Origin of the sequence: Pseudoclavibacter sp. AY1H1 (assembly GCF_002931055.1) — a bacterium.
Lineage (GTDB): Bacteria > Actinomycetota > Actinomycetes > Actinomycetales > Microbacteriaceae > Pseudoclavibacter.
Genome location: NZ_PSXX01000001.1, coordinates 564211 through 621881 on the forward strand (window position 1 = coordinate 564211; position 57671 = coordinate 621881).

At 68.6% G+C, this 57671-nt stretch carries 45 protein-coding genes and 1 tRNA gene (2 of these 46 only partly in view); 35 read left to right on the forward strand and 11 right to left on the reverse strand.

What is annotated here, in order from left to right; genetic code table 11:
- The 26 genes from carA to C5E05_RS02890 form a co-directional block, all read left to right on the forward strand.
- A protein-coding gene (gene carA, locus C5E05_RS02765; RefSeq protein ID WP_104341043.1) for a glutamine-hydrolyzing carbamoyl-phosphate synthase small subunit crosses the window boundary here: on the forward strand, positions 1–1126 show its 3' portion. The gene continues 47 nt to the left of window position 1, outside the view; the window shows 1126 of its 1173 coding nt (coding positions 48–1173); its start codon lies beyond the left edge, outside the window; the stop codon is at positions 1124–1126.
- 2 nt (positions 1127–1128) lie between these two features.
- A complete protein-coding gene (gene carB / locus C5E05_RS02770) occupies positions 1129–4428 on the forward strand; it encodes a carbamoyl-phosphate synthase large subunit (protein WP_104341044.1) in 3300 nt (1099 codons plus the stop codon).
- 12 nt (positions 4429–4440) lie between these two features.
- Positions 4441–5319 (forward strand): orotidine-5'-phosphate decarboxylase, encoded by an 879-nt coding sequence (gene pyrF, locus C5E05_RS02775; protein ID WP_104341045.1) that lies wholly within the window; start codon positions 4441–4443, stop codon positions 5317–5319.
- A complete protein-coding gene (gene gmk / locus C5E05_RS02780) occupies positions 5316–6215 on the forward strand; it encodes a guanylate kinase (protein ID WP_104341046.1) in 900 nt (299 codons plus the stop codon). Before pyrF ends, gmk begins: the two co-directional genes overlap by 4 nt.
- Positions 6212–6538 (forward strand): DNA-directed RNA polymerase subunit omega, encoded by a 327-nt coding sequence (gene rpoZ / locus C5E05_RS02785; RefSeq protein ID WP_068484449.1) that lies wholly within the window; start codon positions 6212–6214, stop codon positions 6536–6538. Before gmk ends, rpoZ begins: the two co-directional genes overlap by 4 nt.
- A 73-nt stretch (positions 6539–6611) precedes the next feature.
- Positions 6612–7829, forward strand: coding sequence for a bifunctional phosphopantothenoylcysteine decarboxylase/phosphopantothenate--cysteine ligase CoaBC (gene coaBC / locus C5E05_RS02790; RefSeq protein ID WP_104242053.1), 1218 nt, complete (start codon positions 6612–6614; stop codon positions 7827–7829).
- Between the two features lie 53 nt (positions 7830–7882).
- A complete protein-coding gene (gene metK / locus C5E05_RS02795; protein ID WP_104241265.1) occupies positions 7883–9076 on the forward strand; it encodes a methionine adenosyltransferase in 1194 nt (397 codons plus the stop codon).
- Between the two features lie 14 nt (positions 9077–9090).
- Positions 9091–11142 (forward strand): hypothetical protein, encoded by a 2052-nt coding sequence (locus tag C5E05_RS02800; RefSeq protein WP_104341047.1) that lies wholly within the window; start codon positions 9091–9093, stop codon positions 11140–11142.
- Positions 11143–11189: 47 nt separating this feature from the next.
- Positions 11190–12119: a methionyl-tRNA formyltransferase gene (locus tag C5E05_RS02805; protein WP_104341048.1), complete on the forward strand. Its 930-nt coding sequence runs from the start codon at positions 11190–11192 to the stop codon at positions 12117–12119.
- Positions 12116–13609 (forward strand): RsmB/NOP family class I SAM-dependent RNA methyltransferase, encoded by a 1494-nt coding sequence (locus C5E05_RS02810; protein WP_104341049.1) that lies wholly within the window; start codon positions 12116–12118, stop codon positions 13607–13609. The genes C5E05_RS02805 and C5E05_RS02810 overlap by 4 nt, the downstream gene beginning before the upstream one ends.
- Before the next feature lie 9 nt (positions 13610–13618).
- Positions 13619–14284: a ribulose-phosphate 3-epimerase gene (gene rpe, locus C5E05_RS02815; protein ID WP_104241261.1), complete on the forward strand. Its 666-nt coding sequence runs from the start codon at positions 13619–13621 to the stop codon at positions 14282–14284.
- 24 nt (positions 14285–14308) lie between these two features.
- Complete coding sequence (locus tag C5E05_RS02820; RefSeq protein WP_104241260.1) at positions 14309–14572, forward strand: phosphoribosyl-ATP diphosphatase; 264 nt, start codon at positions 14309–14311, stop codon at positions 14570–14572.
- Between the two features lie 120 nt (positions 14573–14692).
- Positions 14693–15532, forward strand: a complete 840-nt coding sequence (hisG, locus tag C5E05_RS02825) for an ATP phosphoribosyltransferase (protein ID WP_104306636.1) — start codon at positions 14693–14695, stop codon at positions 15530–15532.
- Between the two features lie 2 nt (positions 15533–15534).
- On the forward strand, positions 15535–16338 hold the full coding sequence (hisF, locus tag C5E05_RS02830) for an imidazole glycerol phosphate synthase subunit HisF (RefSeq protein WP_104341050.1): 804 nt from the start codon (positions 15535–15537) through the stop codon (positions 16336–16338).
- Positions 16335–16724, forward strand: coding sequence for a phosphoribosyl-AMP cyclohydrolase (hisI, locus tag C5E05_RS02835; RefSeq protein ID WP_104241258.1), 390 nt, complete (start codon positions 16335–16337; stop codon positions 16722–16724). The genes hisF and hisI overlap by 4 nt, the downstream gene beginning before the upstream one ends.
- Entirely contained in the window at positions 16711–17403 is a 693-nt protein-coding gene (locus C5E05_RS02840) for a Trp biosynthesis-associated membrane protein (RefSeq protein ID WP_181059326.1), read from the forward strand. The genes hisI and C5E05_RS02840 overlap by 14 nt, the downstream gene beginning before the upstream one ends.
- 34 nt (positions 17404–17437) lie before the next feature.
- Positions 17438–17716, forward strand: a complete 279-nt coding sequence (locus C5E05_RS02845) for an HGxxPAAW family protein (protein WP_146080203.1) — start codon at positions 17438–17440, stop codon at positions 17714–17716.
- Position 17717: 1 nt separating this feature from the next.
- Entirely contained in the window at positions 17718–18491 is a 774-nt protein-coding gene (gene trpC, locus C5E05_RS02850) for an indole-3-glycerol phosphate synthase TrpC (protein ID WP_104341052.1), read from the forward strand.
- Positions 18488–19732, forward strand: coding sequence for a tryptophan synthase subunit beta (gene trpB / locus C5E05_RS02855; protein WP_104241255.1), 1245 nt, complete (start codon positions 18488–18490; stop codon positions 19730–19732). Before trpC ends, trpB begins: the two co-directional genes overlap by 4 nt.
- Before the next feature lie 29 nt (positions 19733–19761).
- Positions 19762–20583, forward strand: a complete 822-nt coding sequence (trpA, locus tag C5E05_RS02860) for a tryptophan synthase subunit alpha (RefSeq protein ID WP_104307264.1) — start codon at positions 19762–19764, stop codon at positions 20581–20583.
- Positions 20580–21638 (forward strand): prolipoprotein diacylglyceryl transferase, encoded by a 1059-nt coding sequence (gene lgt / locus C5E05_RS02865; protein WP_104341053.1) that lies wholly within the window; start codon positions 20580–20582, stop codon positions 21636–21638. Before trpA ends, lgt begins: the two co-directional genes overlap by 4 nt.
- 188 nt (positions 21639–21826) lie before the next feature.
- Positions 21827–26395, forward strand: coding sequence for a glutamate synthase large subunit (gltB, locus tag C5E05_RS02870; protein WP_219819484.1), 4569 nt, complete (start codon positions 21827–21829; stop codon positions 26393–26395).
- Positions 26388–27848, forward strand: a complete 1461-nt coding sequence (locus C5E05_RS02875) for a glutamate synthase subunit beta (RefSeq protein ID WP_104241252.1) — start codon at positions 26388–26390, stop codon at positions 27846–27848. Before gltB ends, C5E05_RS02875 begins: the two co-directional genes overlap by 8 nt.
- Before the next feature lie 56 nt (positions 27849–27904).
- Positions 27905–29362 carry a pyruvate kinase gene (gene pyk / locus C5E05_RS02880; protein ID WP_104341055.1) on the forward strand — a complete coding sequence of 486 codons (1458 nt, stop codon included), beginning with the start codon at positions 27905–27907 and terminating at the stop codon, positions 29360–29362.
- A gap of 129 nt (positions 29363–29491) precedes the next feature.
- Positions 29492–30526, forward strand: coding sequence for an alpha/beta hydrolase (locus tag C5E05_RS02885; RefSeq protein ID WP_258064742.1), 1035 nt, complete (start codon positions 29492–29494; stop codon positions 30524–30526).
- 68 nt (positions 30527–30594) lie between these two features.
- Complete coding sequence (locus tag C5E05_RS02890) at positions 30595–31698, forward strand: NADH:flavin oxidoreductase/NADH oxidase (RefSeq protein ID WP_104341056.1); 1104 nt, start codon at positions 30595–30597, stop codon at positions 31696–31698.
- A 35-nt stretch (positions 31699–31733) separates the two neighbouring features.
- Here the strand turns inward: C5E05_RS02890 and C5E05_RS02895 are convergent, their stop codons facing one another.
- A complete protein-coding gene (locus tag C5E05_RS02895) occupies positions 31734–32192 on the reverse strand; it encodes a MarR family winged helix-turn-helix transcriptional regulator (protein ID WP_104241249.1) in 459 nt (152 codons plus the stop codon).
- A 53-nt stretch (positions 32193–32245) separates the two neighbouring features.
- Here C5E05_RS02895 and C5E05_RS02900 point away from each other — a divergent pair, with 53 nt between their 5' ends.
- Positions 32246–32521, forward strand: a complete 276-nt coding sequence (locus C5E05_RS02900) for a hypothetical protein (protein ID WP_104341057.1) — start codon at positions 32246–32248, stop codon at positions 32519–32521.
- Here the strand turns inward: C5E05_RS02900 and C5E05_RS02905 are convergent, their stop codons facing one another.
- On the reverse strand, positions 32522–33160 hold the full coding sequence (locus C5E05_RS02905) for a TetR/AcrR family transcriptional regulator (protein WP_104341058.1): 639 nt from the start codon (positions 33158–33160) through the stop codon (positions 32522–32524).
- Between the two features lie 105 nt (positions 33161–33265).
- Entirely contained in the window at positions 33266–33832 is a 567-nt protein-coding gene (locus C5E05_RS02910) for a TetR/AcrR family transcriptional regulator (protein ID WP_104341199.1), read from the reverse strand.
- A gap of 71 nt (positions 33833–33903) precedes the next feature.
- Here C5E05_RS02910 and C5E05_RS02915 point away from each other — a divergent pair, with 71 nt between their 5' ends.
- On the forward strand, positions 33904–34479 hold the full coding sequence (locus C5E05_RS02915; RefSeq protein ID WP_104341059.1) for a dihydrofolate reductase family protein: 576 nt from the start codon (positions 33904–33906) through the stop codon (positions 34477–34479).
- A gap of 105 nt (positions 34480–34584) precedes the next feature.
- Here the strand turns inward: C5E05_RS02915 and C5E05_RS02920 are convergent, their stop codons facing one another.
- The 3 genes from C5E05_RS02920 to C5E05_RS02930 form a co-directional block, all read right to left on the reverse strand.
- A complete protein-coding gene (locus tag C5E05_RS02920; protein WP_104341060.1) occupies positions 34585–35529 on the reverse strand; it encodes a hypothetical protein in 945 nt (314 codons plus the stop codon).
- Positions 35530–35667: 138 nt separating this feature from the next.
- The gene (locus tag C5E05_RS02925) at positions 35668–37404 is read right to left on the reverse strand and encodes a sulfite reductase flavoprotein subunit alpha (RefSeq protein ID WP_104341061.1); all 1737 of its coding nucleotides are present in this window, start codon (positions 37402–37404) and stop codon (positions 35668–35670) included.
- Positions 37401–42980, reverse strand: coding sequence for a glutamate synthase-related protein (locus tag C5E05_RS02930; protein ID WP_258064743.1), 5580 nt, complete (start codon positions 42978–42980; stop codon positions 37401–37403). The genes C5E05_RS02925 and C5E05_RS02930 overlap by 4 nt, the downstream gene beginning before the upstream one ends.
- A 274-nt stretch (positions 42981–43254) precedes the next feature.
- Here C5E05_RS02930 and C5E05_RS02935 point away from each other — a divergent pair, with 274 nt between their 5' ends.
- The gene (locus C5E05_RS02935; protein ID WP_104241242.1) at positions 43255–43515 is read left to right on the forward strand and encodes a hypothetical protein; all 261 of its coding nucleotides are present in this window, start codon (positions 43255–43257) and stop codon (positions 43513–43515) included.
- A 196-nt stretch (positions 43516–43711) separates the two neighbouring features.
- Here the strand turns inward: C5E05_RS02935 and C5E05_RS20620 are convergent, their stop codons facing one another.
- The gene (locus C5E05_RS20620) at positions 43712–45556 is read right to left on the reverse strand and encodes an LPXTG cell wall anchor domain-containing protein (protein ID WP_104341063.1); all 1845 of its coding nucleotides are present in this window, start codon (positions 45554–45556) and stop codon (positions 43712–43714) included.
- Positions 45557–45750: 194 nt separating this feature from the next.
- A tRNA-Leu gene (locus C5E05_RS02945) sits at positions 45751–45833 on the reverse strand.
- A 35-nt stretch (positions 45834–45868) separates the two neighbouring features.
- Between C5E05_RS02945 and C5E05_RS02950 the strand changes: the two genes are divergently transcribed.
- Positions 45869–46471: an ANTAR domain-containing response regulator gene (locus C5E05_RS02950; RefSeq protein WP_104241240.1), complete on the forward strand. Its 603-nt coding sequence runs from the start codon at positions 45869–45871 to the stop codon at positions 46469–46471.
- Positions 46472–46539: 68 nt separating this feature from the next.
- Here the strand turns inward: C5E05_RS02950 and C5E05_RS02955 are convergent, their stop codons facing one another.
- On the reverse strand, positions 46540–46986 hold the full coding sequence (locus C5E05_RS02955) for a PaaI family thioesterase (protein WP_104341064.1): 447 nt from the start codon (positions 46984–46986) through the stop codon (positions 46540–46542).
- Positions 46987–47090: 104 nt separating this feature from the next.
- Here C5E05_RS02955 and polA point away from each other — a divergent pair, with 104 nt between their 5' ends.
- The 4 genes from polA (at position 47091) to C5E05_RS02975 (ending at position 54575) form a co-directional block, all read left to right on the forward strand.
- On the forward strand, positions 47091–49721 hold the full coding sequence (polA, locus tag C5E05_RS02960; RefSeq protein ID WP_104341065.1) for a DNA polymerase I: 2631 nt from the start codon (positions 47091–47093) through the stop codon (positions 49719–49721).
- A gap of 94 nt (positions 49722–49815) precedes the next feature.
- The gene (locus tag C5E05_RS02965; protein ID WP_104341066.1) at positions 49816–51513 is read left to right on the forward strand and encodes a DUF885 domain-containing protein; all 1698 of its coding nucleotides are present in this window, start codon (positions 49816–49818) and stop codon (positions 51511–51513) included.
- Positions 51514–51631: 118 nt separating this feature from the next.
- Complete coding sequence (locus tag C5E05_RS02970) at positions 51632–52951, forward strand: helix-turn-helix domain-containing protein (RefSeq protein ID WP_104341067.1); 1320 nt, start codon at positions 51632–51634, stop codon at positions 52949–52951.
- 100 nt (positions 52952–53051) lie between these two features.
- A complete protein-coding gene (locus C5E05_RS02975; RefSeq protein ID WP_104299015.1) occupies positions 53052–54575 on the forward strand; it encodes an aldehyde dehydrogenase family protein in 1524 nt (507 codons plus the stop codon).
- A 65-nt stretch (positions 54576–54640) separates the two neighbouring features.
- Here the strand turns inward: C5E05_RS02975 and C5E05_RS02980 are convergent, their stop codons facing one another.
- On the reverse strand, positions 54641–55279 hold the full coding sequence (locus tag C5E05_RS02980) for a TetR/AcrR family transcriptional regulator (protein WP_104241234.1): 639 nt from the start codon (positions 55277–55279) through the stop codon (positions 54641–54643).
- Positions 55245–57077, reverse strand: coding sequence for a sugar phosphate isomerase/epimerase and 4-hydroxyphenylpyruvate domain-containing protein (locus tag C5E05_RS02985; RefSeq protein WP_104306617.1), 1833 nt, complete (start codon positions 57075–57077; stop codon positions 55245–55247). The genes C5E05_RS02980 and C5E05_RS02985 overlap by 35 nt, the downstream gene beginning before the upstream one ends.
- A gap of 127 nt (positions 57078–57204) precedes the next feature.
- On the opposite strand from C5E05_RS02985, the gene C5E05_RS02990 reads away from it, so the two are divergent.
- Positions 57205–57671 carry the 5' portion of a shikimate dehydrogenase gene (locus C5E05_RS02990; RefSeq protein WP_104341068.1) on the forward strand. It continues 445 nt past the right edge of the window, so 467 of the gene's 912 nt are visible here — the first part of the coding sequence; the start codon lies at positions 57205–57207; its stop codon lies beyond the right edge, outside the window.

Sequence of the window (57671 nt, forward strand, 5' to 3'; positions counted from 1 at the left end):
ATACGAGGGCGACGCCTACGGCGCCGTCGGCGAGACGCTTGGCGAGGTCGTCTTCTCGACAGGCATGACCGGCTACCAGGAGACCCTGACCGACCCGAGCTACGCGGGCCAGATCGTCGTGCAGACGGCTCCGCACATCGGCAACACCGGCGTCAACGACGAGGACATGGAGTCGCGCCAGATCTGGGTCGACGGCTACGTCGTGCGCGACCCCTCCCGCGTCGTCTCCAACTGGCGCGCAGAGGACACCCTCGAGAACGCGCTGACGTCGACGAGCATCGTCGGCATCTCCGGTGTCGACACTCGGGCGCTCACGCGCCGCATCCGCAGCGAAGGCTCGATGCGAGGCGGCATCTTCTCGGGAGACGCGGCCGCGGCCGACGACGTCACCCTGCTCGAGAAGGTGCGCTCCCAGCCGACCATGGCGGGACGCAACCTCAGCGACCTCGTCTCCACGCCGGAGGCCGTCGTGCACCCCTCCACGGGAACCGAGCGCATCGGATCCGTCGCGATCATCGACCTCGGCATCAAGACCGCGACGATCAAGGCGCTCGCCGAACGCGGCTTCGACGTGCACGTGCTCCCGCACGCCACGACGATCGAGCAGCTCCGCGAGCTCGCACCGACCGCCGTCTTCTACTCGAACGGACCGGGAGACCCTGCCTCGAGCGAGGCCCACGTCGAGCTGCTCCGCAACGTCCTCCGCGACGGGACTCCCTTCTTCGGCATCTGCTTCGGCAACCAGCTGCTCGGCCGCGCACTCGGGTTCGACACCTACAAGCTCCCCTTCGGGCACCGCGGCATCAACCAGCCCGTCGTGGACACGTTCTCGGGACGCATCGAGATCACCGCGCAGAACCACGGCTTCGCGGTCCAGGCACCGCTCGACGGGCCCGTCGAGACGCCAGCAGGCTTCGGGCGCGCCCAGGTGAGCCACATCGGACTGAACGACCAGGTCGTCGAGGGCCTCCGCTGCCTCGACATCCCGGCGTTCAGCGTGCAGTTCCACCCAGAGGCGGCGGCGGGCCCCCACGACTCCGCGCCGCTCTTCGACCAGTTCAGGGAGATGGTGCTCGAGCACCTCGCCTCCCCATCCACCCACACCAACGGCCAGGAGAACGCGTAAGCATGCCAAAGCGCTCAGATATCTCAAGCGTCCTCGTCATCGGCTCCGGCCCCATCGTCATCGGCCAGGCTGCCGAGTTCGACTACTCGGGCACGCAGGCCTGCCGAGTGCTCCGCGAGGAGGGCGTCCGCGTCATCCTCGTGAACTCGAACCCCGCGACGATCATGACCGACCCGGACTTCGCAGACGCCACCTACGTCGAGCCGATCACCCCCGACATCATCGAGTCGATCATCATCAAGGAACGCCCCGACGCGATCCTCCCCACCCTCGGCGGACAGACGGCGCTCAACGCCGCCATCGCCCTCCACGAGCAGGGCATCCTCGAGCGCCACGGCGTCGAGCTCATCGGCGCCAAGGTCGAGGCCATCCGCCGCGGCGAGGACCGCCAGATCTTCAAGGACCTCGTCATCGAGGCCGGCGCAGAGGTCGCGCGCTCGCACATCGCGACGAGCGTCGAGCAGGCCATCGGCTTCGCCGAGGACCTCGGCTACCCGCTCGTCGTGCGGCCGTCCTTCACGATGGGCGGCCTCGGTTCGGGCTTCGCCTACAACGAAGAGGACCTGATCCGCTTCGTCGCCGACGGAGTCCAGTCGAGCCCGACCGGCGAGGTGCTCCTCGAGGAGTCGATCCTCGGCTGGAAGGAATACGAGCTCGAGCTCATGCGAGACACTGCCGACAACACGGTCGTCGTCTGCTCCATCGAGAACGTCGACCCGGTGGGCGTCCACACGGGCGACTCCATCACGGTCGCCCCGGCCCTCACGCTCACCGACCGCGAGTACCAGCGCCTTCGCGACATCGGCATCGCGATCATCCGCCTCGTCGGCGTCGACACGGGCGGATGCAACATCCAGTTCGCCATCGACCCCTCGAACGGCCGCATCATCGTCATCGAGATGAACCCGCGCGTCTCCCGCTCGTCGGCGCTCGCCTCGAAGGCCACGGGCTTCCCGATCGCGAAGATCGCCGCCAAGCTGGCGATCGGCTACCGCCTCGACGAGATCCCGAACGACATCACGAAGGTGACGCCCGCCAGCTTCGAGCCGACGCTCGACTACGTGGTCGTCAAGGTGCCGCGCTTCAACTTCGAGAAGTTCCCCGCCGCCGACACGACGCTGACGACGACCATGAAGTCGGTCGGCGAGGCCATGGCCATCGGCCGCAACTTCTCGACGGCGCTGCAGAAGGCGCTGCGGTCGCTGGAGAAGCGAGGGTCCTCCTTCACCTGGGCTGCCGACGAGGCCTCCGTCGGGGAACTGCTCGAGATCATCAAGGTCCCGACCGACGGCCGAATCGTCAACGTCCAGCGCGCGCTCTGGAAGGGTGCGACGCCGGAGCAGGTCTTCGAGTCCACGGCGATCGACCCCTGGTTCATCGACCAGATCGTGCTCATCAACGAGGTGGCCGATCAGATCGCCTCCGCCGACGTCGTCGACGCGCGGCTCCTCCGCAACGCAAAGCGACACGGGTTCTCGGACGCGCAGATCGCCGAGCTTCGCGGGCTCAGCGAGGACGAGGTCCGCGCCATCCGCCACAACTTCGGTGTGCGCCCGGTCTTCAAGACGGTCGACACGTGCGCCGGCGAGTTCCCCGCGTTCACGCCGTACCACTACTCCAGCTACGACCAGGAGTCGGAGGTCACCCCGAGCGACCGTCGGAAGGTCATCATCCTCGGCTCCGGCCCGAACCGGATCGGCCAGGGCATCGAGTTCGACTACTCGTGTGTGCACGCGTCGTTCGCACTCTCGGACGCCGGCTTCGAGACCATCATGATCAACTGCAACCCGGAGACGGTCTCGACCGACTACGACACGAGCGACCGGCTGTACTTCGAGCCGCTCACGCTCGAGGACGTGCTGGAGATCGTCGAGGTCGAGCGCGGAGCAGGCGAGCTGCTCGGCGTCGTCGTGCAGCTCGGCGGTCAGACGGCACTCGGCCTCGCGAAGGGCCTCGAGGCCGCTGGCGTGCCGATCCTCGGCACCAGCCCCGCCGCCATCGATCTCGCGGAGGAACGCGGCCTGTTCTCGGGTGTCCTCGACCGCGCTGGCCTGATCTCCCCGGAGAACGGCACGGCGACCGACCTCGACGGCGCGCTCGAAGTGGCCACCGGCATCGGCTACCCGGTCCTCGTCCGCCCGAGCTTCGTGCTCGGTGGCCGAGGCATGGAGATCGTCTACGACGCCGAGCAGATGCGCGACTACTTCTCGCGCATCGAGGGCCAGGCGATCGTCGGTCCCGCCCACCCGCTGCTCGTCGACCGCTTCCTCGACGAGGCGACCGAGATCGACGTCGACGCGCTGTTCGACGGCGACGAGCTGTACATCGGCGGCATCATGGAGCACATCGAGGAGGCGGGCATCCACTCGGGCGACTCGGCCTGCACCCTGCCTCCCGTCACGCTCTCGAGCGCCGTCCTCAACAACGTCCGCGACGCGACACTGGCCATCGCGGAGGGCGTCGGGGTGCGCGGCCTGCTCAACGTCCAGTTCGCCCTCTCCGGAGGAAAGCTCTACGTGCTCGAGGCCAACCCGCGTGCATCTCGGACCGTGCCCTTCGTCTCCAAGGCGCTCGGAACCCAGCTCGCCAAGGCAGCCGCACGCGTCATGACCGGCGTGAGCATCGCGGAGCTCAAGGCGGAAGGCCTCCTGCGCGAGCAGGACGGCACGCACCAGCCTGCGTCGAGTCCCGTCGCGGTGAAGGAAGCAGTACTCCCGTTCAAGCGCTTCCGCACGAAGGACGGCCGAATCGTCGACTCGCTGCTCTCCCCGGAGATGCGATCGACCGGCGAGGTCATGGGCATCGACACGGACTTCCCGACCGCCTTCGCGAAGAGCCAGCTCGCCGCCTACGGTGGCCTCCCGAAGTCGGGCACGGTCTTCGTGTCCGTCTCCGACCGCGACAAGCGCGCCATCGTCCTGCCCGTCGCGAAGTTCGTGGAACTCGGGTTCTCGATCGCCGCCACCGAGGGCACCGCAGCGGTCCTCGCCCGCCACGGCATCTCGGCGAAGGTCGTCGGCAAGTTCACCCCGGACTCTCCGGATGGAACGACGCCGGGCCAGGACCGCAACATCGTGGACATGATCCACGGGGGAGAGGTCGACATGGTCATCAACACCCCATCCGGCCGGGCGTCTCGAGCCGATGGCTACGAGATCCGCATGGCTGCGGTCTCCGCCGACCTGCCGATCTTCACGACGATCTCGGAGCTCTCCGCCGCCGTCGGCTCCCTCTCCGCTCTCCGCAGCGGATTCACCGTCACGAGCCTGCAGGAGTACAACACCCAGAGGGGGGAAAGCTAGTTGACTGCAGCGATGGCGTCGCGTGCTGGAGTGGGCGGGTTCGGCCCGCGACTCCAGCACGCCGTGGAGGAGCGGGGCCGACTCTGCGTCGGCATCGATCCGCATGAGTTCCTGCTCGCCTCGTGGGGGCTGCCCGACACCGCGACCGGAGCCGAGGAGTTCGGCCTTCGCGTCGTCGAGGCCGCTGCCGGGCGCGTCGGCGTCGTCAAACCGCAGATCGCCTTCTTCGAGCGCTTCGGCTCTGCGGGGTTCTCGGCGCTCGAGTCCGTCCTCGCGGCGGCTCGGGACGCGGGCCTGCTCGTGATCGCCGACGTCAAGCGCGGCGACGTCGGCACGACCCTCGAGGCCTACGCGAAGGCCTGGCTCAAAGCGGGGTCTCCGCTCGAGGCCGACGCGATGACGGTGAACCCCTACCAGGGCTTCGACTCGCTCGCCGCGGCGCTCGAGCTCGCCGAGCGGCTCGGCAAGGGGCTGTTCGTGCTCGCTGCGACGTCGAACCCAGAGTCGACCTCGATCCAGACGGCTCGCCGTGATCGTGGAACGCAGCGCGGTGAGACCGTCGCGGGAGGCATCGCCAATCGTGCGGTCGCCTGGAACGCGCAGCACGCGAGCGGTGACCTCGGCTCGGTCGGGGTCGTCCTCGGCGGCACCGTCGACTTCGACACCCTCGGCGTCGACCTCCCCGCCCTCGGCGGCGCACCCCGTACCCCGATCCTCGCTCCGGGCTTCGGCCACCAGGGGGCCGAGTTCGCGCAGATCAGAAGCACGTTCGGTGCAGCCACCGAATCACTCATCGTGAACGTCTCCCGGAGCGTCCTTGCTGCAGGACCCGATGGCATCGCCGGCGCCATCGACCGGCAGACCGCAGAGCTGGAGAACGCCCTCTCATGACCCAGGTGCCACCCCCCGTCGACCGCGTCGCCGCTTCCAGGGCCGCGGTCCTCGCCCGCCAGGCCCGGGCCGAGGTCAAGCGAGCGCTCGCCACCGGAGCTCGCAGCCCCATCTCGGTGCTCGACGCGAGCCAGTCCCCGGAACACGCAGCCGAGCACTCGCTGCGCGTGACCCAGTTCCTGCTGAGCATCCCGCACATCGGAGCCACCAAGCAGGCCCGCATCCTCGAGGAGCTGGCCATCTCGCCGTCCAAGCGCCTCGGTGGGCTCGGCCGCAACCAGCGCATCCGCCTCCGCGCCTTCCTGGAGGAACGACTCGGTGCGCAGAGCACCGGGAATCGCCTCGTGGTCCTGGCTGGCCCCACGGCAGTCGGCAAGGGCACGGTCGCCAACTACATCCGCGAGCACTACCCAGAAGTGGAGCTCTCCGTCTCCGCCACGACGCGCTCACCCCGGCCCGGCGAGGTCGACGGCGTCAACTACCACTTCACCGACGACGCCGGCTTCGACCGGCTCGTCGATCAGGAGCAGCTGCTCGAGTACGCGACCGTCCACAACGCCTTCAGGTACGGCACTCCGCGCGGCCCCATCGACGAAGCCATCTCCTCCGGCCGATCCGTCCTGCTCGAAATCGACATTCAGGGCGCCAGACAGGTCAGATCGCGCATGCCTGAGGCTAGACTGGTATTTTTGTTGCCTCCGAGCTGGGACGAGCTCGTGCGGCGCCTCGTGGGGCGCGGCACGGAATCACCCGAAGAACAGGCTCGGCGCCTCAAAACCGCGAAGATCGAACTCGCCGCCCAGGACGAGTTCGATGCACTGGTCGTCAACGACTCCGTGCCTGAGGCTGCGGCACGCGTAGTCGAACATCTGGGACTGAACAAGGAGCACGCATGATTGAGAAGCCCAAGGGCATCATTGACCCGCCCATGGACGAGCTGCTGCAGCGCGTCGACAACAAGTACCAGCTGGTCATCTTCGCATCGCGTCGCGCGCGTCAGATCAACGACTACTACTCCGACCTGCACGACGGTGCGATCTACCAGAACGTCGGCCCGCTGATCGACTCCTCGATCGACGACAAGCCGCTCTCGATCGCGCTGCACGAGATCAACGAGCAGAAGATCGTCATGGTCGAGGCGCGTCCGCTCGAGACGCCGGACGACGTCATCGTCTTCGACGACGAGATCAACTTCGAAGACGACGCACCGCAGGCCTAGCACGACCGTGAGCGAGATCGCTGGCGCGCATCCGGCTGCCGCCCACCAGACCGATGCGTCTGACGGGCAGCCGATGCGCGTCGTCATCGGCGTGACAGGCGGCATCGCCGCCTACAAGGCGGTGCAGGTCATCCGCGATCTCGTTCTCCTCGGCCATCACGTCGACGTCGTGCCCACGGAGTCCGCGCTGCGGTTCGTGGGCCGTCCGACGTTCGAGGCCATCTCGCGCAATCCCGTTCGAACCGACGTCTTCGACGACGTCGCGGAGGTTCGGCACGTCGCGCTCGGCCAGCAGGCTGATGTCATCGCCGTCGTGCCGACGACCGCGAACTCCATGGCGAAGATCGCCGCCGGTCTCTCCGACGATCTGCTCGGCACGACGATCCTGGCGTCGACGGCCCCGCTCATCCTCGCGCCAGCCATGCACACGGAGATGTGGCTCAACCCGGCGACGCAGGCCAACGCGGCCCGTCTCGACGCACGTGGAGTGGTGCTCGTCGGTCCGGCCGACGGACAGCTGACCGGCAACGACTCCGGGCCAGGTCGCCTGGCGGAGCCCTCCGAGATCGTTGCGACGATCCTGAGCGCCGGACGCGGCGAACGTCGACGCCGCCGCGAGGCGGAACTGGTGAGCGACCTCCGCGGGAGGCGCGTCCTCATCACTGCAGGAGGTACCCGCGAGCCGCTCGACCCCGTGCGGTTCATCGGCAACCGATCGAGCGGGAGGCAGGGCTTCGCTCTCGCTGAGCGTGCTCTCGCGCGTGGCGCTGAGGTCACTCTCGTCGCCGCCAACGCGGAGGTCCGGCCACCCGACGGGGTCAAGCTCGTCACCGTCTCGAGCGCGCAGCAGCTGGCGCAGGCCTGCGCCGAGATCGCCCCACGTCACGATGTCGTCATCATGGCCGCGGCGGTCGCGGACTACCGGCCACTGACCGTCGCCGAGGGCAAGATCAAGAAGGAGCAGGCGGGCGAGGAGCTGACGCTCACCTTCACCCGCAATCCCGACATCCTGCAGGATCTGTCCGCGTCACGTGGTGCCGATCAGGTCATCATCGGCTTCGCGGCCGAGACCGAGACCGACGACGCTGCGCTCCTCGAGCTCGGTCGGGCCAAGATCGCGAGGAAGGGATGCGACTACCTCGTCGTCAACAGGGTCGGCTGGAGCCTCGGCTTCCAGTCGGACGACAACTCGGTCTTCATCCTCGCAGCGTCTGGCGACGTTGTCTCGCGTCACACTGGCGACAAGATGTCGGTGGCCGATGTCATCCTGGACCTGCTCGCCAACGTCTAGTCACGCCGGCGTCGCCAACCAGCAGCCGCAACACTCACCGCAAGGGGTTCTTCTTGTCTTCTCTTCGCCTGTTCACCTCTGAGTCGGTCACCGAGGGTCACCCCGACAAGATCTGCGACCAGATCTCCGACCGCATCCTCGACGACCTCCTGACCCAGGACCCGGCGTCCCGCGTCGCCGTCGAGACGCTCGTGACGACGGGCCAGGTGCACGTCGCCGGCGAGGTCACGACCAAGGCGTACTCCGACATCGCCGGCATCGTCAGACGCACCATCAGCGAGATCGGCTACACGTCGAGCGACGTCGGCTTCGACGGCTCCTCGTGCGGCGTCTCGATCTCGGTCGGAGAGCAGTCTCCCGAGATCGGCGAGGGCGTGACGACCTCGTTGGAGCACCGCTCCGAGAGCTCGGAAGACGCGATCGCCAAGCAGGGCGCGGGAGACCAGGGCATCATGTTCGGCTACGCGACCCGAGAGACCGAAGCCCTCATGCCGTTGCCGATCCACCTCGCGCACCAGCTCGCGCAGCAGCTCGCGGCCGTCCGGAAGTCCGGCGAGGTCGCCTACCTGCGCCCAGACGGCAAGACGCAGGTCACCGTCGGCTACGAGGGGAGCGTGCCCCGTTCCATCGAGACCGTCGTGGTCTCCACGCAGCACGACCCTGGTCTCGAGCAGGCGCAGATCCGCGAAGACGTCATCAGGCACGTCGTCCGCCCGGTGCTGGAGCGCAACGGCTTCGCTGACGCCGAGCCCACCTTCCTCGTCAACCCGTCAGGCAGCTTCATCGACGGAGGGCCCCGCGCCGACGCTGGCCTGACCGGACGCAAGATCATCGTCGACACGTACGGCGGCATGGCGCGCCACGGTGGCGGCGCCTTCAGCGGCAAGGACCCCTCGAAGGTCGACCGCTCGGCCGCGTACGCCATGCGATGGGTGGCGAAGAACGCCGTCGCGGCGGGACTCGCCGATCGCCTCGAAGTGCAGATCGCGTACGCCATCGGCAAGGCTGAGCCGGTCGGCCTCTACGTCGAGAGCTTCGGCACCGGCACGGTGGCGGACGCCACGATCATCGAGGCGATCCTCTCGACGTTCGATCTCCGCCCAGGTGCGCTCGTCGAGGACCTCGACCTGCGTCGCCCGATCTACGCCCAGACCTCCGCCTACGGCCACTTCGGTCGCGAGCTGCCCGACTTCACGTGGGAGCGCACCGACCGGGCCGAGGAGCTCCGCCGAGCCGCTGGTCTCTGATCGCAGAGCCAGCTGTGGACGACACCCTGCCGAGGGTCGCGCGCGTCGTCGTCGCCTCCCCGCTTCCGCAGCTCGACCGGGAGCTCGAATACGAGATCCCCGTCGAGCTGCGCGGGAGCATCGGCGTCGGAATGCGGGTTGCGGTTCCGCTTCGCACCTCGAACCGCCAGTTGCAGGGGTTCGTCGTGGCCGTCGAGCGAGTCGCCGAGTACACGGGCAAGCTCGCGCCGATCATCGAGCTCGTCTCGACTGCCAGGGTACTCACGCCCGAGATCGCCGGCCTCGCCCGGGCCGTCGCCGACCGGCAGGCCGGATGCGCGGCGGACGTGCTGCGCCTCGCCATCCCGGCGAGGTCCGTGCGCGTCGAGCAGCGCTGGCTGGAGGCACGCGCCCAGGCAGCTCCAGCGACGGCGGGAGCTCCTGGCGGTGAGGACGCGCCGTCGAGCGATGCCGACGAGACCGCGCCCACAGCGGACGAGGTCCACGATGTCCCGGAGGCGACGCTCGCTCCCATGTACGGGGCAGAGGCAGCCGACCTGCTCGGACGGGGTCCGGCGGCGAGGTTCGCGGTCGACGCCCCGGTCGGCGTCGACGGGGGAGTTCCCCGCTCGCTCCTCGCCCTCGCAGCGATCTCAGCGGTTCGCGTCGCCGCCGGGCAGTCCGTCATCCTGGCGGTCCCCGACTACCGCGACGTCGAGCTGGCTCTGCGCGCGCTCGGCAGGTTCCTCGATGCCGGGCGGGTCCGCCGCCTCGACACCCGCGCCAAGCCCGCCGACCGCTACGCGGCGTTCCTCGCCTGCCTCGACGAGACACCGGGTGTCGTCGTCGGCACGAGGAGCGTCATCTACGCTCCAGCCTCGAACCTCGGGGCCGTACTCGTCTGGGACGACGGCGACGAGAGCTTCACCGAGCAGCTCGCGCCATACGCCAGCACCCGCGATGTCGCCCTGCTCCGCGCTGAGCGCGAGTCGCTCACGCTCATCTTCGCGGCGCACACCCCGAGCCTGGAGGTCGCCCGCCTCGTGGGCATGCGGTGGCTCACTCCGGTGCCGCTCGCGCGACCGGAGGCTCCCAAGGTCATCTCGGGCAGCCAGGCTCTCGCCGAGGAGACGCCGGCGGCGCACGCGCGCATCCCAGCGCTCGCCTGGCAGGAGGCGAGGCGCGCGCTCGAGCACGGGCCGGTGCTGCTCCAGGTCGTGCGTGCCGGCTACATCCCGAGCCTCAGCTGCGCCAGGTGTCGCACGCCAGCTCGCTGCACGGTCTGCGGCGGAGCCCTCGAGTACTCGCGTCCGGGAGCGCCCCCTTCCTGCAGGGTGTGCGACGCCCTGCATCCCGAGTGGCAGTGTCCCGAGTGCGGCGACCGGCGCCTCCGGAACACGTCACTCGGCGCGGAGCGGACCGCAGAGGAGCTCGGACGCGCCTTCCCCGGCACTCGTGTCGTCGTGGCCGATGGAGCCTCAGAGACCGTGACGATCGACGACCGCCCCTGTCTCGTCGTGGCAACGCGCGGCGCCGAGCCGGTTCCGAGCTCCGGCTACGCCGGCATCGTCCTGCTCGACACGGAGCGCTCGCTCGCTCAGGAGCGCCTCGACGCTGGCGTCGACGCGCTCCGCGGATGGTCGAACGCCGCGGCGCTGGCGTCGGGCGGCGCCAAGGTCGTCATCGTGGGAGCCGACAATCCGGCAGCGCACGCGCTCCGCACCTGGCAGCAGCCAGCCTTCTCGACGCGCGAGCTCGAGGAGCGGCGCGATCTCCACTTCCCACCGGCGATTCGCGTCGCCGCCATCTCCGGGAGCGACGAGGAAGTCCGCCACGCCATTGCGAGCGTCGAGGCCTCCGCCGAGCTCAAGCAGGCTGGGGCCATGCAGATCCTCGGACCGACGCCCCAGGAGGTCGGAAGCCGAGCAGTTCTCAAGTTCAGCTACTCGCTCGGCGCCCCGCTGGCGAAGCTGCTGAAGAGCGAGCTCGTCCGAGCGGCGACAAGCCGGCGCCCGCGCGTCGCGGGTCGCGGCGGCGGGCACGCCTCGACCCTGCGCGTACGATTTGACCCGCCGGGCATCTTCTGACCCGCGCTCCAGCACCACACTCGCACCAACCTCGAGAGGCACCAGCTATGCGGCTCGTCTTCGCCGGCACCCCACCCACCGCCGTCCCCAGCCTTGAGGCGCTCGTGGACGACGGTCACGAGATCGCGGCGGTCCTCACGCGCGACGATGCCAAGGTGGGTCGTGCGAGGGCGCTCACGCCATCCCCCGTGGCGGCCCGCGCGGCGGAGCTCGGCCTTCGGGTGATCAAGAGCAACCGCATGTCCCCGGACGTGACCGCTGAGCTCGCGAGCCTCGATGCCGAGCTCGGCGTCATCGTCGCCTACGGGGCGCTCATCGATGCCGCGACGCTCGATGTGCCCGGGCGCGGCTGGATCAACCTGCACTTCTCGCTGCTCCCCGACCTGCGCGGCGCCGCCCCGGCCCAGCGTGCCGTCATGCGTGGCGACTCGTCGACGGGTATGACCATCTTCCAGCTGACGGTCGGCCTCGACGAGGGGCCGGTCTTCGCGACCCAAGCTTCGCCGATCGGCGAGACCGAGACCTCGGGGGAGCTCCTCGAGCGCCTCGCGGGGGAGGGAGCGGCCTTCCTCGCGGAGACGGTGCAGGGGATCAGCGAAGACGCGCTGATCGCCAAACCGCAGGTCGGCGAACCCACCACCGCGGCGAAGCTGCGGAAGCAGGATTCCGCGGTCGACTGGGCGGCTCCGCTCGTGAGCGTGGACGCGCACATCCGCGGCGTGACTCCAGAGCCGGGCGCGGTGGCGCACGTCGACGGACAGCCGTTGCGCATCCTGCGCATCGCACGCCCGAGCGAGGCCATCGACGTGCCGCCGCTTGCACCGGGGCAGCTCGCTGTCGTCGGCCAGGACGTCTTCGTCGGCACGGGCACGCAGCCCCTCCAGCTCGTCACGGTCCAGCCCGCCGGGAAGAAGCCGATGCCAGCGCGAGACTGGCTCCGCGGCAGGCGCGATGCCGAGACGCTGGTGCTCGCATGAGCCCGGCCGGTGCAGGGGGACGCCGCGGGAACCGCCCCTCGGAGGGCAGGCGGCGCCCTGATCAGCCGACCGCCGGTCGCTCGGTCACTCGCTCACGCCAGGTGGCGTTCGAGGTTCTCAGAGCTGTCGACGAGGACGACGCCTACGCCAACCTCCTGCTTCCGCACCGGATCTCGGCGGCACGGCTCTCCCCGTCGGATGCGGGCCTTGCGACCGAGCTGACCTACGGCACGCTGCGTCGTCGAGGCACGTACGACGCGATCATCGCCGAGGCCTCCGGGCGCGACGTCCGCGATATCGACCCGCCGATCCTCGATGTCCTCCGTCTGGGCGCACACCAGCTGCTGAGCATGCGCACGCCGAGTCACGCTGCGGTCAACGAGTCGGTCGAGCAGGCCGCCCGCATCGCGTCCCGAGGCGCCTCCGGGTTCGTCAACGCGATCCTTCGGAAGATCTCGCGCACCGGACTCGACGAGTGGCTCGACGAGATCACGACGGGGCAGAGCGAGGAGCAGGCTCTCGCGGTGCGCCACTCGCATCCGGACTGGATCGTGCGCGCACTGCGCGACTCGCTCGCGGCGGAAGAGCGCGGCGACGAGCTCGCCGCGACACTCGCCGCCGACAATGTGTCGCCATCCGTCAGCATCGTGTCCCTCCCCGGCTTCGACACGCCCGACGAGCTCATCGAGACGAACCCCGATCTCCTCGGGCCAGGCCGAGTCTCGCCTCGCGGGCTGACGCTCTCCTCGGGCGACCCGTCCTGGGTCCCTCAGGTCAAGGCGGGCAGGGCACGCGTCCAGGACGAGGGCTCGCAGCTGGTCACGCTCGCGCTGCTCGAAGCGGCGCCGGTCCTCGCCGGCGAGCGCTGGCTCGACATGTGCGCCGGCCCCGGGGGCAAGGCTGCGCTGCTCGCTGCCAGCGCTACCGAGCTCGGCTCCAAGCTCACCGCCAACGAGCTCGTGCCGGCTCGCGCCGGGCTCGTCCGCACGGCGCTCGCCCCGCTCGCGGCTCCCGTCTCCGTCACCAACGAGGACGGACGCTCATTCGCCGAGAGCCACCCTGGGGAGTTTGATCGAGTCCTCCTCGACGCCCCCTGCACGGGCCTCGGCGCGCTGCGGCGCAGGCCGGAGGCTCGCTGGCGGAAGCAGAGCAGCGACGTGAGCGAGCTCGTCCAGCTGCAGGAGCAGCTGCTCGAGGCGGCGCTCGCCACCGTGAAGCCAGGCGGCATCGTGGCCTACGTCACCTGCTCGCCCCACCAGGCCGAGACGACCGGCGTCGTGCGCCGCGCGGTTCGGCTGTCTGGCGCTGAGGTGCTGGACGCGGCCGCGATCGTGAGCCGTGCATCGACGACCGGTGAACTGGACCTCGGCGAACGCCCCCTCGGCGACGGCACGCTCGTGCAGCTCTGGCCCCACCGCCACGGCACCGACGCCATGTTCCTCGCTCTCCTCCGCCGAGCACCCGCTCAGCAGGAGACCCCGACCCCGTAGGATCGCCCCGTGAACGCGCGCATCAACCCCAGCATCCTGGCCGCCGACTTCGCCAACTTCGAGAGAGATCTCGGACGCATCGCCTCAGCCGATGCGGCGCACGTCGACGTCATGGACAACCACTTCGTGCCGAACCTCACGTTCGGGCAGCCGATGGTGGAGCGTCTGCAGGAGATCAGCCCCGTGCCGCTCGACCTGCACCTCATGATCGAGGACCCGGACCGCTGGGCTCCCCAGTTCGCGGAGATGGGCGTGTTCTCGGTGACCTTCCATGCGGAGGCCGCGACGAGTCCCGTGACCCTCGCCAAGCGGTTGAAGGAGCGAGGCGCGCGCGCTGGCATCGCCATCAACCCGGCGACGCCCCTCAGCGCCGTCGAGGAGATCCTGCCCCACTTCGACCAGCTGCTCATCATGACCGTGGAGCCCGGCTTCGGCGGTCAGTCCTTCATGGCGGACATGATGCCGAAGCTGGCGAGGGCCGACAGGCTCAGGAAGTCGCACGGCCTCGAGACCTGGCTCCAGGTCGACGGCGGGATCTCGCTCGACACGATCGAGCTCGCGGCAGCGAACGGCGCCGATACCTTCGTCGCCGGATCGGCCGTGTTCCGCGGTGATCCCGGTGAGCAGATCGCGGCGCTGCGCGCGGCTGCAGCGGATGCCCGGCACGCGCACTAGGCGCCAAGCGACTACGCTGTGCCTGTGAAATCCTTCGACACGCTGTTCGCAGAGCTCTCCGAGAAGATCGCCTCCCGACCAGAGGGTTCAGGCACGGTCCGAGAGTTCGACGCGGGCGTGCATACGATCGGGAAGAAGATCGTCGAGGAGGCCGCTGAGGTCTGGATGGCCGCCGAATACGAGAGCGACGAGGAGACGGCTGAGGAGATCTCGCAGCTGCTCTACCATCTGCAGGTCCTCATGCTCGCCAAGGGCCTCACGCTCGACGACGTCTACCGCAACCTCTAGCAGGCACGAGCTCTCCGCTCTCGACCGACCCGCGCGAGACGTGCGCAGACGCCGGTGACGTCACCGGTCAGCGCGCACCCACCCCGATTCATGACTCCCAGAACCAAGGACGTTCCAACAATGCTTCGCATCGCCGTGCCAAACAAGGGCATGCTCGCCGAGACGGCCAACGAAATGCTGCAGGAGGCCGGCTACCGCGGCCGCGGCGACAGCCGTGAGCTCGTCGCCATCGACCCGATCAACGATGTCGAGTTCTTCTACCTCCGGCCTCGTGACATCGCGACCTACGTGGGCTCGGGTGTCCTCGACGCTGGCATCACGGGCCGCGACTTTCTCTTGAACACCGAGTCGGCCGCCAAGGAGGTCCGTGCGCTGGACTTCGGCGACTCCACCTTCCGATTCGCGGGCCCCGCCGGCGAGTTCACCGATGTCAGCCAGTTGCAGGGCAAGCGCGTGGCGACGAGCTACACGGGCCTGCTCGGCTCCTGGTTCGCCCGGGCGGGCATCGAAGCTGAGCTGGTGCCCCTGGAGGGGGCGGTCGAGTCGGCCATCAGGCTCGGCGTCGCGGATGCCGTGGCCGACGTCGTCTCCACGGGTGGCACGCTGCGCAAGGCGGGCCTCGAGGTCTTCGGGCCGGTCATCCTCGAATCCACGGCGGTCCTCATCTCGACGCCGGAGAAGGAGCACGCTGCGCGTCGCCTCCTCGGCCGCCTCGACGGTGTGCTCGTCGCGCGACGCTACGCGATCATGGACTACGACATCGAGTCGTCGAAGCTCGACGCGGCTCTGGCGATCACACCCGGCTTCCAGTCGCCGACGATCTCCCCGTTGCGCGATTCGGACTGGGTCGCGGTGCGCTCCATGGTGCCGCAGAACGAGCTCAACCAGGTCATGGACCAGCTCCAGGATGCTGGTGCCAAGGCCATCATCGTGACGGCGCTGCAAGCCGTCCGGGTGTGATGATGACCGTCTCCGCATCCGCCCAGAAGTCCACGGGGCTCGCAACGCGCGTCATCCCCTGCCTCGATGTGGCCGAGGGGCGTGTCGTCAAGGGCGTCAACTTCCTGGATCTGCAGGATGCGGGCGACCCCGTCGAGCTCGCGGCGCTCTACGCCGAGCAGGGTGCGGACGAGCTCACCTTCCTCGATGTGACCGCCTCGAGCGAGGGACGGGGGACCACCTACGACCTCGTCACGCGGACGGCGGAGCAGGTCTTCATCCCGCTCACCGTCGGCGGTGGGGTGCGCAGCGTCGAGGACGTTCGCGTGCTGCTCGCGTGCGGCGCCGACAAGGTCGGCGTGAACTCTGCGGCGATCGCACGGCCGGCGCTGCTCGATGAGATCTCGTCGACGTTCGGCAACCAGGTCCTCGTCCTCTCGCTGGATGTGAAGCGCTCGGCATCGACCGAGTCCGGGTTCGTCGTGACGTCCCACGGTGGGCGAACAGACACTGGGATCGACGCGCTCAGCTGGGCCCGCGAGGCCATCGAGCGCGGCGCGGGGGAGCTCCTCGTCAACTCCATGGACGCTGATGGCACGAAGGCCGGCTTCGATCTGGAGCTGACCCGCCTCGTCCGCGAGCTGGCGACGGTCCCCGTCATCGCGTCCGGCGGAGCGGGTGCGCTCGAGCACTTCGCTCCCGCCGTCGAGGCCGGCGCGGACGCCGTGCTGGCCGCGAGCGTCTTCCACCACCGGCAGTTCACGATCGGCCAGGTGAAGGACTCCCTGGCCGAAGCAGGAGTCACCGTCAGGCGGAGCGTCCGATGACGGCATCCACGTTCCCCGTTGCCGCTCGGCAGATCGACGAGATCCTCTCGCGCGTCTCGTTCGACGACCGCGGCCTGGTTCCGGCAGTCGTGACCCGGCACGACACCCGCGAGGTGCTCATGCTCGCCTGGTTGAACGCGGAGTCGCTGCGCATGACCCTGACCGAGGGGCGGGTCGTCTACTGGTCGCGCTCTCGTTCGGAGCTGTGGCGCAAGGGCGACACCTCCGGCAATACGCAGCGCCTCGTGAGCTTCGCGCTCGACTGCGATGCCGACACGATCCTCCTGGGCGTCGACCAGCACGGCCCTGCCTGCCACACCGGTACCAGAACCTGCTTCGACGGCGACGACCTCGCGCTCGAGTTCCCGGCCCATGACGTCGCCTGACGCTGCGGGCAAGCGCGGCAAGCGCGGTAAGCGCGGCACGCTCCTCGCGATCGTCGTCGGCGCGGGTCTGGCGATCCTCGCCTGGTCGCAGGTGTGGTTCTCGTTCGAGGTGTCCCTCGGGGCGCAGACGTTCGCGGGCGAGGTCCGCGGAGACGTCGCAGCCCCGGCCGTCATGGCGCTCGCTCTGGCTGCCCTCGCCGTCCTCGCGGCGCTGGCCCTGGCGGGAGTCGTGTTCAGATACGTGCTCGGCGGGCTGCTCACGCTCGTCGGCGCGGTCCTGGTGCTGCAGTCCTTCGTCGCGGTCGGCAACCCGGCCCCGGCCATCGCACCGGAGGTGACGGCAGCATCGGGACTCGCGGGCGAGCAGACGATCGCGGATGCGGTCGCCGCCGGAGCGGTCTCCGTCGGATTCTGGCCATGGCTGGCCGTCGTCGCCGGCGCCGTCCTCGCCTTCGCCGGCGTGCTCGCGATCGTCACGGCCCGCCGGTGGCCGACGAGTGGACGGCGCTTCTCGACGACTTCACTGGAAGCGGCCGACGAGATGCCCGAGAATGGACAGCCGTCGGGTGACGTTCGCGCGGACGCCCCGGCGGGCAGCGATCAGCGTGTCGAGCAATGGGATGCGCTGAGCCACGGCGACGACCCCACCGACGCGGGTGGCTCCCGAGCATCCAGCTAGACTTATCCCAGCGCACGTGACAAGGAGCACCCTCATGACTGAACTGGCCGCGAAGACGTCCCACGAACCCACGAGCATCGAAGAGGCCGAAGAGGTCCAGGAGGCGCCGCTGCAGGAGCCTCACGAGAGCCACGGCCACTCGGTTGCCGCGTGGACCGGAGTCCTCATCATGCTCGTCGGCTTCACCGTCGGCACGCTCGGCATCTGGTTCGACCAGAACATCGTCACCTGGGTCGGCGTCGTCGCGATCGTGATCGGGGCCATCGCGTGGCCGCTGCTCGCTCGTCTCGGCTTCGGTCCGAAGGCGCACTAGCTTGCTCGAGTCGCTGTACCACGGCGCTCTCGAGGACGCGGCTGAACGGCGGGAGCGCACTCCCTCGGGCGTCCTCGAGGCTCGAATCTACGACGTCGCCCCTGCGCTCGATGCGTACGGGGCGCTCGCCCGCTCGGAGCGCGTCAACATCATCGCGGAGGTCAAGCGAGCCAGCCCCTCTCGGGGTCGCCTCGCCGACATCCCCGACCCCGCTGTGCTGGCGGCGTCTTACGAACGTGGGGGAGCAGCCGCGATCTCCGTGCTCACCGAGCAGCGCAAGTTCCTCGGCTCGCTCGACGACCTCCGCGCGGTGCGCGACACGGTCGCCGTCCCCGTGCTCCGCAAGGAGTTCATCGCAGAGGAGTACCAGCTGCTGGAGGCCCGCGCGTGCGGGGCCGACCTGGCCCTGCTCATCGTCGCGGGGCTCGACCAGTCGACGCTCGTCCGCCTCGCCGAGTTCACGGAGCAGCTCGGCATGACGGCGCTCATCGAAGCGCATTCGAAGGACGAGCTGCTGCGCGGTCTCGACGCCGGCGCAAGGATCCTCGGCGTCAACGCTCGCAACCTCGCGACCTTCGAGCTCCACCCGGAGCTCTTCGGGGAGCTTGCTCCCCTCTACCCGAACGATGTCGTCAAGGTCGCCGAATCGGCGGTCCTCGAGCCAGCTCACGTGCGTCGCTACCGCGACGCCGGCGCAGACGCCGTTCTCATCGGGGAGGCGCTCGTGACGGGCGGCAACCCGGAAACTACTTTGGAGACCTTCCACCTCGCATGAGCACCTTGCCCCCAGACACCACATCGCTGCGGAACGCCTCCGGCCCCTACTACGGGGAGTTCGGCGGCCGCTTCGTCCCGGAGAGCCTCATGGCGGCTCTCGACGAGCTGTCGAGCGCCTGGGAGGCGGCGAAAGCCGATGATGAATTCTGGGCTGAGCTCTCCCGGCTGCACCGCGACTACTCCGGTCGCCCCTCGATCATCACCGAGGCGCCGCGGTTTGCAGCGCACGCCGGCGGCGCCCGCATCATCCTCAAGCGCGAAGACCTCAACCACACGGGTTCGCACAAGATCAACAACGTGCTCGGTCAGGCCCTGCTGACGAAGCGCATCGGAAAGACGCGAGTCATCGCCGAGACCGGCGCAGGCCAGCACGGCGTCGCGACCGCGACTGCTGCGGCGCTCTTCGGGCTCGACTGCACGATCTACATGGGTGCCGTCGACACGGCTCGCCAGGCACTCAACGTCGCGCGGATGCGACTCCTGGGCGCAGAGGTCGTGGCCGTCGAGTCCGGCTCGGCGACGCTCAAGGATGCGATCAACGACGCCATGCGCGACTGGGTCGCGTCCGTCGACACGACGAACTACGTGTTCGGCACTGCGGCGGGCCCGCACCCGTTCCCCGCGCTGGTGCGCGACCTCCAGGCCATCATCGGCGAGGAGGCGCGCCAGCAGGTGCTCGACCTGACCGGTGCTCTGCCCGACGCCGTCGTCGCGTGCGTCGGCGGCGGCTCCAACGCGATCGGCATCTTCAGCGCGTTCCTCGATGACCCCTCGGTGGCGCTCTACGGCTACGAAGCCGCTGGCGACGGCGTCGACACGCCACGTCACGCCGCGACGATCGGCGCCGGTCGCCCTGGTGTGCTCCACGGCGCTCGCACCCTGCTCCTGCAGGACGTCGACGGGCAGACCATCGAGTCGCACTCAATCTCGGCGGGCCTCGACTATCCGGGCGTCGGACCAGAGCACGCCCACCTCGCCGCCATCGGCCGCGCAACGTACCTCCCGGTGACGGATGCGGCGGCGATGGAGGCCTTCCGGCTGCTCTCGCGCACCGAGGGCATCATCCCGGCCATCGAGTCCAGCCACGGCCTCGCCGGCGCGCTCGAGCTCGGCAAGGAGCTCGGTCCGGACGCGACGATCCTCGTCTCGCTCTCGGGGCGCGGCGACAAGGACATGGAGACCGCAGCCGAGTACTTCGGCCTCGGCAACCCGGACCGCACCGAGGGAGAAGTCAAGTGACCTCAGCATCGACCACCGCGGCTTCCCCGATCCCGTCCGCGACATCCGCCCTCGAGCAGGTCATCGACACGGCGAATCGGGACCGCAGGGGCGCGCTCGTCGCCTACCTGCCTGTCGGATTCCCCGACTTCGACACGTCAGTGGCCGCGGCTATCGCGGTCGTCAAGGCGGGCGTCGACGTCATCGAGCTCGGCATGCCGTACTCGGACCCGGTCATGGACGGCCCCGTCATCCAGGCCGCAGCTGTTCAGGCGCTCGAGGGCGGCTTCCGCACGGAGCACGTCTTCGAGGCCATCCGCCAGATCCGCGCCGAGGTGGATGCGCCGATCGTCGTCATGACCTACTGGAACCTCGTCATGCAGTACGGCGTCGACGCGTTCGCCCGCGACCTCGCGGCAGCGGGTGGCAACGGACTCATCACCCCCGACCTCGTCCCCGACGAGGGTGGGGAGTGGATTGCCGCCTCGCAGGCGCACGAGCTCGACCGCGTCTTCCTCGCGGCCCCCAGCTCGAGCGACGCGCGCCTCGACCTGGTCATCAACTCCAGCAGCGGCTTCGTGTACACGGTCTCGACCATGGGCATCACGGGAGCCCGGGCGGACGTCGACCAGGCCGCTCGCTCGCTCGCGGACCGACTCCACGCGCACGGCTGCACACGAGCCTGCGTCGGCCTCGGCATCTCGACCGCAGAGCAGGTCCGAGAGGTGCTCGCGTATGCGGAGGGCGCCATCGTCGGATCCGCGCTGGTCAAGGCCCTCGCCTCCGGCGGCGTGCCCGCTGTCGCCGAGGTCGCCGCCCAGCTCGCGACCGGAACCGCTCTCGACGCTTCATCTTCGAAGGAACAGGCATGACGCCACTGACCGGAATCCCCAGCCCGCCCCTCGAGTGGGCGAGCTTCGAGGTCGGGCCGCTCACGGTGCACCTCTATGCGCTCTTCATCGTGGCGGGCATGATCCTCGCCGTGCTGTGGACGGACCGACGGCTCACCGCGCGTGGCGGTGAGAAGTGGATCACGGTCGACTTCGCCATCTGGGCCGTGCTGCTCGGGCTGCTTGGCGCGCGTCTGTACCACGTCTTCACGCATCCCGCCGACTACTTCTTCGAGGGCGCCAACTTCTGGCGCATCTTCTTCATCTGGGAGGGTGGCAACGCCATCATCGGCTCCCTCATCGGCGGAGCGATCGGCATCTTCATCGCGAGCCGGATGACGGGCATCCGCATGCTCGCGTTCTCGGACGCGCTCATCCCCGGCCTCCTCCTGGCACAGGCCGTCGGGCGCCTCGGCAACTACTTCAACCATGAGCTCTACGGCTGGCCCACCGACCTGCCGTGGGGCCTGCAGATCGAGGCGAGCAATCCAGCCTTCCCCGTCGGCTTGCCTGAGGGCACGCTCTTCCACCCGACGTTCCTGTACGAGATGCTCTGGAACCTCGCGGGCATCGCCCTCATCGTGCTCATCGAGCGCATGTTCCGGTGGCGCACGGGCAAGACGCTCGCCGCCTACCTCATCTGGTACGGAACGGGACGCATCTGGATCGAGTCCATTCGCGTCGACTACTCCGAGGTGATCCTCGGGATGCGCTCGAACGTCTTCGGGGCCCTGTGCCTCGTCATCGTCGGCATCGCGCTCTTCGTCTACGTCTCACGCCTGCCGGTCTCGCAGCTGAGCACGAGCGTCTACCTTCCCGGGCGCGATCCGGAGTCCGAGGCAGCCAGGGCCGCTGAGGGCGCTGATGGTTCTGAGGCCGACGAACTCGACGGCGACGACGACCTCGACGCCGAGGAGGAAACCTCCACGCAATCTTCGGTTCACGACGAGGAAACTTCCGAAGCCAAGCCTAACTCGGGCGACGTGGAAAATACCCCTGATGAGAGCGAAGAAATCTCCACGTCCTCGAAGAGCTGAGGCGAAACAGCCCACCCCTCTCGGGGCTTGCTCGTGCACCTCGAAACACAGAAGTAACACAGCGGTCGTAATCTGCTGAATGGACCGACGGACGCCTGTAGGCACCCGCCCCGAACGGGCTCCGTCAACATCAGTCTTCTGTCGAGTCCGCCAAGCGACCCATGGCACCACCGACGAGGGGACGAGTTATGACCTCCGCCGCCTTTCCAACGAATGGCTACCCAGCAGCAGCCGGTCTGTACGACCCTGCCAACGAACGCGATGCCTGTGGGCTCGCGATGGTCGCCACCCTGCGTGGCACGCCGGGTCACGACATCATCGACCACGCGCTCGACGCGCTCCGCCACATGGAGCACCGCGGCGCTGTCGGCTCGGATGCGGGCACCGGAGACGGCGCTGGCATCCTGACGGCGATCCCGGACGACTTCTTCCGCGCGGTCAGTGGCTTCGACCTGCCTGCCGATGGCCGCTACGCGGTCGGCAACGCCTACCTTCCCGTGGACGCCGACGAGCGGGCCAGGGTCAAGGCTGGCATCGCCAAGCTCGCGGCAGAAGAGGACCTCCGCGTCATCGGCTGGCGCGAGGTTCCCGTGCAGCCCGACGAGCTCGGCAAGCTGGCTCGGGCCGCGATGCCCGTCATCGAGCAGCTCTTCGTGCGCAGCGAGCGCCAGAACTTCCGAGGGAACCCACGCAAGGGCGCGTCCCTCGACCGGCAGTGCTACCGGATGCGCAAGCGCGCCGAGCATTCGCTCGGCGTGTACTTCATGTCGCTCTCGTGCCGCTCGATCACCTACAAGGGCATGGTCACGACCCTGCAGCTGGAGCCGTTCTACCCGGACCTGAGCGATGAGCGCTTCGCCTCCAAGCTCGCGATCGTGCACTCGCGCTACTCGACGAACACGTTCCCGTCGTGGCAGCTCGCGCAGCCGATGCGCATGATGGCGCACAACGGCGAGATCAACACGGTTCGCGGCAACCGCAACTGGATGCGCGCCCGGCAGTCGCAGCTGCGCTCCGAGATCCTCGGCGACGTCGCAGACCTGTTCCCGATCGTGACGGAAGGCGCCAGCGACTCGGCATCCTTCGACGAGGTGCTGGAGCTGCTCACCCTCTCGGGCCGCTCCCTCGCGCACGCCGTGCACATGATGGTGCCGGCAGCGTGGGAGACCGCAGAGGACCTGAGCGCCGAGGTGCGTGACTTCTACGAGTACCACTCGCTCATCATGGAGCCGTGGGACGGGCCCGCGGCGATGGCCTTCACCGACGGCCGCTACGTGTGCGCGACGCTCGACCGGAACGGACTTCGCCCCGGCCGCTTCGTGCAGACAGCCGACGGCCTCATCGTGCTGGGCTCCGAGGTCGGGGTCGCCAGCCTCGACCCCGCGACCGTCATCCGCAAGGGGCGTCTGCGCCCAGGACAGGTGCTCCTCGTGGACACCGAGGTCGGCCGCCTCATCGAAGACGATGAGGTCAAGCACGACCTCGCGGAGCTGCAGCCGTGGGGGGACTGGCTCGACGAGGGTCGCATCAACCTCGCCGAGCTCCCGGAGCGCGAGCACGTCACGCACACTCCGGCCTCCGTCGAGCGCCGCCAGCGCACCTTCGGCTACACCGAGGAGGAGCTGCGCATCCTGCTCGCTCCGATGGCGAAGAACGGTGCTGAGCCGATCGGAGCCATGGGCACGGACACGCCCATCGCGATCCTCACGGACCGACCGCGGCTCGTCTTCGACTACTTCACGCAGAACTTCGCGCAGGTGACGAACCCGCCGCTCGACTCGATCCGCGAGGAGGTCGTGACGAGCCTCACGACGAGCATCGGGCCGCAGGAGAACCTCCTCAGCGCCGGCCCTGAGCACGCGCGTCAGGTCGTGCTGGACTTCCCGGTCATCGACAACGACCAGCTCGCGAAGATCCAGCACATCGAGCAGCGCCCCGGTATCGACGCGGCGGAGACGCTCCGCGGCTGCTACCGGGTCGACGACGGCGTCGAGGGGCTGCGCAAGCGCCTCGAGGAGCTGTGCGAGGAGGCCGACCGCGCGATCGACGCCGGCGCTGGCTTCATCGTGCTCTCCGACCGCGACTCGAACCGCGACTACGCGCCCATCCCCTCGCTGCTCATGACGAGTGCCGTGCACCACCACCTGATCCGCACGGAGCGCAGGATGCGCGTCGGCCTGGTCATCGAGGCGGGCGATGTCCGCGAGGTGCACCACGTCGCAGTGCTGCTCGGCTACGGCGCTTCCGCCGTCAACCCGTACCTGGCGATGGAGTCCTGCGAGGACATGGTCCGTCAGGGCAAGCTCACCGGTGTCTCCGAGGAGAAGGCAGTCGCCAACCTCATCAAGGCGCTCGGCAAGGGCGTCCTGAAGATCATGTCGAAGATGGGCATCTCCGCGGTCTCCTCCTACGCGGGCGCGCAGTGCTTCGAGGCCGTCGGCCTCTCGAACGAGCTCGTCAGCGAGTACTTCACGGGCACGGCGAGCAAGATCTCCGGAATGGGGCTCGAGGGCATCGCCCGCGAGAACCAGCTCCGCCACCGCCACGCGTACCCGGCCCAGGCTGCTCCCGCGTCGCACCGCCCCCTCGACATCGGCGGCGAGTACCAGTGGCGCCGTGAGGGGCCACCGCACCTCTTCAACCCGAACACGATCTTCCGTCTGCAGCACTCGACGCGCGAGGGCCGCTACGACATCTTCAAGGAGTACACGAAGCTCGTCGACGACCAGGCCGCAGAGACCATGACGCTGCGCGGGCTCTTCAAGCTCAAGGTGGGCGACCGGACTCCAGTCCCGATCGACGAGGTCGAGCCGGCTTCCGAGATCCTCAAGCGCTTCCAGACCGGTGCCATGAGCTACGGCTCCATCTCGAAGGAAGCGCACGAGACGCTCGCCATCGCGATGAACCGCATCGGCGGCAAGTCGAACACGGGTGAGGGTGGCGAGGACGTCGAGCGCCTCCTCGACCCCGAGCGACGCAGCGCCATCAAGCAGGTCGCCTCGGGCCGGTTCGGCGTCACGAGCATGTACCTGACCCACGCGGATGACATCCAGATCAAGCTGGCGCAGGGCGCGAAGCCGGGCGAAGGCGGGCAGCTGCCTCCGACGAAGGTCTACCCCTGGGTGGCTCGGACGCGCCACGCGACACCTGGCGTGGGTCTGATCTCCCCGCCTCCTCACCACGACATCTACTCCATCGAGGATCTCAAGCAGCTGATCTTCGACCTCAAGCGCGCGAACCCGTCGGCGCGCATCCACGTGAAGCTCGTGAGCGAGAACGGCATCGGCGCGGTTGCCGCCGGTGTGACGAAGGCGCTTGCCGACGTCGTCCTGGTCTCAGGCCACGACGGCGGCACGGGCGCCTCGCCCCTCAACTCCCTGAAGCACGCGGGAACCCCGTGGGAGCTCGGCCTTGCCGAGACGCAGCAAACGCTCATGCTCAACGGGCTGCGCGACCGCGTGGTCGTGCAGGTGGACGGTCAGCTCAAGACGGGCCGCGACGTCATCGTCGGCGCCCTGCTCGGCGCCGAGGAGTTCGGCTTCGCGACCGCGGCGCTCGTCGTCTCCGGCTGCATCATGATGCGCGTCTGCCACCTCGACACGTGCCCGGTCGGCGTCGCCACGCAGAACCCTGAGCTGCGCGCCCGCTACACGGGCCAGGCCGACCACGTCGTGAACTTCTTCGAGTTCGTCGCGCAGGAGGTCCGCGAGTACCTCGCGGAGCTCGGCGTGCGCTCACTGGACGAGATCATCGGGAAGCGCGAGCTCCTCGAAGTCGACGAGGCGATGCATCACTGGAAGACCGAGGGGCTCGACCTCTCGCGCGTGCTCACCGGCCACGAGTTCGGCGATGCGCCGACTCGGAGCCTTGTCACCCAGGAGCACGAGCTCGACCAGCACTTCGACCAGAAGCTGCTCACGCTCGCCGAGCAGGCGCTCGAGCGCGGCGAGTCCGTCAAGGTGTCGATGGACGTCATCAACACCGATCGCGCCGTCGGCACGATGCTCGGGCACCACGTGACCCTCAAGCATGGTGAGCACGGCCTGCCAGCAGGCACGATCGACATCGAACTGCGGGGGACCGCAGGGCAGTCGCTTGGCGCGTTCCTGCCGAACGGCATCCGCATCCGGCTCGTCGGCGACTCGAACGACTACGTCGGCAAGGGGCTCAGCGGTGGCGAGATCATCCTCAGGCCCGACGAGCGTGCGCCGTTCAAGTCGCACGAGAACGTCATCGCGGGCAACGTCATCGGCTACGGCGCGACGAGCGGAACCATGTTCCTGAGCGGCGTCGTCGGCGAGCGCTTCCTCGTCCGCAACTCCGGCGCCACCGCAGTGGCTGAGGCCGTCGGCGACCACGCGCTCGAGTACATGACCGGCGGACTCGCCGTGATCCTGGGGGAGACGGGCAAGAACTTCGGTGCGGGCATGTCCGGCGGCATCGCCTACGTGCACAAGCTCGACCCGAAGCTCGTCAACCCCGACATGGTCTCGACGGGGGAGCTCGGCCTGACGACGCTGACCAGCGCCGATGCCGACATCCTGCGCGACATCCTCGAACGCCACTACGCGGAGACCGACTCGCAGCTCGCTCGCGAGATGCTCGAGGACTTCGACGCGGTGTCGAAGGAGTTCACGAAGGTGCTCCCGCGTGACTACGCCAAGGTCACCGAGATCCGCAACGCCGCCATCGAACGTGGTGGCGACCCCGATGACAGCACGACCTGGCACGAGATTCTGGAGGCAACCCGTGGCTGACCCGAGAGGATTCCTCACCAATCGCGAACGCGAGCTCCCCAAGCGTCGACCCGTTCCCGTGCGCATCATGGACTTCAGCGAGGTCTACGACCCGCAGGAGCCCACCCAGCTGCGCCGGCAGGCCGGACGCTGCATGGACTGCGGCGTTCCGTTCTGCCACCAGGGCTGCCCGCTCGGCAACATCATCCCCGAGTGGAACGACCTGACGTTCCGCGGTGACATGGCGGGCGCGAGCGAGCGCCTGCACGCCACGAACAACTTCCCGGAGTTCACGGGACGCCTGTGCCCGGCCCCGTGCGAGTCGTCGTGCGTGCTCGGCATCAACCAGCCGGCCGTCACGATCAAGCGCGTCGAGCAGTCCATCGCGGACACCGCCTTCGCCGAGGGCAACGTCCGTCCGCACCCGCCCGAGCGCCTCACGGGCAAGACGGTCGCCGTCGTCGGATCGGGGCCAGCGGGCCTCGCCGCCGCCCAGCAGCTGACCCGCGCCGGCCACACGGTCGCGGTGTTCGAGCGTGACGACCGCATCGGCGGGCTGCTGCGCTACGGCATCCCGGACTTCAAGATGGAGAAGTCCGTACTCGATGCTCGTCTCTCGCAGATGCGCGCCGAGGGCACTCGCTTCCGCACCGGCATCGAGATCGGTCGCGACATCACGTGGGACAACCTCCGCCAGCGCTACGACGCCGTCGTGGTCGCCACCGGAGCGCTGGTCCCGCGCGATCTCCCCGTGCCGGGCCGCGAGCTCAAGGGCGTCCACTACGCGATGGACTTCCTGACGCAGTCGAACCGCGTGGTCGCTGGCGACGACCTCGCCTCGCAGATCCACGCCGAGGACAAGCACGTCATCGTCATCGGCGGTGGAGACACCGGTGCAGACTGCATCGGCACGTCGCACCGCCAGGGCGCGGCCTCGGTCACGAACCTCGCCATCGGCAAGGAGCCGCCGACCGAGCGTCCCGCGCATCAGCCGTGGCCGACGACGCCGACCCTCTTCGAGGTCTCGACCTCGCACGAGGAGGGCGGCGAGCGCGCCTTCCAGGCGTCCACGGTCGAGTTCATCGGCGACGAGTCCGGTCGGGTCCGCGCGATCCGGCTCGCCGAGACCGAGTTCCGCGCCGACGGCTCGCGCGGCCCGAAGGCGGGCACGGAGCGCGAGCTTCCCGCCGACCTGGTGCTGCTGGCCATGGGCTTCACGGGCCCGGAGCGGCACACGATCGAACCGCAGCTGCAGCTCCCGTTCACCTCACGGGGTGCCCTCGACCGCACTGCCGAGTACGAGACGGAGCTCCCTGGAGTGTTCGTCGCGGGCGACGCGGGCCGCGGCCAGTCGCTCATCGTCTGGGCGATCGCCGAGGGACGTGCGGCAGCCGCCTCCGTCGACCGGTATCTTGAACAGTCGACGGAGCTTCCGGAGCCGATCCTCGCCACCGAGCGCGCGATCTCCCTCTGAATCCGCCACCACGCGCCTCTCGGCGCACCACAGTTTCGACGAACCGGAGTTAATGCATGAGCCGTAGAGCGAAGATCGTCGCCACCCTCGGTCCAGCCGTCAACACCCCTGAAGGGATCCGCGCCCTCATCGGCGCCGGCGTCAACGTCACGCGCTTCAACCTCAGCCACGGCGACCACACCGTGCACACCGACAACTACAAGCTGGTGCGGGATGCGGCCGAGGAGCTCGGCGTTCCCGTCGCGATCCTGGTAGACCTGCAGGGCCCGAAGATCCGTCTCGAGAAGTTCGAGGACGGCCCCCACCACCTCGCGGTCGGGGACATCTTCAAGATCACCTCCCAGGACGTGCCCGGCACGAAGGACCTCGTCGGCACGACCTACAAGGGCCTGCCCACCGACGTGAAGCCGGGCGACCCGCTGCTCATCGATGACGGCAAGGTGCTCGTGCGCGTCGTGGAGACCGACGGCGTGACCGTCACGACCCGCGTCGAGGTGCCAGGCAAGGTCTCGAACAACAAGGGCATCAACCTGCCCGGCGTCGCCGTGAACGTGCCAGCCCTCTCCGAGAAGGACGAGGACGACCTGCGCTGGGGTCTGCGCATCGGCGCCGACATCATCGCCCTGTCGTTCGTGCGTTCGGCGGAGGACATCAACCGCGTCCACGCGATCATGGACGAGGAGGGCATCCGCCTTCCCGTGATCGCGAAGATCGAGAAGCCGCAGGCCGTCGAGAACCTCAACGAGATCGTCGACGCGTTCGACGGCATCATGGTCGCCCGCGGCGACCTCGGCGTGGAGCTTCCTCTCGAGCAGGTCCCGATCGTGCAGAAGAACGCGATCCAGCAGGCTCGCCGCTGGGCGAAGCCCGTGATCGTCGCGACGCAGATGCTCGAGACGATGATCGAGAACCCGCGCCCCACCCGCGCGGAGGCATCCGACTGCGCCAACGCCGTCCTCGACGGCGCCGACGCGCTCATGCTCTCCGGCGAGACCAGCGTCGGCGCGTTCCCGATCGAGGCGGTGCGCACCATGGCGCGCATCATCGAGTCGACCGAGACGCACGGCCTGGACCGCATCCCGCCGCTGGGCACGAAGCCCTTCACGCAGGGCGGCGCGATCACCCTCGCCGCGTCGGAAGTGGGCGAGTTCCTCAAGGCGAAGTACTACTGCGTGTTCACGGAGTCCGGTGACTCGGTGCGGCGCATGGCGCGCCTGCGCACCGAGATCCCCGTGCTCGGGTTCACCCCGTCGCCGCACATCGCGCGTCGCATGAACCTCTACTGGGGCGTCAAGGCCGCCATCGTGGAGCGCGTCACGCACACCGACGAGATGATCGGGCAGGTCGACAAGTACCTCATGGAGAACGGCCTCGCCCAGGCGGGCGACGTCGTCGTGGTCGTCGCCGGCATGCCGCCGGGCCGCGCTGGCACCACCAACGACCTCCGCGTGCACCGCGTGGGCGTCGATGACGACCGCGTCGTCCCCGCGTACGAGGGCAAGCACACCCGCTAGCCGCACGCCGCCGAGAGGCCGGTGAGGACCCAACGGTTCTCACCGGCCTCTTGTCGTCGCTGAGAACCCGCGGCGGCCCCACGTTGGGTATCGTTTCACCATGTCGATCGTCGAGGCGCGGAGCGAGTCGTGAGTCCGGTGCAGGGGTCCACCGCGCTGGACGTCAGAGATGCGCTTGTCGCCGCCACGGAATGGCGACCGGATATCCTCGGTTCCGGCTTCTCGGCCCTCGACCTGCCGCTCAAGCCCGACCATGAGGGCCAGGTCGTCGCGACGCTCGTTCGCGGGCCGCGGGCGGACCGCTTCGCGCGGGGCCCAGCACGTGGAGCTGACATCCTCTACGTGCACGGCTGGTCCGACTACTTCTTCCAGAAGCACCACGCGCACTACTGGGCGAGCGAGGGCGCACGCTTCTTCGCGCTCGACCTGCGCAAGTACGGGCGCAGCCTCCGCGACTACCAGACACCCGGGTTCGTCACCGACCTCGCGACCTACGACGAGGAGCTGGAACGCGCCCTCGAGGTCATGGGGCATGGGCCAGGTGGGCACCGCCGGGGCAGGCATCCGCTCATCCTGATCGGCCACTCCACGGGTGGCCTCACGCTGAGTCTCTGGGCGGACCGGAACCCCGGTCGCGTGGATGCGCTCATCCTGAACAGCCCGTGGCTCGAGCTGCAGACCAGGGCCGCAGTGCGCACGGCGCTGACTCCGCTCATGACGCTCGCGGCCCAGCTGCGCCCCACGGACACGTTCAACAACATCGACTTCGGCTTCTACACGCGGGCGGTGAAGAAGGAGCTGGGTGGCGAGTGGGAGTTCGACGACCGCTGGCGGCCGACGCCGAGCTTCACCGTGCGAGCTGGCTGGCTCCACGCGATCCTCGCCGGCCACGCGGCAGTCGCCGTGGGGCTCGACATCCGGGCACCCGTCCTGACGCTCCTGTCATCGCGGAGCACACTGTCGCCGATCTGGCATGAGTCGATGCGCACCTCCGATTCCGTGCTGCGCGTCGACGACATCGCGCGGCGCTCGCTCAATCTCGGCGACACGGTCACGGTTCGTCGCCTGGACGGCGCGCTGCACGACGTGCTGCTCTCCGCCCCGCCGGTGCGGGCTGAGGCGTTCGCGGCCATGACTCGGTGGCTCAAGGCGTACCTCCACTGATCCGCAGCGGGAACAACAGCGGCCGAATCGCTGTTGGACCGCGTGTGCCCCAACGTCGAAAGGTCAGCATGAGCCGTCTTCTGTCACCCGTCACCCTGCCGAGCATGGAAGGTGGCGGCCTGCCGTTGCGCAACGCCACGTTCCTCGCACCGATGTGCCAGTACTCGGTGACGCGCCGGGACGGTCTTCCCACGTCCTGGCAGCTCGTGCACCTGGGTGCGCGCGCGAGCGGCGGGTTCGGGCTGGTCTGGACGGAGGCGACAGCGATCGTCCCCGAGGGCCGCATCTCGCCGGAGGACACGGGAATCTGGAGCGACGAGCACACGGAGGCGTGGCGCCCCATCGTCGACTTCCTGCATGAGCAGGGCGCTGCTGCCGGCATCCAGCTCGGCCATGCCGGCGGCAAGGCATCCGCCTACCCGGCTCTGCCGGAGACGGCACGAGGCACCGTTCCCGCGGACGAGGGCGGTTGGAGTGCGCAGGCCCCGTCGAGCACCGATGTCTTCGGGCTCGCGGTCCCTGCCGAACTCACCGTCGCGCAGATCGCAGATCTCGTGACCGACTGGGGCAGGGCGGCCCGCCGCGCCGACGACGCGGGCTTCGACGCGCTGCAGATCCACGCGGCTCACGGCTACCTGCTGCACGAGTTCCTCTCGCCGCTCTCGAACGAGCGGAGCGACGAGTACGGCGGCTCGTTCGAGAACCGCACTCGCTTCGTCCTCGAGGTCGTCGCCGAGGTGCGGCGCAACTGGCCAGCCGAGAAGCCCCTCGCGATTCGCTTCTCCGGCGAGGACTGGGTGGAAGGCGGCTGGACGATCGCCGAGACCGTCGAGCTCGCCAAGCTCGTGCACGAGCTGGGCGTCACCGTGTTCGACCTCTCCAGCGGCGGCATCGGCGCCTTCACCGGCCCGGTCGGCCCCGGCTACCAGGTGTCGCTCGCCCGGGCGGTCCGCGAGGCGCTCCCCGCGGAGACCGCATTTGTGACGGCTGTCGGCCAGATCACGGAAGCGCGCCACGCCGAGGCGATCCTGGTGGGCGGCGATGCCGACGGGATCACGATCGGCCGAGCCGCGCTCGCCAACCCGAACTGGCCGGTGCACGCCGCTGTGCAGCTGGGAGACGGCCAGGTCGGCCTCGTCGCACCCCAGTACTGGCGCGCGACCATGGGCTAGCGCCCCGGTAGCTCCCCGGTAGCTGGCATGTAGAGCTAGCTGCGGGGCTCGCGCGCCCCCTCGGCCCTGGCCGTCGTCGAGTCGTCGAGAAGCCGGGTGAGCGTGTCTTTGAGCGCCTCGAGTTCGGGGAGGGTCCACCCGAGCTCCGCGACGACCTTGACCGGCACCTCCTCGGCCTTGGCCCGCAGCTCGAGGCCCGGGGGAGTGAGACGAATCTCGACGGCTCTCTCGTCGTCTGGTCGCCGACTGCGGGTGACCAGGCCAGAGGTCTCGAGTCGTTTCACGAGCGGGCTGAGCGTGGCAGGCTCCAGATGCAGGGCCCTCGCCAGCTGACCGAGTGTCTGCCCGTCGTTCTCCCAGAGCCCGAGCATCACCAGGTACTGCGGATGCGTGAGACCGAGCGGCTCGAGGATGGGTCGGTAGAGCGAGATGACGCTCCGGCTGGCCGCGGCCAGGGCGAAGCAGAGCTGCTTGTCGAGCGCGAGGAGATCCACGGGTCCAGACTAGTCGCGCACACAGACCACGAATAGTTAGTACACTAACGATCATGGCCAGCGACAGACTCCCGAACCCCTACAAGGGTCAGCCCGGATGGTGGAATCGGCTCAACCAGCTGCTGTTCCCGTTCATGGGGCCAGCACAGGTGGGCACCGGGGGAGTCGCGCGAACGGATCCCGTCCGAGCACCCGCGTCCTGCCGGGACTGCGGACACCCGTACTCCGATCACGAGATCAGGCGAGGCATCGGCGCCAATCAGCCGAGCAGCATCCTCTGCCCGAGCGACGAGCGACGAGAGCCTGGCTCGACGCGGACCTCCGCCTAGTCACTCCGGGCAGGCGCAGATCGCGCCGAAGGCACCTCGGACGTCGGCGGAGAGCGCTTCGGGGTCGGAGGTGCCACCCGCGGCCGCCGTGAAGAGCAGCCCGACGAACGCGAAGTACAGCGCCCCCGCTCGCGCGGCGGCGTCTTCCTCGGCGGTGCACCCGCGCTCGGTGATCACGGTGCGGAACCTCTCGGTGAGGCCGGTCGCCAGATCCGAGAAGAGCCCCGCTTCACGCCCGCCCGAGATGAGGATGGACGCGTAGGCGCGCGCAAGCTCGTCGTGGCGCGTGAACAGCGCGACGAGCGGTGCCGTGAGACCCACGAGCCTGTCCGGGCAATTGCCCCCAGCGTCCGTCCCGGCGATATCGGCGAACGCGGGGCGCTGAGTTCCTGCGGGGCGAGCCTGATCGACGACAGCAGACCGCTCGGCAACTTCCGCCTCGACGAGGAGGTCGAAGACCCGCACCAGCAGCGCGCTCTTGTCGCCCACGGACATGACCGTGCCGACGCTCACGCCCGCCGCCTGCGCGATTCCGCGGATGCTCGTACCAGCGAACCCCTCCTCGACGAAAAGGTGCGCCGCGGCGTCGACCACGCGGGAGTGCGTGAGCCGCTTGACCTCTGCGCGTGAGTTCGACATGTCCGAAAGGCTACCTCGAACAAGTTCAGTGAACGCGTTCACACACGCCGACGCACCGGCTGGAGAGAATACTGCTGACGCGACATGGCGACTCTGGGGACGGGACTACCGGAGAATGCGGTCGACGAACTCGTCTATGGCGGCATCGACGGACAATCCAGTATCGATCGGTGCGGTGAGGTGGTCGAGCATCAATCCGTCGATGGCGTAGTGGAACAGGGCGATCTCCGTCTGCCCTCCTGGCAGGCCAGAGTCTTCGTTGAACGCGACATCCTCCCGGAAGGCTCCCTGCCGCCACGCTCCGAGCGCCTTGGCCACAGCAGGACGTCGTCCGGCTTCTAGCCGCAGCTCGAAGAGGGCGAGCGACACATGTGGGTCAATGCCGAGGCGCCTGACGACGTCACGCAGGTAGTCGGCGAAGAGCTCCCGGTCGGGTGGCCGAGCGGTACGCGAAGAAACAGCCTCGGGCTCGGGTGTCAGCCTCTCTCCGATGCGGTCGACGAGCGCGGAGATGAGATCGTCCCGGGTCGGGAAGTAGTTCGAGGCTGTACCGCGGGGAGTGCCTGCGGCGGCGTCCACGGCGCGGTGGGTGAGACCACGGGCGCCTTCTTCGGCCAGCACGCGAATCCCGGCGTCGGCAAGTGCTGTGCGTCGTTCTTCGTTGCGGGCCATGCCGCCCATGGTAGCTAGACCACAACTCCTGTTGTACTTTAACTACGACACTTGTCGTGATTGGAGATGCTATGAGGAACCTCGTCTACTACGTCGCCGTCAGCATCGACGGGTACATTGCTGATCCAACCGGCGGGTTCGATGCGTTCCTCGTCGATGGCGACCACGCATCCGTGGTGTTCGGTGAGTATGCGGACGCGCTGCCCGCGCACGTGCAGGCCGCACTGGGAATCGAACCGCCCAAGACGCGATTCGACACGGTGATCATGGGGTGGAACACGCTGGCCCCCGCGCTCGATATCGGAATCGACAGTCCCTACCCCCATCTGCGTCAGATCGTTGCGAGCCGCCGGGCACACGACCTCGACCCGGAGATCACCGTCACTCACGATCCGCTCGCCACGATCCGCGGCCTGAAACGGGAAGACGGTTTGGACGTCTGGCTCTGCGGTGGTGGGGAGCTCGCCGGCGCACTCCTGCCGGAGATCGACCGCCTCGTCTTGAAGCGCAGTCCCGTCATCTTCGGCTCCGGCATCCCCATCTTCGGGAGTGCCCCCTACGAGCCGCGTGCGTTCACCTTGACCGGAACCCGCTCCTTCGAGTCGGGTGTCGTGGTCGAGGAATACGTCTCCAGCGGCAGAGCGTGAGCATCGTGATCGCGCGGACGTCGCCCCCACCGCTGTGTCAACGACGTCCTGGCGTCAGACCCCCAGCGCGACCGGGCCAAGTCTCCCGAGTCCCTGTCGACGACCTCACGCAGCCGGCAACGACTCCAGCATGTGCTCCCAGGCGCGATGCACATCGGCCGAGACCAGCCCGAGCTGCGTCACCACGGCGACGCAGCGGGCGCGCTGATCGTAGAGCTCCAGCGTCGACGTGCGCCCCCGCGGCCCGCAGGCCGCCACGAGCAGACACGAGCGCACCGCGCCGAGATCGACCTCGATGACGCCATCGCCAAGCGAGACGACCAGGAGCGCGCCGACGCGTTCCACGAGGTGCACCAGCCCCGCGCCCAGCTGCAGCACCGCACTCGACGGAACACCCACGCAGACCGGCAACCCGACCGAACTCAGGTGCTCGAACACCGCGGGGAGCAGCGAGGGATCCACGAGGCGGCTGTTGCCGACGCCACCGACACCCCAGCCAGAGCGAGCAGCGTTCCCGCGCACCAGCGCGGCGTGTCGATCGGACCCACCCGCATCGAGGATCGCATCCAGCTGCGCGAGCTGATCGCCGTCACGCCAGTCCACCTCAGCCTCCCTGGGCAGCTGCAGGTTGCGCAGCTGCGCGTCGCTCGGTGGCCGAGAACGTCCGAGGCTCGCGAGCAGCCCGGCGTCCTGGGCCGAGTGGACAAGCACCCGATGCACGAGGCGCCCGTCGCTCGAATAGACATACAGACTGGGGAGCGCGCCCTGCACGCCCTCCTCGTGGGCGACCACCGCGACGCCGAGCGACGCCGGACGAACCCGCAACGTGATCCAGGCGGACGGCGCGCGCAGCGCCCGACCACACGCCGTCGGCAGGTCGTAGCTGCCGAACTGGTGGATCGTGCACGCGCCATTGCTGGTGGTCGCCGTCGCCGTGCCGAACCCGACAAGACCGTAGGCGAGGGCCTCCGGCGACAGCTTCACCTTGCGGAGCATTGTGTGCGGCGACGACAGCAGCCGATCGAGCGTCCCAGCGTTGAGCGCGCTCACCTGCCGGGAGTGGGCCGCGCCGACTGCGCCATCCCGCCCGAGACCTCGGAGCCCACCGCCGCGACGCCGCGCGCACGGGCAGTTCCCGCTCGCCCCGCAGACCTCATCTCGGCCCGCGGTGTCCTCCGGCAGCATGGCTCAGTACACGTCCCTCACGTAGCGCTTCTGGCGCTTCAACGCGGCAACGTACTCTGCCGCGCCTTCAGCCGTCACTCCTCGCTCCTGCGCGACCACCGCGTGGAGGGCGTCGTCGACGTCTCTCGCCATGCGCGATGCGTCACCGCAGACGTAGAAGTGCCCACCCTCCTCGAGCCAGGCGTAGAGCTCGGCGCTGTGCTCGAGCATCCGCGTCTGCACATAGATTTTCTCCGCCTGGTCGCGCGAGAACGCCAGGTCGAGGCGGTCGAGGACACCGCGCTCGGTGAGCCCCGCGAGTTCCTCCTCGTAGATGAAGTCGCTGTCGCGGTGCTGGTCGCCGAAGAGCAGCCAGTTGCGTCCGGATGCGCCGCGCGCCTCACGCTCGTGCAGGAAGCCGCGGAACGGGGCGATCCCCGTGCCTGGGCCGACCATGATCATGGGGGCGTCGTCATCCTCAGGCACGCGGAACGCCGCGTTCGGCTGCAGGAACAGGTGCACGGGGTCGAGGTCGCCGACACGGTCCGCGAGGAACGTTGAGCACACGCCGCCGTACCGGCGGGCCTCGGTTCCGTACCGCACCGAGGCGACGGTGAGGTGGATGCGGTCCGGGCTGGCGAGCGGGCTCGACGAGATCGAGTAGGCGCGGTGCTGCATGGGCCGCAGCAGCGACGCGAACTCATCTGCGGTGAAGCTCACTCCCTGCGCAGCCCGGAGCACGTCGAGCGTGTCCCGGCCCCACAGCCAGCTGTCCAGCTGAGCCTTGTCGCCGCGCTGCACGAGCTCCGCGACGGCTCCGCTCGGCTCCCGAGCGGAGAGCTCCGCGAGCAGGTCCTTCGAGGGGGCCGTGATGTCGAGCTCTCGCTCGAACGCCGTGCGCAGCATCGAGCCGCTCTCGAGCGCTTCGTCACCGGAGAAGCCGAGGTGGCCGAGCAGCTCGTCGACGAGACCGGGCTCGTTGACCGGCACGACCGCGAGGGCGTCGCCCGCCGCGTACGTGATGCCGCTGTCGCCGAGATCGAACTCGTAGTGGCGGATCTCCTTCGAGCTTCGTGGCCCGGAGAGGATGCGGTTGACGGCGAGGCGCGACGGGTACGGCGTCTTTTTGTTCCACGGCGAGCGCACTCGGGCCGGCGCGGCGGCAGCGGCTGGCGCTGGAGCGGCGGTGTTCGGCTGGAGGGCCGCGAAGTGCTCGACCACCTCCGCGATCCACTCGGCGGCCGCATCCTCGTAGTCGACGTCGCAGTCCACGCGCGGCACGACACGCGTCGCCCCGAGCTGCTCGAGGCGCGTGTCGATGAGCTTCCCGGCCTGGCAGTAGTCGTCGTAGCTGCTGTCTCCGAGCGCGAGGACCGCGAACTTCGTCGACTCGAGGCGCGGAGCACCGTCAGCGTTCAGCTCTTCCCAGAAGAGCTCGGCGTTGTCCGGCATCTCACCCTCGCCGTAGGTGGACGTGACGACGACGATGTTGCGTTCGCCGTTCAACGCCTCGGGGGAGACCGAGTCGAGCGGGGCGAGCGTCGCCGCGAGGCCTGCAGCTCGGGCCGCAGCCGCGAGGTCCTCAGCCACGAACTCGCAGTTCCCGGTCTGCGTGCCGATGAGGATCTCGAGCGTCAGCGTCGCGGCCTGAACCTCCTTGTCGGCGGTGGGGATCGCGGCGAGTCCCGCCATGAACCCGGAGAGCCATGCCTGCTGCTCCCTGGTGAAGGGGGCGTCGACGGGGATGAACGGCGCGCTCATGCGAGGCCACCCGCCGTCGCGGCCGTCGGCTGCTGACGCTTCTCGGTGACGACGAGCTCGCGGGCGATGTCGACCATCGCCGCGGTCGCGAGGATCTCGTCCGTGCCCACCGACTGGAGGAGCCGGCGGTTCTTCACGTTCTGGTGCATGATCCACCCCGTCGTTCCTGGCGCGTCGATGCTGCGCACGTTGCGCAGGCGGAGGGCGTCCTTGTAGTCCTCGAGGCGCTTCGCGGCGATGAGAGCAGCGAGCTCGGCGTCCTCGAACCGGTCGAGTTCACCGCGCAGGTACTTGTTGACGCGCTGCATGACGAAGAAGTCCTCGGTGAGGATGAGCTTCCGGACCGCGTCGACCACCCTGGGGTCGTCTGGTCCGCTGGCGTCTGGCACTCGGGTGAGCGCGATGTCCTGCGAGATGTTGAGCACCGCGTAGGAGGCGAGCAGGGCGAACCTGTCGTCACGGTCGGACTCCGAGCCGCCGGGGGTGCGCCCGCCGATCACCGGGTGACCGCCACGGTAGGCCTCCTTGAAGAGGCGGATGCGCTGGGTTGCGATGGAGGTGGAGAGCTCGTCCAGCAGCTCCTTGCGTCCCTTCGCGGCGAGGATCTTGTCGGCGTCCTGGTAGAGCAGGAGCGCCCGCGGCATACCGCAGAAGAACCTGCTGCGCTCGGACTCCCAGTCGCGGAGGATCTGCGCCGCGAGGGGCGAACCGGTCGCGTCGAGGTGCCACTGCAGGAGGAGCTTGACCGCGGCCTCGTGGAAGTCGCCGTGGCTGGTGTCGGTGATGGGGAACACGAGCAGGGAGTCGGCGCTCACGTTCTCGCGCGTCGAGCCGTCGGCGTCGTACTGGTAGACGAACCCGCCGCTCATGCCGTTGCCGAGGCCCTTGCCCGCGCTGCCGAGATTGAGGACGGCCCCGTTGGTCATGTACTCGCAGCCGAAGTCGCCGATGCCCTCGACGACCGCTGTTGCGCCGGAGTTGCGCACCGCGAAGCGGTCGCCCGCCTCGCCCTGCACGAACGTGCGTCCGCCCGTCGCACCGAAGAGCGCGAAGTTGCCGATGAGCACGTTCTCGCCGGGCTCCGAGCCGCCGCCGCCGGGGGAGAGCACGACGATGGTTCCGCCGCCCTGGCTCTTGCCGACGCCGTCGTTCGCGGTTCCCGTGTGCACGAGGCGCATGCCGTCGTTGCTGAAGGCGCCGTAGGACTGTCCGGCGGATCCCTGCGTCGTGACGATGATGCTGCCGTCCACGAGCGAGCGCCTGCCTCGCTCGTCCTCGACGACTGCGGGGAGCCCTGCGACCGTCTCGGCATCGAGCTCGTAGTTGAGCATCCGCTCGATGTCGATCGACAGCTGACCGCCGACCGACTTGAAGCGGTTGCCCATCTCGACGCCTTCGATGAGGATCGACGGCTCTGCTCGGTCGACGAGGGCGGCCCGGATCTGCTCGACGAGGGAGTCGTCGATGCTGTAGTCCTTCTCGAGGTAGATGGGGTTGGCGACGATCTTCTCGGGAACCTTCGCGAGCATGTCGCGAACGTCGAGGTCGCCGACGCTCGCGGGGTGCGCGAGGAGCTGCAGCAGGTCGCCGCGCCCTCGTGCCTCCCCGAGCGAGCGCAGCCCCAGCGAGGCGAGGATCTCCCGCACCTCGTGCGAGATGTTGAGGAGGTACTGGGCGAGGGCGCGCGGGTCGCCGTCGAACACCTCGGGGTTGGTCGTGAGTCCGGCGGGGCACTTGATGTTGCAGTTCTTCGCCATGACGCAGCCGAGCATCATGAGCGCTGTCGTGCCGAATTCGAAGCTGTCCCCGCCGAGGAGCGCGGAGGTCACGACGTCGCTTGCCATCTGGTGGGCACCGGAGCAGCGCAGGACGACCTTCTGCCTGAGTCCGTTCGCGAGGAGCGCCTGGTGGACTTCAGCGACGCCGATCTCCGCCGAGCGTCCCGCGTACTTGAGGCTCGTGACGGCGGCCGCCCCCGTACCTCCCGTGTTGCCGGCGACGTTGATCACGTCGGCGCCCGCCTTGGCGACGCCGACGGCGATCGTGCCGATGCCCTCCGACGAGACGAGCTTCACGACGACCCGCACCCGGGCTGCCTTGCAGTCGTGGATGAGCTGCGCGAGGTCCTCGATGGAGTAGGTGTCGTGGTGCGGCGGCGGCGAGACGAGCTCGACGCCTGGCGTCCCGCCGCGGGCCGCGGCGATGTCGACCGTGACCTTCGGCGCCGGCAGCTGGCCGCCTTCGCCGGGCTTCGCGCCCTGCCCGATCTTGATCTCGAGCTCCTGCAGCATCGGGTCGGCGAGGTAGCCGGCCCAGATGCCGAAGCGGCCGGACGCGAACTGCTTGATGCGCGAGCCCCGGATCGTGTTGTAGCGGGTGATGTGCTCGCCGCCCTCGCCGCAGTTCGACATGCCGCCGACCATGTTCGTGCCGTGCGCGACGGACTCGTGGGCGGTCGCGACGAGCGCACCGTGGCTCATGGCGCCGGATGCGAGGGTGCGAGCGATCTCGTGCGCGGGCTGCACCTCGTCGAGCGAGATGCTGTCCGGCGCCGTCCTGAGCAGGCTCAGGATGCTCGGTGCGCCCGGGGCGACGCGCACCTGGAGCTTCGAATCCGTCGCGGTCGTCTCGGTGATGGCGTTGCCGTCGAGGGCCGTGAGGACCTGCGCGAGCGCGTCGTAGCGGGTCGCTTCGCCGCCGAGGGGGCCGGTGAGCTTCAGCTCGTAGGTGGAGTTCTCCGTGTGCTCGATCTCGAGGCCGCGGACGCGGACGTCGCTGTTGCCCTCGAGCGAGAAGCGGCTGAGCTCCCGCGCGAACTCGGAGGGCGTCGAGGCGAGGCGGACGTCTGCGGGCAGCGAGAGCACGTCGCGGAGCGCCGAGGGGCGCCGCGTGCGCTCCTGGATGGTGTTCGTGACGAAGTCCCGGTAGCCGGGGGTGATCTCGAACGCGTCGATCTGCGCCGGCGTGAGCGCGCCGTATCCGCTGTAGGTGTACGCCTTGTCGTCGAGCCCGAACGCGTCGCCGAGCTGGCCGAGGGTGAGGAGTCGCAGCGAGTCGTGCCCTGGGTGCGGTTCGTCGCTCGCGGCGGGCGCTTCCGGCGCCTTCGTGGTCTCGAGGATGCGCGGCTCCTCGGTCATGTCGATGAACCCGCGCACCGCGGTGGTGCCGAACGAGTGGCCGGCGCCTTCCTGGCGCTCCTTGAAGAGGCCGAGGAGGGGGATCTGCTTCTCGTCGGCGACCGCGACGGCCCGCTCGTGCCACTCGGCGACCGCGAGGGCGATGCGCTCGAAGCGCACGCCACCGACTGGGGCGGCGAGGTGGGGGAAGTAGTCGGCGAGGACCGGGTCCTTCGTGTCGAGGTAGTTGGGCTCGAAGAACTCGCCGCCGATGTAGCTCTCGACGGTGCACAGGCCGACACGGCCCATGGTCTTCATGAGCGACTTCTCGGCGGCCTTCGCGAAGCGGGCCACGGCGAGGTCCGTGTCCGTGATCGTGTCGATCGAGGCGGCGCCGCTCGGGTAGCGCTCCTCGGCGCGCAGGCGCACGCAGAGCGGGTAGACCGCGGCGGCGCCGAAGCCGAGCGCGGCGGCGATGTGGTGCGAGGAGGGCAGCTGGCCGCTCTCCGCGATGATCGACACCCGCAGGCGCAGGCCCTCGCGGATGAGCCGCTGGTTGACGGCCGCGATGACCAGGATGAGGGGGATCGCGGCCAGCTCGCGCGACACGTTGCGGTCGGTGAGCACGGCGATGCCGCCCTGGGCGCGCGCGAACGTGGTCACGGCGTCGCACACGCGCTCGACGGCGTCGCGCAGCGAGGCGGCGTTGGCGGGGGCGTCGCCCTGCACGGGCGTGTAGAGGATCTCGAAGCGCTCGAGCGGCGCGAGGCGCTGCTCGCGGAGCGCGACCATGTTGAGGTGGCTGAGGATGGGCGAGGGCACGACGATCTGCCGCGTCTGGTTGCCGCCGTCGGGCTTGGCGCCGAGTGCGACGCGCAGCGTCATGCCGTCGGCCTCCCGGATGCTGTCGAGCGGCGGGTTCGTGACCTGCGCGAAGCGCTGCGAGAAGTACTTCGCGAGACCGCCCTCCTGGTCGGAGAGCGCGTTGATGGCGTTGCCGTAGCCCATGGCGGAGATGCGCTCGGTGCCGTTGGCGAGCATCGGGTCCATCATGAACTTGAAGCTCTCCTGGTTCAGCGAGTACGCGACGTACCTGCCGGCGGGGGAGAGGTCCCCGTCGTAGCCGAGCGTGTTGCTTCCCCGGTCGATCTCGGGCAGCTCGATGTCCTCGATGTTGACGCGCGCGGCTTCGAGGTCCGCGCTGTAGTCGCGCCGGAGCGCGAGCTGCTCGAGCGCCTCCCACGTGCGGAAGCTGCGCCCCTGCGTGTGGTCGAAGTAGAGCATCCCGCCCGCTTCGATGCGCCCGCGGCGCACGATGCTGCCCGGTGCGAACTGGATCTGCCCGGCCTCGGAGCTCACCACGAGGTACTCGTCGGTCTCGACGGTGCGCAACGGGCGCAGCCCGAGGCGGTCGAGCCGCGCGCCGATGATGTCGCCGTTGCTGAAGACGAGTGCTGCCGGTCCGTCGTTCTTCTCCTCGTAGAGGGAGAAGAACTCGAGCATGTCCCGGACCTCCGGGGTGAGCGTGCGGTCGTTCTCCCACGCCGGCGGCATGGTCGAGACGACGGCCTCGACGAGCTCGAGCCCGTCGTCGAAGACGCGGCTCTGCAGGGTCTGGTCGAAGCGGCTGCTGTCCGACTGCCCAGGTGGATGCACGATGACGCGTCCCCGCGCGGTCGCGAGCGCGTTCTCGGAGAGGCGGTTCTTGCGGTCGGTGTTGAGCTCACCGTTGTGCGCGAGCATGCGGAACGGCTGCGCCATGCTCGGGTGCGGCTCCGTGTTGGTCGAGAAGCGCGTGTGGAAGAAGAGCGTGCGAACCGACTGGCGCTCGTCGAGCAGGTCGGTGAAGTACGGGATGACCTCGTTCGAGTTGAGGCGGCCCTTGAGCGTCTGCGTGCGGGCGCTCAGCGACAGGGGGTAGAGGCCCTGGAGCGCGGCGTTGGAGTAGGCGATGCCCTCGATGTCGAGGAGCGCGGCGTTGGCCGCGGCGTCCATCTCGGCGCGGCTCCAGCCCTCGGCCGCGACGAAGATCCACTGGACGATCGGCAGCTGGTAGTGCGCCGCGGCGGGGCGCGCGACGGTGGCGTCGACGGGCACGTCGCGGACGAGGATCGGCTCGATGCCGTGCGCGCGCAGCGTGCTGGAGATGAGCTCATGCGCCACGTCGAGCTGCTCGACGTCGCTCGGCATGAAGAAGTTGCCCACGCCGAAGAGGCCCGACTCGAGCTCGCGCCCGACGAGCGAGCTGAAGAACTCGACCGACAGGTCGACGTTGATGCCGGCGCCGTCGCCGACGCCTTCGGCGGACATGCCTCCGCGGTGGGGAATCGCGCAGAGCGCCTCGTTTCCGAGCCGGATCACATCATGGTGCTGCACGCCGTCCTTGCGCGTGATGAAGCCGACGCCGCAGTCGCTCTTCTCGAGCTCGGGACGGTACAGACCAACGGTTTTTTGCGACACGAAGATGCCTCCAAGGGACAGCAGCGAGGGGAAAGGCGACGCGAACACTGCAACATTGGAGGTTTCGTCTGCGGGAGTCGTCACTTGGTGCGGTGCGGGGTTCCCAGCGGCATAGCGGTATACGTACGGTAAGGGTTGCCTAAAGCTGGCGCAAGGCCACGCGCCGATGATCGATCGACGGATTTCGCGGTCACGGCACTTGGACAGGTGGTTCCGACTGCCCACGTCCTCCCCTGCATCCGCGTCCTCGTTCTCCGGCTGAGATGATGGAGGCATGAGCGACGTCAAGACATACATGCGAACTGCCTCCGCGGAGGCCGACGCCGGCGAGGACACCCTCGCGGAGGTCACCGACAGGCTCGTGCAGCGCCTCGTGGAGGCCGCTGCCGCCGACGGCATCACGATCCCGGAGGGCGAAGTCGAGGTCGACGTGCTCGTCGACGACACGCTGAACCTGTGGGACGCGACCGCGACCTGGTCCGGATCCGGTGCAAGCGCCGCGGATGCTGAGGCGACGGTCACCGACATCGGCTAGCGCCGAACACGACACACGCGCGAAGCCCCGGTTCGGCCAGTGAATCACTGGCCGAACCGGGGCTTCCCTCTGTGCACGGACTGCGGACTTCGGACTCCCGTCGAGGGACGGTTGCCGGCTCGTCTCAGCGACGCGCCGTCACCGAGACTCGATCACCGGCCGGATACGGCCCGGGAATCGAGCACGGACGACGCGATCACTCGCCGTGACTGCGCCTCCGCCTGAGGAGCAGCATGGCTCCCAGCCCGAGGAGTGCCGTCGCGCCGAGAAGCCCCGGCCCGAGGGTGTCAGATCCCGTCGACGCCAAGGTTCCCTGTTCTCCTGCCTCGGGCGTCGTGCCGTCTTCGACGGTGACCATAGTCGGCGTTCCGGGCGGCGTCTGCGATGGCGCGTCTGTAGCGCCTGGAGAGGACATCGGCGGTGTGGCTGAGGGCGCCGGCGATGTCGTGGACGTTGGAGTCGGTGTTGGGTGCTGCGTGGAAGGTGCGACGGACTGCGTGGGGACAGGCAGCCCAGTCGAAGGATCGGTGGGTCCGGCCGTGGACGAGGCTGTCGGCGCAGGTGTCGGTGCGACGGTCTCCGTCGGCGACGGGCTCGCCGTCGGAGAAGGCGCCGCGCTCTCCGTCGGTGAGGGCGTCGCGGTCGCGGTCGGCGGGGTCGCAGTCGGGATCGCGGTCGCGGTCGCAGTGGGGGTCTCGCTCGCAGTCGGCGTCGCGGTCGCAGTCGGCGTCGCGGTCGGCGACGGGGGCGCGGTCACCGTCGGCGAGGGTGACCGCGTTGGAATGGGTGCGCTCTGGTCGAGGACGATCATCGGTGGCAGCCCGGCAATGATGGGATGGTCTGATGACAGCGTCGTGACGTTGCCGGACTCGTCCGTGAACGAAGCTCCGACAACTCGGTACTCGCCTGTCGACCACGCAGGAGACCCGGGACTGAGGGGAGGCATAGGCTGATACACCTTCGCACCGGCGGACCCGTAGATGATGTCGCCCAGCCGGTCGCGGTCGTTGCCAGCGATCTCATAGCGCTTTCCCCACTCGGCGTCCAGGTAGAACGTGGCGTCCACGAGCGCGCTCTCATCGCGGATCGTCCAGTTGATGAGCTCGACCTCGTCGCCCATTCGGATTGTTGACTGCTCGAATCCAGCCGAGAGCAGCTCCGGTGCGGTGACGTCTGGTCCGCCAGCGTCGACAACCGTGAAACTCGCCGCAGAAGCCAGTGCGTCGCTGTTGGCCGCCGTGGCGACAGGGCTGGCGCTCCCATGCTCGTCTTCCGAGAACACGCTGAGCACGCGGTACTCCCCAAGCGCCCAGGTGGAGTTGTTGACGGTGAGTCGCAGCGACCCGGAGACGAGGTCTCCGTCCCTGGAAGTGGTGTTTCGGTCGAAACCTCGAGCCTCGTATTCGCGCCCGTCGGGGCCGACGATGGTCATTATCAGCCTGACGACTCGGCTCGATTCACGCATCGTCCAGTTGAACCAGATGACGTCGCTCTGGCGGACTTCGTCCGGCGCGACCACCTCGAGGGCGACGAGCTCGGGGTATTCCTGGTCCCCGTCCGTGCCGACGTCGATCTGGAGCCTGGGCAGGGCCTGAATGATGGGACTGAAGTCCTCGGACGCGTATCCGAATACGCCCAGCACATCAAAGAAATAGAGTTCGCTTACCCGCCATTCGCCTGCCGCCCACTCTGAACCGCCAGTCGTGCACGTTGTCGTGCCGCTGACGATGTCTCCGTCTCGCACCGCGACGACAGCATCGAACTGTCCACATGACTTACTTTCCCGAGACGAAGTCCCCTCCCCGGTCTCAAGAGCGATGCCGCCTATTCCGATGTCGTGGGGATGGCGCACGCTCCAGTTGATCCGGATCTCGTCCCCGCCTCCGACAGTCGTGGGCGTGACGAGCTCGGCGGATATGAGTTCGGGCCTGATGTCGAACTCGTTGCCTTGGTCCGCAGCCGCCGGAAGGGCTGGCAGCAAGACCACAGAGAACAGCAGCGCGGCGAGGCAGGCGCAGAGGAGGGCAGAGAGCTTCTTCATGTGTCTCCGTCGACAGAGGGCGGGGGTCCGCAAAGACTAGTGCGGATGTGCAAACGCTCGGGGCCGCGCTCTCCGCTGAACCTCGCTCACATCTCTGCGACTGTGGGCAAAGTGTGGGCAGAGCACGCATCCGGGGAATGACGAAGGCCCCCAGTTGCCAGTGAATCACTGGGAAGTGGGGGCCTTCAGAACCGTGCCGGCTGTGGGATTCGAACCCACACGCCCTCTCGGACAGAGCATTTTGAGTGCACCGCGTCTGCCATTCCGCCAAGCCGGCGCTTCACCTCGGACACAGTATCGTAAGCTCACTACGTGACTGAACAGGAAACCTCTCAAGCCCCGCGACGTGTTGTCGTCGCCGAAGACGAGTCGCTCATCCGGCTCGACATCGTGGAGATCCTTCGCGACAACGGCTTCGACGTTGTCGGAGAGGCCGGCGACGGTGAGACCGCGGTCGCCCTCGCGAAGGAGCTTCGCCCCGACCTCGTCATCATGGACGTCAAGATGCCGCAGCTCGACGGCATCTCTGCCGCCGAGCAGCTGTCGAAGGACAGCATCGCCCCGGTTGTGCTCCTCACCGCGTTCAGCCAGAAGGAACTGGTCGAGCGCGCGACGGAGGCGGGCGCCCTCGCCTACGTCGTGAAGCCGTTCACGCAGAACGATCTGCTCCCGGCCATCGAGATCGCACTGGCTCGCCACGCGCAGCTCATCGCGCTCGAAGCCGAGATCTCCGACCTCAACGAGCGCTTCGAGACGCGCAAGCAGGTCGACCGCGCCAAGGGCCTCCTCACGCAGAAGATGGGCCTCAGCGAGCCAGAGGCGTTCCGCTGGATCCAGAAGGCATCCATGGACCGTCGCCTCACGATGCAGGAGGTCGCGCAGGCGGTCATCCAGCAGCTCTCGGCCAAGAAGTAGCCGAGGCCCGATCAGCAGAAGCCCTCACCGCGTTGACGCGGTGAGGGCTTCTTCGCATTCGCCTGACGCTATTTGGCGGTGCGGATGAGGTTCGTGATGCGGACCGTCGAGCAGCGCTTGCCCGCCTCGTCGGTGATGACGATCTCGTGCACCGTCATCGACCCGCCGAGGTGCACCGCCGTGCACTCGCCCGTGACCCAGCCGCTCACGGCGGAGCCCGTGTGGGTCGCGTTGATGTCGATGCCGACCGCGAACCTTCCCGGACCGGCGTGCACGTTCGCGGCCATGGACCCGAGCGACTCGCCGAGCACGCAGTAGGCGCCACCGTGCAGGAGGCCGATCGGCTGCGTGTTCCCCTCGACCGGCATGACGGCCACGGCACGCTCGGGGCTCAGCTCGACGCAGAGGATGCCCATGCGCTTGGCGAGCGCCCCGAAGCCTCGGCCGTAGGTCACCTCGTGCTGGTCGGGGATGCTGAGCCCGTTGACCGTCGTCGGCGTTTCCAGGTGCGTCATCAGGCTTCCTCCTCGAAGAACGCCCCACAACACGCGCGCATCGGCGCAGTGTCTGGGGCGGCAAGTAGGCTGACCGTGTGTCAGCGCAAAATCAGCCTACCCTCATGGTCATCGACGGCCACTCGCTTGCCTTCAGGGCGTTCTTCGCCCTGCCGGTCGACAGCTTCGTGAACGCCGAGGGGCAGCACACGAATGCCATCCACGGCTTCGTCTCGATGCTCCTCAACCTGCTGCAGAACGAGAATCCGAGCCACATTGCCGTGGCGTTCGACATCTCCCGCAGCTCGTTCCGCACCCGCGAGTACCCGGAGTACAAGGCGGGTCGGGAAGCGACTCCCGTCGAGTTCAAGGGTCAGGTCCCGCTGCTCCGCGACGCACTGCACGCCATGGGCATCACGACGATCGTGAAGGAGGACTTCGAGGCCGACGACATCCTCGCGACCCTCGCCAGGCAGGGGCGCGAGCAGGGCTTCAAGGTCCTCGTCGTCTCTGGCGACCGCGACTCGATCCAGCTCGTCACCGACGACGTCACGCTGCTCTACCCGTCCACGCAGGGCGTGACCAAGCTCACGCGCTACGACCCGGCCAAGGTCGAGGAGCGCTACAGCGTCCGCCCGGAGCAGTATCCAGACGTGGCGGCCCTCGTCGGCGAGAAGAGCGACAACCTGCCCGGCGTGCCGAAGGTCGGCGAGAAGACCGCGGCCAAATGGCTCGCCCAGTACGGCTCCCTTCAGGGCATCCTCGACCATGCGGACGAGATCGGCGGCAAGGTCGGCGAGTCCTTCCGCGAGCACCGGGAGAACGCGGTGCGCAACCGCAAGCTCAACCGCCTCGTCGACGACGTCGAGCTGCCCGTCGCCCCCGAGCAGCTGTCCCGCGGGGCGATCGACGCGGATGCGGTTCGCGAGATCTTCACGAAGCTCCAGTTCCGCACGCTCCAAGACCGCGTCCTGAAGCTCGCCGACGAAGCTGGCGACGACATCACGCCAGCGGAGGCCGTCGCGGCGCCCGTGCGCCCCGAGCTCCTCGATGAGGAACTCGAGCAGTGGCTCGCGAAGGCGGTCGAGGCGACTCCGGAGGGTCTCGGCCTCACGGTCTCCCACGGCGCAGACGGCACCGTCGTCGCGGTCGGCATCTCCACCGCCGCCGAGGCGACCGAGCTGCACTGGATTCCGGAGCGCGTCGACTACGCCCCGTTCGAGGCATGGCTCGCAAGCGACGCCCCCAAGCTGATGTTCGACGCCAAGCCGCAGCTGAAGGCGCTCACCATCGCGGGGCTCGACGTCGGCGGCCAGGTCAAGGACGGCCAGCTCGCCGCCTGGCTCTACCGCCCGCAGAACGCGCCAAAGCGTCTCGCCGAGCTCGTGCAGATGCGTCTCGACGAGCAGCTGCCCGAGTCCGACCCGAACCAGCTTCAGCTCGAGGACGAGTCCTCGCTGGTCGCCAGCGATGCCTGGTACACGCAGCGCGCGACGACCGCGGCGCTCGAGATGCTCGAACCGGGCACCCTCGACGTCTTCTCGAGCATCGAGACGCCGCTGCTCGCGACCCTCTCCAGCATGGAGCTGCAGGGTGTCGCCATCGACCGGGAGTTCCTCCAGGGTCTCGCCGACGACCTGTCCGAGCGCATCCGCACGTACGAGCAGGAGGCGTTCGACGCCATCGGCGGCACCGAGATCAACCTCGGATCGCCCAAGCAGCTGCAGGTCGTGCTGTTCGAGACCCTCGAGATGCCGAAGACGCGCAAGACGAAGACCGGCTTCTCCACCGACGCAGAGTCGCTCGCAGACCTCGAGCGGAACAGCCCGCACCCCTTCCTCGGCGCGCTCCGCAAGCACCGCGACTCGGTCAAGCTGCGGCAGATCATGGAGTCGCTGCTCAAGGCGGTCGACGACAGCTCGCGCATCCACACGAGCTACCACCAGATCGGCTCGGCGACCGGCCGTCTCTCGTCGAACGACCCCAACCTGCAGAACATCCCGATCCGGTCCGACGAGGGACGCCGCATCCGTCGCGCGTTCGTGCACGGGCCCGAGTTCGAGTCGCTCCTCACCGCCGACTACTCGCAGATCGAGATGCGCATCATGGCGCACCTCTCCGGCGACGCCGCGCTCATCGAGGCGTTCAACGCGGGGGAGGACCTCCACCGCTTCGTCGGCTCTCGCGTGTTCGGCGTGGAGCCGGCCGACGTCACGCCGGCCATGCGCTCCAAGGTGAAGGCGATGTCGTACGGCCTCGCCTACGGACTGTCGGCGTTCGGCCTCTCGAAGCAGCTCCAGATCGAGGTCGCCGAGGCCAAGAAGCTGATGATCGACTACTTCGAGCGCTTCGGCAAGGTGCGCGATTACCTCCGCAACGTCGTCGTGCAGGCGAAGGAGGACGGCTACACCGAGACGATCTTCGGCCGCAGGCGCCCGTTCCCCGACCTGCACTCGACGAACCGCATCGCCCGCGAGAACGCCGAGCGTCAGGCGCTCAACTCGCCCATCCAGGGGTCGGCAGCAGACATCATCAAGCGGGCGATGAACTCCATCGAGGAGCGCATCGGCGCCGAGAGGCTCTCATCGCGGATGCTCCTCCAGGTGCATGACGAGCTCGTGTTCGAGGTTGCCGCTGGTGAGGGGGAGACGTTGGAGGCGATCGTGCGCGAGGAGATGGCCGGCGCAGCCGACCTCACCGTGCCGCTCGAGGTGCAGATCGGCCGGGGACCGAACTGGGACGAGGCCGGCCACTAGCCGTCACCGTCCGCCCCATCCGCGGCTCCCTGTAGCAGGCACACGGGGCTCGCCTCTCGGTGATTCTTCCGAGGGGCGAGCTTAGGCTTGGGGGATGACGACTTCCGCTCAGCACCACCAGAACACCAGTCAGACACGACCGCAGACCGACATCGACCGGCTCGCGGAGGCCTGGGTCGCCACAGAGATCGAGCTCTCTCCCGAGCGTCGCGTGGAACTCGGCGCAGACGGCGACAAGGCCGAGTACGGCGACTACTCCTCGGCCGCGGCGCCCCGCAAGCGCGCCGCGATCGTCGATGTGCTCAGCAAGCTCGACACGCTTACCGAAGCCGACGAGGTCGACCGGGTCACCGCGCTCGAGCTCCGCCGCAGCCTTGGCCTCGAGATCGAGATGATCGATGCCAAACTCCACCTGCGCGAGCTCTCGAACATCGCGTCTCCGGCACAGGACATCCGCATGGTGTTCGACCTCATGCCGCGCGAGACCGTGAGCGACTTCGAGGACATCGCGCGGCGCTTCGAGAACCTCCCCGCCGCGATCGAGGGCTACACGGAGCGTCTCAGCGCGGGCATCGACGCCGGCGTCGTGCCAGCGAAGCGCCAGGTCCGCGAAGTAGCGATCCAGACAGGCGAGTACGCGGCCAGCGGCAACTTCTTCGAGCAGCTCGCGGCATCGAGCCCGGCGACCGGCGAGGTCTCGGACGAGCTCCGCCAGCAGCTCCGTCACGGTGCGCAGCTCGCTTCCGCGGCGTACGGCACGTTCACGACGTTCCTCCACGAGGAGCTCCTCCCCGCTGCGAGCAACACGGACGCCGTCGGACGCGAGCACTACGCGCTCGCCTCGCGGGGCTTCCTCGGCGCGGCAGTCGACCTCGACGAGACCTACGAGTGGGGTCTCGCCGAGCTGGCGCGCATGAAGGCCGAGCAGGAGGCCATCGCCAACGAGATCCTCCCCGGTGCGACGGTCGCGGAGGCCATCGCCCACCTCGAGCTCGACCCCGCCCGCAAGCTGCACGGCACGCCCGCCCTGCAGGCGTGGATGCAGGAGACGAGCGACCGCGCGGTCGCCGAGCTGGCCGAGAGCCACTTCGACATCCCCGAGCCGATGCGTCGACTCGAGTGCATGATCGCCCCGACCGAAGAGGGCGGCATCTACTACACGGGCCCATCCGAGGACTTCACGCGTCCGGGACGCATGTGGTGGTCGGTCACCCCCGGCGTGACGGAGTTCGACACGTGGCGCGAGCTCACGACGGTCTACCACGAGGGCGTCCCGGGTCACCACCTGCAGATCGCCCGCGCGACCCTCAACCGCGACCAGCTCAACACCTGGCGTCGCAACAACTGGACCTCCGGGCACGGCGAGGGCTGGGCGCTCTACGCCGAGCGCCTCATGGAGCAGCTCGGGTACCTCGACGAGCCGGCAGACCGCCTCGGCATGCTCGACGGGCAGCGGATGCGCGCGGCTCGTGTTGTCCTCGACATCGGCGTGCACCTCGGCAAGACGGTGCCGGAGGGCGACAAGGTCTGGGACTACGAGTACGCGCTCGATTTCATGCGTCAGCACGTGAACATGCCTGACGGCTTCGTGAAGTTCGAGGTGAACCGCTACTTCGGCTGGCCGGGCCAGGCGCCGTCGTACAAGATCGGGCAGCGGATCTGGGAGGAGCTCCGTGCAGATGCCGAGGCTCGTGCCGGTGACGACTTCGACCTTAAGGCGTGGCATTCGCGTGCCCTCGACCTCGGTGGACTCGGCCTCGACACGCTTCGCGAGGTGCTGAGCACCGACTGATCGGAGCTCCCGTCGGCCGGCCGCTGCTTGCCACGGGAGAACTCAGGCGGAGTCGCCTAGGCTCGCGGCAGCGGGTGCATCGACGCACTCGCTGCCGCGAATCCGAGGAGGCTGCGAGGTGCATCCGCAGAGTGGCGAGATAGCTGGCCTTGACCAGGCTGCCGCAGCATCCGCACACACCCTGATCGACGCGCATGGCAGTCTGGGCGCCTCCGCTGAGCTCCGCTCGGCGGTCGCCGGACTCCGCAGCGTGGTCCGCGACTCCTGGCTGAGATCGCTGCAGCTGCTCGGCAGCCCTGCGAACGCACGGGCCCGGGATCTCGACCAGTTCGAGCCGCTTGCGGCGGCGCGGGAGCGCAGCCCCCTGCAGCGTGTCCTTCCCGTGCTCGATCGTCTCCTCGTGGAGCCGGCGCGAGACACTGGCTTGATCGTCGCGATCACGAACGAACAGGGGCGACTGCTCTGGGTGCGGGGTGACAGCGCCACACTCCGTCGGGCCGAGCGCATGGACTTCGTCGAGGGCGCCGACTGGTCGGAGGCCGCCGTCGGGACGAGCGCCCCAGGGACAGCGCTCGCCTCGGGTCGGGACGTCCAGATCGCAGGCGCTGAGCACTTCGCGCCAGCCGTGCAGCTGCTCAGCTGCACCGCAGTGCCCATCCGCGACCCGTTCTCCGGCATCGCGGTCGGTGCCATCGACCTCACCGGTGATGAACGAGCCGTCGGCCCGCACTCGCTTGCCCTCATGCGCGCCGCCGTCGCGGCCGCGGAGGCGGAGATGCGGCTCGCCGTGCTGCTCTCGCGCCACTCGACGCAGCCGGGAGTTCGCCCAGAGACACCCGCGACGGCGAGCACCGTCGCGGCGGGCAGGATCAGCACGCTCGGCGTCCACCGCGCCAGGCTCACCACCGTCGATGGTGCACCGGTCGAACTGAGCGGTCGGCACGCTGAGATCCTGACGCTCCTCGCCGCACGGCCCTCGGGTCTCACCTCGGGCGAGCTCGCGCTCCGAATCTACGGCGAGAGCGCCAAGGAGGTCACGCTCAGGGCGGAGATCGCGCGGCTGCGGCCGGTGCTCGCTGAGCGCGGTCTCGACCTCGTGCCCCGCCCCTACCGGGTGGCGCAGGGCCTCGCGAGCGATGCCGTCGACGTGCTCGACCTGCTGGAGGCAGGTGACGTGGCCGCGGCCGTCGAGTCCTACCGCGGGGAGCTGCTGCCCACGTCGGAGGCCCCCGGTATCCGCGAGCTGCGCGCGGAGCTCTCGGCGACCCTCCGAGATCAGGTCCTCAGCTCCGCGGAGCCGGCCACGCTCCTCAGGTATCTCGAGCTGCCGGAAGTCGCGCAGGACGCGCAGGCCTTCCGCACGGCGCTCACGGTCCTCCCACCCCACGCGCCCGCCCGGTCGAGGCTCGTGGCGAAGATCGAGGCCCTCGAGTCCTGAGTGCCCTGCGCGGAATCGCGGCCGCCTCGAGTGCAACCCGATTGCAACGTCGGGGCTCCTACGCTTCCAGGGAAGAGTTCCCTCGGACAAAGGAGTCCTCATGACTGTTTACGCGAAGCCGGGCACAGACGGGTCCCTCGTCTCGTTCAAGCCCCGCTACGAGCACTACATCGGCGGAGAGTGGGTGCCGCCTGTCAAGGGCGAGTACTTCGAGAACATCACACCGGTCACGGGTCAGCCGTTCACCGAAGTGGCGCGGGGAACCGCCGAGGACATCGAGGCTGCACTGGATGCGGCCCACGCGGCGGCCCCTGGCTGGGGCAAGACCAGCCCTGCGGAACGTGCCATCATCCTGAACAAGATCGCCGACCGCATCGAGGAGAACCTCGAGTACATCGCCGTCGCCGAGACCTGGGACAACGGGAAGCCGATCCGCGAATGCCTGGCGGCCGACATCCCGCTCGCCATCGACCACTTCCGGTACTTCGCCGGCGCCATCCGGGCCCAGGAGGGCACGCTGAGCCAGCTCGACGAGAACACCACGTCCTACCATTTCCACGAGCCGCTCGGCGTCGTCGGCCAGATCATCCCGTGGAACTTCCCGATCCTCATGGCGGTCTGGAAGCTGGCCCCCGCGCTCGCCGCCGGCAACGCGATCGTCCTCAAGCCCGCTGAGCAGACGCCGACCTCGATCCTCGTGCTCTTCGAGCTCATCGGAGACCTCCTGCCCCCCGGAGTCGTCAACATCGTCAACGGCTTCGGCGCGGAGGCGGGCAAGCCGCTCGCCTCGAGCTCCCGCATCCGCAAGATCGCGTTCACGGGGGAGACCACGACTGGGCGCCTCATCATGCAGTACGCCTCGCAGAACATCATCCCCGTCACGCTCGAGCTGGGCGGCAAGAGCCCGAACATCTTCTTCGAGGACATCGCGCTCCGCGACGATGCCTACTACGACAAGGCGCAGGAGGGCTTCACGCTGTTCGCCCTCAACCAGGGTGAGGTCTGCACCTGCCCCTCGCGTGCCCTCATCCAGGACTCCATCTACGACCGCTTCCTCGAGGACGTGACGGAGCGCACGCGCAAGATCGTCCAGGGCAACCCGCTCGACACCGATACCCAGGTCGGGGCTCAGGCGTCGAACGACCAGCTCGAGAAGATCCTCAGCTACCTCGAGATCGGCCGCCAGGAAGGTGCGAAGGTGCGCATCGGCGGCGCTCGGGCCGAACTCGAGGGCGACCTGGCCGGCGGCTACTACGTGCAGCCCACGATCTTCGAGGGCCAGAACAGCATGCGCATCTTCCAGGAGGAGATCTTCGGCCCGGTTGTGGCCGTCACCAAGTTCTCCGACTACGACGATGCGATCTCGATCGCCAACGACACCCTCTACGGGCTCGGCGCCGGCGTCTGGTCGCGCATGGGGAACACCGCCTACCGCGCCGGCCGCGACATCCAGGCCGGACGAGTCTGGGTGAACCAGTACCACGCCTACCCGGCGCACTCCGCGTTCGGCGGGTACAAGTCCTCCGGCATCGGCCGCGAGAACCACCTCATGATGCTCGATCACTACCAGCAGACGAAGAACCTGCTGGTGAGCTACAGCGAGGACAAGCTGGGCTTCTTCTGATTCGCCGCGCGCTGATGCCGCGCGCCTGACTCAGGCTGCACGCGCAGAGCGCTGACCCGCGGGGATCACTCCTCGCGGGTCAGCCATGCGACGATGACGTCGCCGATCAGGCCCCGCTGGTGGTCCTGACGCGACGGGTCCTGCAGCTGCACGTCGAAGAGGTACCCGAACGTGTACTGGTTCGCGAGCAGGAAGACGCAGTACGAGCTGATGAGCAGGTGCACGTCGAGCGCGTCGACGTCTGCCCGGAACACCTGCGCCTCCCGCCCCCGTTCCAGCAGCCCGTCCAGGAGCGTGAGGGCGGGGGTGCCGAGCTCTCGCAGCGAGTCGAGCTGCCGGATGAACCGACCCCGGTGGATGTTCTCGATCGCGACGAGGCGGATGAAGTCCGCGTGCTCTCGGTGGTGGTCGTAGGTGATCTCTGCGAGCTTCCGCACCGCTTCCACTGGGGCGAGTCCGTCGACCTGTAGCTTCTGCTCGGCCACGCGGATGCCACGGTAGGCCTCCTCGAGCACCGCAAGGTAGAGCTGCTCCTTGCTGCCGAAGTAGTAGTAGATCATCCGCTTGGTCGTGCTGCTGCGCTTCGCGATCTCGTCGACGCTCGTGCCCGAGTACCCCGTCTCCGCGAACGCCGATGTCGCTTCAGCGAGCAGCTCGGCCCGGGTTCGCTCAGCGTCTCGCTGCTTCACCCTGTTCTCGGTCATCTGTGTATCTTCCCGCGTGGTGCAGCTGAGCCGCAAACCGGACCGGGGTACTGGCTGCGCCGTATCCGTCGTAGGCGCCGCGGCGCTCAACGATCTCGAAGAAGAGCCCGTCGATGGTGGGGGTGTAGAAGTGGACGAACGCGCCCTGCTCATCGCGGTCGTAGAGGAGGTCGAGTGATCGCAGCTCGTCGAGGGCCACGTGCTCGAGGCCGAAGCGCGCCTGGAGGTCGTCGTAGTAGTTGCTGGGTATGGGCAGGAAGGGCAGGCCGCGCCCCCGCGCAGCTCTGGCAGCGGCGACGGCGTCGTCGACGCGGATCGCGATGTGTCGGGGCTGGAGGGGCGCAGTAGGCGGGGCCAGGTTCATGGCGAGGCGAACTGCCCCGTCCGGTGTGCGCATGACCTGGCTGCGCACGAGACCCCGTGGGCCAGGAAGCTCCGCGACGGGCTCCGCGTCGAGCGCGAGGACGCTCCGGAAGAAGAGCACTGCCTCGTCGAACTCCTGCCACGGGTAGGCGATGTTGAGATGGTCGACGACCCCGTGCAGGGACGAGGCCGTGCTGTCGTCTTCGGCGCCGCCCACGAATTCGGGCAGCCAGGAGTCGCCTGCCGACCGTGAGTTCCAGGCGACCTCGGTCCCGTCGGGGGCCTCCACACCGCGCAGCTCGTACTCGCCGGCGGAGCTGCGTCGGAAGACGGCGGGCGCGCCGATGGCGTGGGCGCGCCCGGCTGCCGCACCGGCGTCTGCGACCTCGACGCCGAGCCCCGAGAGCCGCGCGTCCTTCGTCCGCCGCTGCTCGTTGAGGATGATGCGCGCGGCACCTGCCTGCCAGAGTCGCACGGGCTTGGTGCGGTGTCTGCCACCGAAGGCGAAGCCCAGCTGCTGGAGGGTCGCCTCGACCGCGGAGAGGTCCTCACCGGCGATCTCGACGAAGTCGATGGCCCGTGGAGGCTGGGGTGGGGCGAGCTGCTGGTCGTCCCAGCCGTTGAGCGCCGCCGAGCGGTCGAACAGCCACCGGAGCGACCTGAGCGCATGAGCGGCGGTGCGCTTGGCATCCGTCTGGCGGAACGTGTCGTTGAAGACCTCGAGGGAGAGGGGGCCGCGGTACCCGGCGCGGAGCATGTGCGAGAGGAACCGGGTGAGGTCGAAGTCGCCCTCGCCAGGGAAGAGCCGGTGGTGGCGGCTCCAGGACAGGACGTCGAGGTCCATGTCCGGTGCATCGGCGAGCTGCAGGAAGAAGAGCTTGTCTGCATCGATGCGCTCGATAGCGGCCGGATCGTGTCCTCGCGACAGTACGTGGAAGCTGTCAAGGCAGACGCCGAGGTTCGGTCGATCCGCGAGGCGCACGAGTTCCCACGCGTCTCGGTAGTCGTCGACGTAGCGGCCCCAGGCAAGCGCCTCATAGGCGATGTCGATGCTGTACTCGGCGGCGAGATCTGCGAGCATTCCGAGCTGGTTGGCGGTGGTGGTGCGGTCCGAGATGGTCGCGGTGCCGACGTTGCTGCAGAGCAGAATCATGGAAGCTCCGAGGCGTCGCATGACCTCGAACTTGGCCTTCGCGCGCCGGAGGTTGTCCGCGAGGGTCGCATCGTCGACGCCCTCGAAGTCGCGCAGTGGTTGGAACAGATCGATGGTCAGGCCGAGGCGGTCGCAGAGCGCGCGGATCTCCTCGGGCGATTCGTAGGCGGCGGTGAGGTCTGCATCCATGATCTCGATGCCGTCGAAGCCTGCTTCGGCGCAGGCGTGCAGCTTCTCGACGAGAGTTCCGGCCAGACAGACGGTGGCTATGGAAGTACGCATACCGCAATGTACCAAATGGTTAATTAAGTCACCAGACACTCTGCAGCGCACTTGACAGGCGTGTGCGACAACGTAAACGATGTACTCACCGTTTAGTACATTAGGCGGTCTGGGACAAAGGAGTACCTTGATCAACCATCGCGCCACCCTCATGGGACTCGTCGGGACGGGAGTGACCCCGTCGCTGACGCCGCCCATGCACATGGCGGAGGCACGCGCGCAGGGCATGGACCTGCTCTTCCGCCCGCTCGACCTGACGACCCTCGACCTCGAGCCCGAGCGACTCCCCGAGATCCTCGACTGGGCCGAGCGCCTCGGCTTCGACGCGCTCAACATCACCCACCCGTGCAAGCAGAGCGTCATCCCGCTGCTCGACCGGATCGACCCGCTCGCGCGAGCGCTGGGCGCGGTCAACACCGTCCTCCTCACCCCGAACGGACGCGTGGGCTACAACACCGACACGACAGGCTTCGAGGGCGCCTTCCGCGGCGGCCTCGGGGGAGTGCAGACGAACTCGGTTGTCCTCCTGGGCGCGGGCGGAGCGGGCTCGGCAGTCGCCGATGCGCTCATCCGAGTCGGCACACGCCTGCTCAC

Bases quoted from the DNA above. Each gene is read 5' to 3' on its own strand.
- C5E05_RS02980 (WP_104241234.1), bottom strand. From the start codon at position 55,279: ATGACCGAGAACAGGGTGAAGCAGCGAGACGCTGAGCGAACCCGGGCC.
- gltB (WP_219819484.1), top strand. From the start codon at position 21,827: ATGACCTCCGCCGCCTTTCCAACGAATGGCTACCCAGCAGCAGCCGGT.
- coaBC (WP_104242053.1), top strand. From the start codon at position 6,612: ATGCGCGTCGTCATCGGCGTGACAGGCGGCATCGCCGCCTACAAGGCG.
- pyk (WP_104341055.1), top strand. From the start codon at position 27,905: ATGAGCCGTAGAGCGAAGATCGTCGCCACCCTCGGTCCAGCCGTCAAC.
- C5E05_RS02805 (WP_104341048.1), top strand. From the start codon at position 11,190: ATGCGGCTCGTCTTCGCCGGCACCCCACCCACCGCCGTCCCCAGCCTT.
- C5E05_RS02935 (WP_104241242.1), top strand. From the start codon at position 43,255: ATGAGCGACGTCAAGACATACATGCGAACTGCCTCCGCGGAGGCCGAC.
- C5E05_RS02965 (WP_104341066.1), top strand. From the start codon at position 49,816: ATGACGACTTCCGCTCAGCACCACCAGAACACCAGTCAGACACGACCG.
- C5E05_RS20620 (WP_104341063.1), bottom strand. From the start codon at position 45,556: ATGAAGAAGCTCTCTGCCCTCCTCTGCGCCTGCCTCGCCGCGCTGCTG.
- lgt (WP_104341053.1), top strand. From the start codon at position 20,580: ATGACGCCACTGACCGGAATCCCCAGCCCGCCCCTCGAGTGGGCGAGC.
- hisG (WP_104306636.1), top strand. From the start codon at position 14,693: ATGCTTCGCATCGCCGTGCCAAACAAGGGCATGCTCGCCGAGACGGCC.
- C5E05_RS02915 (WP_104341059.1), top strand. From the start codon at position 33,904: ATGAGGAACCTCGTCTACTACGTCGCCGTCAGCATCGACGGGTACATT.
- C5E05_RS02845 (WP_146080203.1), top strand. From the start codon at position 17,438: ATGACTGAACTGGCCGCGAAGACGTCCCACGAACCCACGAGCATCGAA.
- pyrF (WP_104341045.1), top strand. From the start codon at position 4,441: ATGGCGTCGCGTGCTGGAGTGGGCGGGTTCGGCCCGCGACTCCAGCAC.
- gmk (WP_104341046.1), top strand. From the start codon at position 5,316: ATGACCCAGGTGCCACCCCCCGTCGACCGCGTCGCCGCTTCCAGGGCC.
- C5E05_RS02905 (WP_104341058.1), bottom strand. From the start codon at position 33,160: ATGTCGAACTCACGCGCAGAGGTCAAGCGGCTCACGCACTCCCGCGTG.
- C5E05_RS02975 (WP_104299015.1), top strand. From the start codon at position 53,052: ATGACTGTTTACGCGAAGCCGGGCACAGACGGGTCCCTCGTCTCGTTC.
- C5E05_RS02985 (WP_104306617.1), bottom strand. From the start codon at position 57,077: ATGCGTACTTCCATAGCCACCGTCTGTCTGGCCGGAACTCTCGTCGAG.
- hisI (WP_104241258.1), top strand. From the start codon at position 16,335: ATGACGGCATCCACGTTCCCCGTTGCCGCTCGGCAGATCGACGAGATC.
- hisF (WP_104341050.1), top strand. From the start codon at position 15,535: ATGACCGTCTCCGCATCCGCCCAGAAGTCCACGGGGCTCGCAACGCGC.
- rpoZ (WP_068484449.1), top strand. From the start codon at position 6,212: ATGATTGAGAAGCCCAAGGGCATCATTGACCCGCCCATGGACGAGCTG.
- C5E05_RS02810 (WP_104341049.1), top strand. From the start codon at position 12,116: ATGAGCCCGGCCGGTGCAGGGGGACGCCGCGGGAACCGCCCCTCGGAG.
- C5E05_RS02910 (WP_104341199.1), bottom strand. From the start codon at position 33,832: ATGGCCCGCAACGAAGAACGACGCACAGCACTTGCCGACGCCGGGATT.
- C5E05_RS02955 (WP_104341064.1), bottom strand. From the start codon at position 46,986: ATGACGCACCTGGAAACGCCGACGACGGTCAACGGGCTCAGCATCCCC.
- C5E05_RS02840 (WP_181059326.1), top strand. From the start codon at position 16,711: ATGACGTCGCCTGACGCTGCGGGCAAGCGCGGCAAGCGCGGTAAGCGC.
- carB (WP_104341044.1), top strand. From the start codon at position 1,129: ATGCCAAAGCGCTCAGATATCTCAAGCGTCCTCGTCATCGGCTCCGGC.
- C5E05_RS02925 (WP_104341061.1), bottom strand. From the start codon at position 37,404: ATGAGCGCGCCGTTCATCCCCGTCGACGCCCCCTTCACCAGGGAGCAG.
- C5E05_RS02900 (WP_104341057.1), top strand. From the start codon at position 32,246: ATGGCCAGCGACAGACTCCCGAACCCCTACAAGGGTCAGCCCGGATGG.
- polA (WP_104341065.1), top strand. From the start codon at position 47,091: ATGGTCATCGACGGCCACTCGCTTGCCTTCAGGGCGTTCTTCGCCCTG.
- C5E05_RS02890 (WP_104341056.1), top strand. From the start codon at position 30,595: ATGAGCCGTCTTCTGTCACCCGTCACCCTGCCGAGCATGGAAGGTGGC.
- trpB (WP_104241255.1), top strand. From the start codon at position 18,488: ATGAGCACCTTGCCCCCAGACACCACATCGCTGCGGAACGCCTCCGGC.